The organism is Lysinibacillus sp. GW821-FHT14F06 (assembly GCF_058803665.1).
This window is the reverse complement of record NZ_JBXAPF010000012.1, coordinates 56366-114036: the sequence shown is the minus strand read 5'-3', so window position 1 is coordinate 114036 and position 57671 is coordinate 56366. Positions and strand designations below refer to the sequence as shown.

Below are 57671 nucleotides of genomic sequence, written 5' to 3'. Positions count from 1 at the left end.
AATCAATATCATATTTTAGAATATTTAGTTTATGCTCTTGATTTTACTTTCATTAAACTTCTATCAACTATTCGCTTCCATTTTCATTTACAATATTAGCACAAATTATCAAAAAATAAGGTTTAATTGTCGTTAATATTATACACAGAAAGGAGCTATGATATGGATTATTTTGAAAGAATACAAAAATCTATTGAATATATTGAGGAGCATCTACAAGATGAATTAATTATTACTGATATATCAGCAAAGGCTTATTTCTCTGCATTCCATTTTCAAAGAATTTTTCAAGCCATTACTGGTTTTTCAGTTCAGCAGTATAGTCGAAATAGGAGGTTATCTGAGGCAGCCATACTATTAGAAACTACCTCAAACAGTATATTAGACATTGCAATTGTCTTTCAATATAGCTCACAGGAGGCTTTTACGCGAGCTTTTGTCAATTACATTGGTGTGACACCTGCAAAATATCGTAAAGAAAAAAGTGTCGTCCCCCTTCAAAGTAAACTAAACTTTAAGGATTATAAAATAAAGGGAGATTTCATCATGAATAAGCCTGAAATGATTTATTTACAGAAAAAGCTTATTATTGGATATGAATACAATACAAGCTTGCAAGATGAAAAATATTTTACTGATATTCTTGGATTTTACATTAATTTTGGAAAAAATCTATATTATGAGCGAATTCCACATAAACTTGCCCCAAATTTTGCTTATGGGATATCCACCAACTTTCATGATAATGGACAATTTTCCTTTATTATTGGCGAAGAAGTAACGAGTAGCACCGAGTCATTGGACAATGGCTTTGTCCAATTTGAAATTCCTGAGGGAAAATATGCGGTATTCACTATGAATGGAACTGCAGAGTCAATTCAAAATACAAGACGTTATATTTACGGAGTTTGGCTACCAAATTCTAATTATGAAAGAAATGAAGGTCCTGATTTTGAAATAACAGATGTAGTCAATTCAGCTTATCCAAACGATATGAAAATGAAAATTTACATTCCAATTAAAGCGTAACTAAGGAGAGAACATCATGAATATAACAAAGGTATTTGAGGAATTTCCAATATTAAGCTCAACAAGGCTAGAGCTAAAAAAAATTGAGGATCGCCATTTACAGGAGCTATTTGACCTTTATGATAACGATAAAGTATTTGAGTTTTGCGGAATTATTCCAAAGCACAATCTTCAAACTGTCGGTAAAATGATTGGTCATTTTGATAGAGACTATCAGAAGAAAAGCAGAGTAAAATGGGGTATTTTCCAAAATTCCCAGAATGATACATTGGTAGGCATTATTGAAGCAATGGATTTTAATCAGAAAGTAGATATGGTAACAATCGGCTACTATTTAGCTGAGGCGTATTGGGGTACAGGCATTGCCACTGAAGCTGTAAACATACTTGTAAAATTTTTATTTGAGGAGGCTGCAATAAATCGAATACAGGCTGAAGTGATGCCACTTAATGAACCGTCGAAAAAGGTACTACTAAAAAATGGCTTCCTCAAAGAAGGGCTATTAAGACAGGCTTCACTATGGTCTGGCAAAGGTATTGTGGATTTAGAAATATACGGCTATCTTAAAGAGGAATATAATGCCTGCAAATAATCTCTGACAGACTAGAGCACTATGTGGTTCTAGTCTTTTTTTATTAATAAAGCTATATTCAACTTTTTAGTTAAAATCTCAAATGAACAGTGTATCAGTTCCACTGTGCTTTTAAGAACTGGTGCCAACAGCAAGGGCTATGCTTGTCATCTTTTATAACGACTTGATCCTGGAGTATTAATAGATATTTTTCTTGCTAAAGGTGGTAATTTTTTTAATGTTTACTTCTTGTATTTTGATTATCCAAGTAGTTGTTCGTATTTCCTTCAAATAAGGGCAGCCGCTATGCCTATTATTATAGATTGTGAAAGAATTGAGGCTATTAACAAAATTTAAGGTAAGTTGTTGAATAAAAAAGCACTGGGCTGTTTCAAAATTGGGAGTAGCCTTTTTAGTGTATGGTGCCTTATGATAACAGTAAATATATTTAAATTAGATATTGCCACTTTTTGATTGTAGACAGTAAAGTGTGAAATCAAAAAGATCATCTATGTACCTGCTTGCAATTCTACGAATGGAGGTCTATTAAATGGAACCAAATACTCCAAATCAAATTGTTACACAAATTGGTCTAACACTAAAAAAACTACGCAAGGATAGACAGTTAAACCTTCAGGAATTAGCAGAATTAACAGGTGTTAGTAAACTTACTCTTGGAAATATTGAACGTGGAGAAACCAATCCTACACTTGGTGTGCTTTGGAAAATTTCAACAGGACTATCACTTCCCCTGATGTCCTTATTTTCAACTGCAAGTAATGTCACGTTATCACAGGCAGGAAAAGGCCTGCGTATTGTTGGAGAGCAAAAAAATTGGGTGATTGAGCCTATATTTCAAACAACTATTAATGGCGTCGAAATGTATCGTGCATATTTACAGCCCCATAGTATCTACCAGCCAGAAAAACATCATTCTGATACAACTGAAATCGTTTCGGTCATGACTGGAACTATTACGATGCAAGTTAACGAGAATTTGTATATATTAAATCAATACGATTCTATCAACTTTAAAGCAGATGGTATTCATACCTATATCAATAACTCAGACAGCATAGCCGTTTTGCATATTGTTCTAAAATACGGTATTTAACCAATTGAGCTCGGATTTTTTCGAGCTAGCTTGTGCTTGTAAAAACCCCTATTCAAAATCTGAGACATCCATCAGAGGCTTTAGGTCAACAGATGTTTTTTGCGCGAAAGCGTAGTGCTAACATAGCGTCAGTAGCACGATGTTGGTCACTCAGATGTTTTCACAGGATGTAAAGATCTCGAACAGGAAAAAACTATCTATAGAGATTGGAGTATTCTGTATTTGACGCTGCACTTTCGCATAGTAACATTTTGCTGAATCTAGATAAAAAAATGAACCAGTTATTCTCAGTCTATAGAGAATAACTGGTTTTAAGTTAATTAATTATTTATTATTAATCCAGCTGATTAACACTCTATCAAAAGTTTCTGGTTCTTCATACATTGGATTGTGACCACTCTTTTCAAAAATAACCTTTTTGACATTTTTGTATAGCCCATCTATTGAATCCCAAAGTGAAACAGGAGCAACTAAGTAATCGTATCTACCTAATCCTACAAGAACAGGTTTTTCTACATCAGCCAATAAGTGAATCAAATTGCGTTCAGCAAAGGCTACTCCCCAAAGATAATCAATGATTTGCATATTTGTATAGACACCTTCCCACATATCTGTAGCATCAAATGTGTAATCATAGAAACTATGTGCCCCCATGCGAAGACACATATGTACAAAGCGTCTTTCAGGGTCATTACGAATATCATCTTCTAAAAATGCAATATCATGCTCAAATTGTCTTTTTCGCTCAGTATCTGCTGTCTCGTTAAAATAAGAAAAGCTTTGCTGTTGCCTTTCTTGACTATTTGTCGGTGCAGAATTCAAGAGTATAACCTTGTCTATATAATGAGGATATTTTTTAGCATAGGCTAAGGCCATAAATGCATGTCCAGAATGTCCTAAAATAATGAAATTCTCTAGCTTGAGAAATTGTCTTGTAGCCTCAATATCTTCTACAATTTTATCTAATGTATAATCCTCTTGTTTTAGTTCTCCAGGTGATTTCACAAATCCTCGGTGATCTAAAAAGTAGAATTGAAAATGTTTATAGAGATTTTCAGAGAATAAGCGAGGGTAATATACACTACTGCCAATTACCACTATTTGTTTCCCTTGTCCCTTTACACAATATGTTAAATCAAAGCCTTCACAATTGATGTTATTCATACTAATAGTCCTCTTTTCTAATTTTTTTAGAAGAGCTATCATGAAACTCTTCCTTCTATCACTCCCTTTCCATTTTACATTCCCGTGTCTTTTCCATTGAACGTTCAAGCATTCATGTTCACCTCAAGCATATTTTATAACTATTATACACATTTGATTATGACAAGCTATAATAGAATTTAAGATTTTTACAATAAAATGAAGAGGCTAGAAAATGGATAAATAATTAAAACACATAATATCTCTGAGAGAAAATGGGCATTTAGAAGAAGCTAATCGACTCATAATAGCTCTCATTAAAGAAAAACCTGAAAATGGGTTGTATCATTATCATTGTGCATGGACTTATGATTCATTAGGAAAGGAAAAAGAAGCTGTCCCTCATTATGAAACAGCCATACAATTAGGGCTGGGCCATGAAGATTTAGAGGGTGCTTATTTAGGACTATGAAGTACCTATCGTACATTAGGTCAATATGAACAATCAAGGCAAATTTTAGAACAAGCTATAAATGATTTTCCAGATGCGGAGCATTTAAAGATTTTCTATGCTATGACGCTCTATAACTTGAAGGATCATTCAAAATCAATGGAAATACTATTAAATACTCTCTTAACCACTTCGAGTCATGAAGGTGTAAATGCATACAGCAAAGCCATTAAGTTTTATAGTGATAAACTTGATCAAATCTGGGAGTAATCAATAATACATAAAAGATCAGGTCCCAATATGTAAACCTGATTTTTTTCTAATTAGTTCGCAATATTTGTCTTTCTTGATAAAATAGCTACAAATAAAAATGAAATTATACCACTCAGGAAAAACAAATAACTTAATGGTATTAAAAAGAAATTTCTTTCCACAATTGTTCCATCTGCCATTAATTCATCTCCAATCAGTCCCTTTGTAACTAAACATAAAATCCCTAAACAAATTGGCAATGTAGTAAATAAATATTTTTTCATCCTTTATCCTCCGTTGAGCTTTTGCTTCTTTATCAAATAGTAAACCAAAATTGAAATCTGTTTTTAACACTTGCTATTGATATAGTAACTGCACTTACATTCTAAGTCAATATTTTTTTATCGAAAAACAATAAATAAATATTGTATTTCCCCTTTCCTTTAATCCATAAATTCGCATGATAAAATAAGAACGTGCATTCCCCCTCTTTTAAGTATTTTTACGTGAATTGATTTTTTGTATTTAATTTGTATGGTGCGAGTGTAAACATGGAAATTTAATAATTATAGTGTCGGATAATCTGTAGTATAGATAAAAAATACGGCTGCTAATTAAAGCAACCGTCGGTGTAATAAAATTCACTTTTTTCTGATTGAAGTTACAATTAAATCTATATTGCCTTAGAAGCTTGTTGAATTAGTGCGGCTACCATTTTATCCATCTGTGCAAATCGGTCATCCTTAGTTTGACCATTTACATAGCGGTAGTAAATTTGCTGACAAATAACAGCTAGTTTAAAGTAAGCAAATGTAATGTAATAATCAATAGCTGAGACATCACGTCCACTTTTCTCTGCATAGCGCTGTATAAATTCTTGGCGTGTATAAAAGCCTGGCAAAATTGTTACTGGTGGCTCTCCAAGTGCGTATAATAGCATTTTTGGATCATCCGCATGCATCCAGTAGCTCATTGCCACACCTAAATCAGCTAATGGGTCCCCTACTGTCGTCATTTCCCAATCAAAAAGTCCAATCATTTCCGTAAAATCATTGGAAAACATAGCATTATTCAGCTTATAATCATAATGAATAATCGTAGCCTCACTATTAGTAGGAATATGGTCCTTTAACCATGTTGTCAGCGCTTCAACCTCAGCATGCTGTGCTGTTTTCGCTTTGTCATAGCGTTCAATCCAGCCCAGTACCTGCCGCTCCATAAATCCTTCTGGCTTGACTATATCCTTAAGCATCGTATCCTGATATGGAATAGCATGAAGAGCTACAAGGGAATCAACCATTTTTTCAGATATCTGGCGTGCTAGTTGCTCGCTATGCTCAATACCTTTAGGAAAATCTGTATCAAGCACAATGCCCTTCTTTCGTTCCATTATGAAGAAATCACTGCCGATAATATCTCGGTCTTCAATATAAACAAATGGTTTCGGTACAGCAGCTAAAAATGGATGCAAGGCAGATAAAATCGTAAATTCACGTTTCATGTCATGCGCTTTTTTGGCGACTGGTCCATGTGGAGGTCGACGAAGAACGGCTTCAAAATCACCTACTTTTAGACAATAGGTCAAATTTGAATGTCCTGCACTAAATTGTGAAATTTCGAGAATTCCTTCTGGTAAATCTGGAAATTGACTTTTTAAAAATAACTGTAATTTCACTTCATCAAGACGTTCATTTGCCCTTACCTGTATCGTATCCATCAAAACCCTCCCCTTAAATAATTGAGCTCATGCCACCATCTACAACAATAACATCACCTGTTACATAATCTGAGGCAGCCGCCGCTAAAAATAACGCGACTCCCTTTAAATCATTCTCAGAGCCTAAACGCTTTAATGGTGTGGCCCCCATTAAATACTCTTGTCCACGTTCAATTAAAACGTTAGACATTTTTGTTGGGAAGAATCCTGGTGCAATCGCATTGACATTAACACCATATGGCCCCCATTTTACGGCCAAATCCTTTGTAAAGGTAATAACCGCTCCTTTACTTGCGTTATAACCGATTGTATCCATAAAATCTGGTAATGTACCACCTAGCCCTGCAATTGAGGCGATATTAATAATTTTGCCACTTTTTTGTTCCAGCATTTTTTTGCCAACTGCTTGACTCATTAAAAATGTACCGTTTACATTAACATCAAATACTTTTTGCCAAGCCTCATATGGCATTTCAACAGCAGGAGTACCCCAAGATGCTCCACTATTATTTACTAAAATATCAATACCGCCGAATGTTTCGATAGTTTTTGATACCACATTCGCTACATCATCTGATTTTGTTACATCGCAGGCAAGAGCTAATGTTTGTACACCTAATTTCGCTAGTTCTGCTGCTATCTCTTCACATGCCTCTACTTTTCGTGCGCACAGCACTACATTGGCACCAGCCTCTGCAAAGCCTTGTGCTATCTGGGCTCCCAGTCCACGTCCTCCGCCTGTTACGATGGCTGTCTTTCCCTTCAAACTAAATAAGTCAAGTACCGTCATTTCACCAGCTCCTCTAGTTTTTTAGCATGTTTTTTCAGCTCCAATTTAGCAATTGTATTGCGATGCACCTCATCCGGTCCATCTGCTAAACGCAATGTGCGAGAATTGGCCCACTGTGCAGCGAGCGTCGTATCAGGTCCAACCCCAGCAGCACCAAATGCCTGAATCGCTCGGTCAATAACTCTTAAAGCCATATTAGGAGCAACCACTTTAATCATGGCAATTTCTGCTTTCGCTTCTTTATTACCTACTGTATCCATCATATATGCTGCTTTTAGCGTTAACAATCTTGCCTGCTCGATATCAATGCGAGACTCCGCTATCCGCTCACGCATCACACCTTGATCTGCAAGTGGTCGATGAAAGGCTCGTCGCTCTTGCACACGTATACACATTTCCTCTAATGCTCGATCAGCAGCCCCAATAAGTCTCATACAATGATGGATTCGACCAGGACCTAATCTTCCTTGTGCAATAGCAAACCCCTTACCCTCCCCCCACAATATATTGTTCACAGGTACGCGAACATTCGTGAACGTTACCTCACCGTGTCCCTCCGGTGCATGGTCATAACCAAAAGCCGTTAACATGCGCTCTATTTTTACTCCAGGTGTGTCCATAGGGACGAGAATCATTGACTGTTGCTCATGGATTGGTGCTGTAGTGTCTTTATGTTTTCCCATAAATATAGCGACTTTACAACGAGGATCTCCAGCCCCTGTTGTCCACCACTTATGCCCATTTAAGATATAAAAATCCCCATCACGTTCAATGCTAGCTTCAATATTGGTCGCATCGCTTGACGCTACGGCTGGTTCTGTCATTGCAAAGCAGGAACGTATTTCTCCACGTAATAATGGTTCTAGCCACTCTTTTTTCTGCTGCTCTGAGCCATAGCGCACAAGCACCTCCATATTTCCTGTATCAGGTGCATTACAGTTAAAAACCTCTGGTGCAAGTAAAGAGCGTCCCATAATTTCACATAAAGGCGCATACTCTAAATTTGTTAAACCTGCCCCATATTCACTATCCGGCAAGAATAAATTCCATAAGCCCGCATCCTTTGCCTTTTGCTTTAGCTCCTCCATTATTGGTGGAATTGCCCCCCAACGATCCTCCATTGCATCTACCTGTGCTGCATATACTGCCTCATTTGGATAAATGTATTGCTCCATAAAATTAGTCAGCTTCCCCTGTAACTCTACTACCTTCTTGCTATAAGAAAAATTCATAGAAAATCCCCCTTTGTTTGAGCAAAAAATGAATGAATGTTCATTTTATTTCTTACATTAAATGTTACCGCTATATTTCCTGTAAATCAATCATCTATTTTAGAAAAACTTGAATGATAGAGAAAATTTGGTCATTAAACAGCATTTTAGAAATGTAGGAAATTTTCAATTCAAAAACATTATTTTCAGTGATTAGGGTTCAAAAAATTGCACAATATTTGCTAATAAGTGACGAATAGCAAGCGGTAAATGACGATTTTTTAAAGATACTAAATAGACATTGCGCCGTAAATTCGGACCATCAATTTCTTTTTGTACAATAGTTTTTGCAGTAGGGCCTTGTAAATAATTTTCTGGTAAGATTGTAATCCCTAAATTTTCTCGAACAAGCGATACAGCCGTTTCAAAGCGTTCAATTTCATATTGAATATTCATTTTTAAGCCCACCTGCTCAAATGCACTTAAAATATCAAGCCTCGTTTGAAATCCTTCTGTACTAATGATAAATGGTTCATTACATAGATCAGCAATCGTCAGTCGATCCTTTTCTGCTAATGGATGATTTAACGGCAAAACAGCAACAAGACGCTCTTCATATAAGCTTTGAACTTCTAGCTCTTCATCATCCATCCGCTGATTAGTAATAATTACATGTGTTTTATAGCCTTTTAGTGATTTTTTAACCCGCTTACTGCCTAAAATATCTACTAAATGAATCGTCATTTGTGGATAGTTACTTTTATATTGTGCAATAACTTTTGGAAGCCAATGCTTGATGGATTCCATCACACCTATCGTCACTTCACTTGTACCATGTACAATCACTTCATCCATTTCTATTTTTAAAACTTCCATATTTTTTAATATCACTTTTGCTCGTTCATATAAAAGCTCACCAGCTTCTGTTAGTTGAAGGTTTCTTGTATTTCTATTCAATAATGGTGAGCCAATCTCGTGCTCTAATTTCTTGATGGCATTGCTTAAGGAAGGCTGCGAAATATGCAATTTTTCTGCTGCCTTTGAAAAATTCATTTGTTCTGTTACAGAAATAAAATATTGTAATTGTTTTAAATCCAACATAAAATCACTCCTATTTATAGTTAAAAGCTATAGATTAATAATAATTATATATTAGTAATTATAATTATGTGAATATATAATAAATTTACAACATTATTTACACTACAATAATATTGGAAATGGGGTTAAGAGGGTTATGTATGCAATGACAGATCAAAAACAATGGGAAGGTCGTATAGATTCCACTACTAATACGAGTAGTTTTCGTTTGCATCAAAAAGTAAAAAGAATTCCAATTAATGATGTAAGCGCTTCAGATTATCAGCATGCTGCTATTGTTGGCTTTATTTGTGATGAGGGTGTACGTCGCAACCAAGGTCGTGTAGGTGCAGCAAGTGGACCAAACGCTTTACGTGCAGCATTAGCTAGCCTTCCTTGGACTTTCACCGAGGAACAACGAGTAATTGATGTAGGCAATATTCTATGCCTAAATCATGCATTAGAAGATGCACAAAATGAGCTTGGCGGAATTGTTCAAACAATACTCACAAAAAAATGTCAATGTGTAGTGCTTGGTGGTGGGCATGAAACATTATATGGCCACTATTTAGGTGTTCGTGCAGCACTGCCAAGGGATGCAAAAATCGGCATCATCAATATCGATGCTCATTTTGACTTACGGTCTTATGATGAACAGCCATCGTCTGGTACCATGTTCCGTCAAATTCTAGAGCAGGATCCATATACTGATTATTTTGTCCTTGGAATTCAGCGCTATGGCAATACAAATGAGCTATTTGAAAAAGCAGATGAATTACATGTGAAGTATATATTAGAAGAAAATATGACAGCTGAAAATAACGTGCAAATTCTCAATGATCTTCAGCACTACATGGATAATCATGATTATGTGCTGTTAACGCTATGTATGGATGTGCTAAATGCTGCATTTGCACCAGGTGTAAGTGCACCTTCTCCGTTTGGGCTGGACACAATAACGGTACGTAACATACTACAAAAGGTAACATCACATCCAAAGACACATTCTTTTGATATTTGTGAAGTAAATCCTTCTCTTGATGAGAATGGACGCACAGTTAAATTAGGTGCTTATTTTGTCTATGAAGCACTAAATAACTTACTGAAGGGGCAAGGTTCATGATCGAATTTAATCAAATTACAACAATCTTTTTAGCAGCTGCCCTATTAGGATTAGGCAGCTGGCTAATAAGTAGAATAAGCTTTTTAAAACGTTTTTGTATTCCAGCACCAGTTGTTGGCGGCTTATTATTTGCCGCATTAGCAACTATTTTAAAGACAACAGGTACCTTAGAAATTTCTCTTGATACATCTTTACAAAGTCTATTTATGATTACCTTCTTCACAACAATTGGCTTAGGAGCAAGCTTTAAACTAGTGAAGCTAGGCGGTAAATTACTCATTATCTACTGGCTAGCGTGTGGCTTCCTTGCACTTATGCAAAATGTGATTGGTGTTTCACTTGCATCACTCATGGGCATTCATCCATTAATCGGTATGATGGCTGGAGCTGTTTCCATGGAAGGTGGGCATGGAGCAGCAGCAGCATTTGGACAAACATTAGAAGACTTAGGTATTTCTTCTGCCATGACAATTGGTGCAGCAGCAGCTACATGTGGATTAGTCGCTGGTGGCTTAATTGGTGGTCCTATTGTGAAGTACTTAGTTGGTAAGTATAATTTAACACCTGATGAACAAGAAACTGAGGAAATAGACTACGAAAATAAACAAGAGCAAATTACATCGGATTCATTCTTTACACAGGTAATAATCATTACGTTCTGTATGGCTGTTGGTACGTATGTTGGAACATTGTTCTCAGAGGCGACAGGCTTTGTATTACCGGGCTATGTAGGTGCTATGTTTGTTGCTGTGATTGTACGTAATATTATGGATAAGATAAAACCAGCAGCGATCAATATGAAAAGCATTTCTTTAATCGGTGATGTGACATTAGGTATTTTCCTTTCAATGGCACTTATGAGCATTAAATTATGGGAAATTGCAGATTTAGCACTTCCACTATTCATTATTGTGTTCGCACAAGTCTTCTTTATCGTTGTATTTAGTATCTTTGTATTATTTAAATTACTTGGAAAAAATTATGATGCGGCGGTTATGGTTGCAGGCTTTGCAGGTCATGGTTTAGGAGCAACACCAAATGCAATGGCCAATATGTCAGCTGTTGCCCAACGCTTCGGTCCTTCTAAAAAAGCATTTCTTGTTGTACCAATAGTAGGGGCATTTTTAATCGACGTCTTTGGTATACCAATTATTATTACAACGATTAATTTATTTAAATAATGAAAAAGCCGTGCAGTCTATATTTGATAGATTGCACGGCTCTTTTATTGAGCTTTCATTATTGTAATATTTCACTAACAGTAACAAATTCGTAACCTTGCTTTTGCAAGTAAAGGATAACGTTTTCGAGACCATTTGCGGTTGATTTATGAATATCATGCATTAAAATAATACTACCATCTTTCGCTGATGCTTTAACATACGCTAAAATCTTATCAGCATTGCGATGCTTCCAATCAAGTGTATCGATTGACCATAGAATGGACGGCATTGATATGACAGAGCGAACTTGTTCATTCGTGGCACCATAGGGTGGACGGAAAACCGTTGGATACTGACCTATTGCTGCATAAATAGCATTGCTAGTTCGATCGACCTCTTGCTTGACACTTGCTGCTGATAAATTTGTTAATTTTGAATGACTCCATGTGTGATTACCTATTTCATATCCTGCCTCATAAATTGTTTCCACTAATGCAGCATTTTTAGTGACATTTTTGCCAACCATAAAAAAGGTAGCATGAGCATCGTATTTTTTTAGTATGGCCAAAACTTGTGGCGTAATTTTTGCATCTGGTCCATCATCGAATGTTAATGCTACTCGTTTCTTTTCCCCTTTGGCTACTGCAACACCTTTATTATAGACTTTATTATCTAGCTTTTTAAGGTCCACTAGCTCCGAAGCCTTTACATAACCTTTCTGTGTATCTGTTTCTACATAGGCCCAGCCAGCAAGTATTGTATATTGCTGCACTTCTGTTTTATTTGCAATTGTACCAAGCACTTCACCACTAGGGCTAGCCGTTAAACGAAAGGCAGCCCCATTTTTAGCATTTACTTGCTTTTTTATGACAATTGGCTTCTTTAAAGAATTCGTTGCTACATAGCCTATTTCCTGACCAGATTGGACAAAGGACCAACCTCCAGGTGCTGATCCATATACATATATTAGGCTATTTTCATAAAGATGTCCTGTTTTTTGTGAACTTGGACTAGGATATGTAAATAGAGTTGTTCCACCCTTATTAGCAACTATATACTTTTCAGATGTTGGGCTTGTTAATGCTGCCGTTTCTACATACCCCTCTAGCTGCTGCCCTTTAATAGATGTCCATTCCCCACTTACAGATACAACTTTTACATAACTCCCCTTTGCTATTTGACCGATTACGGCACTATCTACAGAAGGTTCTACATATATTGCTGTGTCTTTGGCTATTTGCTGAATAGGTGATGCTCCTTCCGCATTTGCATCAGCTATAAATAGAAAGCTAATTAAAAATGTCAAAAACATAGCATAGGGTAAAAGCTTTTTCATTGTTCTCCACCGTCCTTTATTATCACAGATGTCATTTTACATGTGTGTTTGTACTGAAAAATAGAGGATTTTACTTACATTATAGAATAATAGATTATACCAAAAAATAGTAAAAATCAACTAGTTTTTGTGATTGAAAATTTCTTCATCAACGTGCTTTGGTAGCTAGGATCAACTGCATATTGTTGAATAGTTTGTTCATGCTTTGTTAGAAAATCTTCAACGATTTTTTCTTCAAAAAAATCATTTCCCTGTGGTAACGTTGGCAAAAGAGATGCCATTTCAGTTATCAATACATCTCTTGGAATCTCATATAATTCTCCATCGATTTCAAAGCCATAGCCCTGTGCATTTGGAACTAAAATCGCCCCCATCATCGCATTATAAACCAATGCTTTCTCTTTTGATGTGGAAGAAGAAAACCAATTATTTAAGGCCTCATTGTCATTTCGATAAATGACACGTAATACCTCCCCTCTTAAATCGAAATAGTCGATTGTATCCCCATGCATGAATACGGTATTTGCTATTTTACCGACCTTCATATTATCCCCAACATATGTGCCGGTGAAAGGCTCCCAAGCAGCCTTCTCTTTTTCGGGTGCCTGTGTAGTAGTGCATCCTACTAATAAGACGATTGAAAGGACTAAAAAAGTTGCTAATTTTTTCATGTTTTTTTCCTCCTATAGTGCTTCATAGGCTGTTAGTGCATCTTCAATATGTAGTGGCGGTGTCCAGGCTTGCCCTGCTGCATTCGTTGTAATGAAGAGATAACGCTTGCCATTTTTTTCAATAATAGATGCTAAGCAAAGACCCGCTTCAGGTGTGTAGCCTGTTTTCCCCCCAATGATTGATCCTTCTGCTCCAGCTATTTTCATAAAAAGCGAACTTGATATTGTCAGTTCATTTGGGACATATGTTATATAGCTTTTTGAGGTTAAAATTTGATAAAAAGTTGGATTTTCAATAGCATAACGAAATAACTTACTAAGATCACGAACACTTGAAACATGCGCTTCATCATGTAGTCCACTGGCATTGACAAAGTGAGTACTATCCATCTCCAAATCATGCGCCTTATTATTCATAAGCGTCACAAAAGCTTCCTCACTACCTGCAATGGCATCTGCCAATGTTCCTGTAGCATCTGCACCAGAGGCTAGCAGTGTACCATATAATAAATCCTCCATCGTTACAAAATCTCCTGCCTTAAAACCAGCCATAGAAGCATTTTGAGCAGTGAATTTTGTAATTGTTTGTGGTTCAACAATTGTTTGCTTTTGAAGATTGACACTGCCCTCAATAGCCACAATTGCTGTCATAATTTTCGTTAATGAGGCTGGATATACAATGGCATCTGCATTTTTTTCATATAAGACATCCCCTTTTTCGTTCAGCAGCAAAGCATTTTTACTATGTAATGTAGGTAGCTCTATTTGTGCATTTTCGGTTCTGTTGTCAATATAATAAAAAAGGAAAGCTGCCACACAGATACAACAAAATAAGACAAATTTCTTCATAAAAAAACGCCCCCCACACATTATAATAGGAGGCAATTCTGAATATTCCTGTAGGTAATTTATGAAGAATTTCTTAAGATACGACCTAATAAAAATCATCGAAATCTGAATAAATCGTGGTGATGGTCTTATTTGATAATTTAAAGAACATATCCTGTGATACCTCTAGCTTTAAGGCATCTTCCTTTTCTAAGCCAGCATATAGTCCACGTAAAATGCGTCCAGTTAAGCCATGTGAAATCACGATCACTTTTGGTTCACGCTGTATCTCCTCTAGCCAATTACTTATCCTACTTGTAACAGCTTCGTAGGTTTCTCCATTTGGTGCATGAAAATACCAGTTATAGATGTCTTCCTTGTGAAAGAGGTTTGGCCAAGCACTTTCGATTTCGGATGTCGTTAGTCCTGCCCATTGACCAACAGCAACCTCAGTTAATCGTTTGTCCTGCTGAACGTTTTGAACATTATATCCAATTGTTTCACAGATAATTGCAGCACTTTGCATGGCTCTTCCTAATGGGCTCGATATAATTTTCCAATCTTGAGGATTGCCAATGATACTTTTTAGCATACATGCATTTTGCTGTACTTGCTGAATGCCAGCTTCAGTTAAAGGTGAATCAAGCTCCCCTTGGTAACGACCCTGTGTATTAAATTCTGTTTCACCATGGCGAAATAGGTAAATTGTCTGACTCATTCTGATTTCCTCCTATGTACTCTACTTATAATTAGCTACTCTTAAAATAACAGAATAATATAGGTAAAACCCAAGAACAAGCATAATGGACTGTAAATCAAAGTATCATATCGAGCAAACTTAGAATGCTTTATTTTTTTAAAAAACCCCAGATAATTAAAATCACCAATAGCTCGAATCATAAAAACGGTAGCACAAATTATACTTCCAATCTTTGTAATAGTATTTGCCTGGTAGCTCTCTAGGTAACCAGCTTGAAAAATTAGCATAAAACTAGCCAGCAAAATAAGAACAGAAACAAGTAGGGTTCCAAGCTTTCTTGGCTTAAAAATAGGCTGTTGCTCTCCCTTTTTTACTGGGATGACTGCAGCTGTTCCCCAACGACCTCCAAAAGCCCAATAAATATGAAGCACACTGATAAACCACAGAAGACCAATTGCTATAAATGTTATTACTGTTGTCATGGCTACCTTCCTCTCCTCCATCATACCTTAATAAAACATACACCACCGTATGTTATAGTGTGAAAGTAGTCCCTAATAAGGGTTCTACACCATATTAGGGACCTTAGTGAATGTGCATTAAAAGCTTCAGCATTTTTTCAATCTCAAAATGAGGATTTGCTTCAAACCTGGTCATCCACCCCACATACGTCAAATAGGCAAGTCTTGCACAATCTACTGATTCAACATCATTCATGCCCATTTTTCGGTATAATTTTGCTACACAGGCAATTCTCTGTTCTTCAATATCGACCAATCTTGCTGCAACAGCAGAATCATATTTAGCCCATGCATAAATGCCAATCTCTATTTTTTTATCTCTGCTAAAGCTAATGCGTAGCAGTTGATCCAACGTAGCTTGTTCCTGCTCCATACTTTGAACAATGTGCTTTGTTGCATGTATTTCCCAATACTCGAGCATTGCATCTAACAGCTCCTGATGATCACGGAAATAATGGTAAAAACTACCTTTACTAATCTTAAGTAGGCGGGCAAGTGCTTCTATTCGAACTTTATGTATTCCTACATCAGCTAGTTGTTGTAATCCAGCCTTAATCCAATCTTCCCTCGTCAATTGCATAATCATTTCTCCATAAAATACGATAGCGTATGTTTTGTGTTAGAATACTACTCTTCTCATTATTTGTCAATTATTCAATTGGTTTATTTTTAAGTATTTTAATGTTGTTACTGACAGTAATATTGATTGTCAATACTCTTGGTAAAATACAAGCACCTACTAAAATGATTGTCACAAGCTTTTTCATTTGTCATCCCCTTTATTATTTTAAATGACCAAAGTTCCTTGCCATAAGCTACTTTGGTCATTACCATTATCAAAATGTATTATCAAATAGATCTTCTGTAATACCGAGTAAAATATCATCCTCTGCAAATGTCATAAGTTCTTGCTTGGTAATATTATTTTGCTGAATAAGACGATTTGATTGAATGGTTACTAGCTTTTCAAATAAATTACGAATATATCGCCCGTTTGAAAAATTAGGAATCGACTCAATCGGAATTTTGTGTAGTTGATCTCTTATATGGTTTGCAAATGCTTCTTCATATTGATAATCATTGTTTTTACATAGCATTGCAAAAATATCAAATAGTTCCTCTGTGCTGAAATTATCAAATTGTACAAAATGATTAAAACGTGATTTAAAGCCTGGATTAGCTAATAAAAATTCCTCCATTAGCTCTGTATATCCTGCTACAATAACAACCAAATCATCACGTAGATCCTCCATTGCCTTTAATAGGCTATCAATTGCTTCCTTCCCAAATGCATCTTGTTTATCATTAACCAGTGAATAGGCCTCATCGATAAAAAGCACGCCGCCTTTTGCCTTATTGACCACTTCCTGTACCTTTAGAGCCGTCTGACCAACATAACCTGCAACTAAGCCTGCACGATCTGTTTCCACAAAATGTCCGCTTGAAAGAACCCCGAGATGCTTATAAATTTGACCAATAATCCGAGCAACTGTTGTTTTGCCTGTGCCTGGATTACCAGAGAAGACAAGATGATAGGTTATTGGGAAACTTGTTAATCCATGATCGACACGTAAGCTTTGAATTTTAATAAAGTTGATGAGGTTATGTAATTCCTTCTTAGCATTTGGAAGTCCTACAAGACTATCTAATTGCTGTTGTAATTTCTCAATTTCTCGCTCAATTTCTGGTGTTATTCGTAACCGTTCTCCATTTATAAATTCACCGCTATAAATAATCTTGCCATCCTCATTAAAATAATCTCCTCGGCCATGCTTTTCTCCCTTTACAAGCTCGCCAATATAACACGCCTGTCCACTAGCATAATAAAGAGTACCATGTCCTGTCATGGCATCCTCTTTAAATTGGCCCTCCGCCTCAAGCACTCCTAGTCTCGAGTAGATCTTTCCCTTGCCGTGTTTTGCATCCTCGAAAAAATACCCTTCGTATTGAAGTGTGGATACCCCGCTCTCAAGCTCCTCTGCACTTGGTGTCTCGGGTGTATAGTAAAGCCTACCTGCCCCCTGCATATGATTCCATATAAAATCACCTTCATATTGTAAAAAACCGTTTGGATAATATTGTTTTCCTTTCCCCTTCTTCATGCCATGGACAAAATCTCCCTCATATTGTGGCTGATCTAAATGGGGATACTGTTTACGTAGCTCCAGAAATGGACCAGTTAAATCTTCCTCATAATGTAATACTCCGTAGCCATCCATTAAATCATTACGAAAATGACCCTCGTAATAAATATGTCCATTTTTATATAAAATGCCGTTTCCTTGTTTTTTATTTTGAATAAATTCGCCTTGGTAGATCATTTGACCTTTTAAATACATAATGCCATTTCCCTGCTTCATGTGATTGGCAAATTCACCCTCAAATAATAGCTCTCCATCTTGATCGAATAATGTACCCTTGCCATCATAAATGTCATGTCCAAAATCGTTTTTCTTCACACCACCACGATACATGACTGTACCGTCAGGATAAAATAGCTCTTTTTCTTCATGATTTTGTGTCATTTTATTGCCATCCTTTATCAATTCAGTATATGCTCAATTATAGCGTGGAACAGCATACATATGTGCGAATTTTTTGAATTTAAGGAGTTTTTACATGAAAAAAAAATACAAACTGCTAATTGGTATCCTTTTACCTCTTATCATCCTTTTCGTTTCAACATTATTGATAACGCGAGATTCAACTTTCGATAAGGAGGTAACAGAACGGCTTGATATTGAGCAAGTGAATGAAATCGAAATTATTCGTGGCTCAGATGAAAAAACCATCACTGTAACAGATGCCTCTCATATCGATCAAATTATGCAGCAATTTAACGGCCAACCGCTTCGTAAAGTACGCTTCGATAAATCTGATGGTGACGAAGTATATTGGTTAACGTTACACATAAATGATGAGCGTGAAATAGGTTTACGCTTAGATAATTCAAAGCATTTATTCGTTTATTTATATGAAGAAAACTATATGAAAGATTACAAACTTTTAGGGAATTTACAGTTAAACTTTATTGAAGAACTATTTCAATAATTGTTGTAAACATCAAAATCCGCTTCGTCTTTTGGAAGATTAAGCGGATTTTTCCTTTTGATGGAGTGTTGTATTATATATAGCGATAATTTTGCTGCATTGAATGGATGGTTTCAATCATTTCCTCTCTGAGCTCAAGAGGCTCTATAACTTCAATATTAGCTCCTTGACTAAGCAGCCACATTTTAATCCCACGTCCAAAAACCTCTGCCTCAAATAAATAGTATCCATCATTATTAGATAGAATTTTAGCTGTTGGTAGCCGATCTAGTACAGCCTGAGGAGATGAGCCATTAAAGATAAATTTAATATGCATCAGCTCACCAGCATGCATAAATTGGATACGCTTGCGAAATTCACCTTCCTGAAAACGTTCAGCATAGGGTATTTTAAATTTTTTATCAAGCTCCAACAAATGCTGTATACGGTCAACTCGGTAGACAATGGGCAAATCCTTCTCATGCTTACTATCATAGGCAATTAAATAAAAATAGTACTCAGAGAAAATAACAGCGAGAGGCTTTACTATTTTTGCCGTTGGGATTGTTTCTCCCTCACGCAAGTAATCAATTTGAATTATTTTCTTTTTTTGAATGGTCTCTGAGAGATTCCAAATTACCTGTAGTAAAGACTTGCGATGATTTAAATCTACATATAAATGCTTTTCGTTTAAAATAATATTATGAATAAACTCTTGTTTATCAGCTGCAACAATCGAGATAAGCTTATCAATAATCTCACTCATTTCAGATTTTAAAAACGCTCTTGATTCAATAAGAATTTTGACTATCGCTAACACTTGCTCTTTTGTTAAAATATGTTCTCCGATATTTGTTAGCTTATAGACCTTCTCTGCTCGCACATATTCTAAATGACAGTTTAATTTAGCCTTATCAATATACGCTCGAATTTGATCCAGATCGCGTTGTATGGTTTTTTCACCAACTTGATGTGTAAATGCCTCTTGTTTTTTATTTATTCCTTGACCATCCATCAATCTATCAAACATAGAAATGACGCGATAGCCTTTATTTTGTTGTGAATCTACCATATATCCCACTCTTTCTTCATCATTACCTTTCTATTATACAAAATGAGTTGGACACTATTAGTCCTTTTCACTATAAAATTTCTATATTATTGCTATAATTGGTACTATACTAATTTAACAAAAAATCGTCATACAACAGACTAAACAAACTATATTTTTGTCATAATTAAGGATATTTTTACAATAAAAAGGACTTCAATCTTGTTGATTGAAGCCCTTCATTTTTTATTTTTTTAATTTTACGGCTGTTCCATATGCTAATACCTCAGAGGTACCGTCCATTACAGATGAGGTAGAAAATCTTACACCTACAATAGCATCTGCGCCTAGTTTTTTGGCTTCTTCCTCCATTGCATTAGTGGCAATTTCTCGAGAACGGACGAGCATTTCTGCATACTCCTTCATTTCTCCACCAACAATATTACGAAGCCCTGCCATCATATCGCGACCGATATTTCTTGATTGCACAGAATTACCTTTTACTAAGCCAATTGTTTCTACAACTTCCTTCCCTGCCACAACATCTGTAGTTGAGAGTAGCATACAATTTGCCTCCTATTTGTTAAATTTTTGAACGGCTTTGACAGCTTCTTCAATGGAAGATGTGATAATTCCTTTGCGTTTTATCAAGCCGATTACAAATAAATTTCGATATATAAACTGATTTTCAATGCCGTCCCTTACAAGTGCCTCAATTTTTTGCATATTATCTCTGCCCTGCTGACGAACATCTGTAAAGACACCGATAATTGGCCGATTTAGCATGGCAAATGCACCAATTTCAGCCGCCACACCAGAATCAATCTCCACACCATCTAAAACAGCTACTAGCACATCACTTTTTTGCAGCATCTCTAAATCTGCTTGCGCAATGGCTAGACTATCCGCATAGGCTGTTTTATCATTAATGGCATCATTCTCCTGTGGCACATACAATTCAATACCTGGTATTGCCTCTCTTATAGCCGCAGCCAGCTTCTCATTTACTAATCGATCTCCTAATGAAAATAATCCATTTGCTAAGTATGCCTTCATGTTAAAACTCCTATTCCAATAATTTTTCAAATACTATTTTATGTCGACCTTTGTCATCAACAAATGTTGAAACAATATCAAATCCATGTTTAAGATTTGTGATAAGCATTGCTTTTCGCTCATTCCTACCATATGTACGAACTTTTTTAAAGCCCATTGTCTGAATATAGACATGCTGCTGTCGCATAAGCTGACTAGCAATTCCCTGACCACGCTTTGTTGCATGAACACCTCCTAGCCAGCTGTAAAAAACACCATCAGGATGAATATAGCCCAGTTTAAAAGCAATAATACATTCATCCTCAATAGCAAATAGGCAAAGTAGGCCCTCTTTTCTTTCTAGCTTTTCTACTGGCAGATTGGCACCATCAAAGACATGCGCATGTATTTCCTGTAATTGGTTGAGCCTCTCATATGGTACACCTTCAGTTGTCAATATATGCATTTTTCATTTCACCTCTATCGCTTCAATTATAACAAAATTAACATGCCATATTGATTCCTATTATGTCAGGTCCATAGAATCAATATATGTATTCTGTCTGCTTCTAAAGCAATCAGCCTTCTTGTACTAAAATGACTATTTTCACCATTTTTCAATTATGCTATTTTCGTAACAATAGGATTTCAGTATACTTGACATCATCACTCAAAGTAGGAGGAATTCCAATTGACAGCATTTACTAGTTGGTTAACAAATTCACAACGCCCTTATTTTGGACTACATATCATAGAAGAGTATTGGGACACGCTTCAAATTCGAGAGGATTATTTTATTTGCCTTGAGGGTGATCTCATTAAAAAAAGAATTTTCATCAATGAGCATAGCTACCAAGAGGCTGATGTAAATATTTTAACACGTAATCGTGAGGTCATAGTTCCTCAAACAGCTCGTGGAAAAGAAAAAAAATTAAATTACACCAATATTTCTGCTGTGAAAGCAACAGGCGTTATCTTTTCTGCTGGGCTAGGCAATCAACACCATTCATCTTCTTATATCATGGCTCGAAATGCGAAAACCTATTACCAGCTCCCACTAACTGGCTTTGAGCATCTAACAACTAAGGCTGATATCATGGAATGGCTACAGCGATTTCCTTCCCAGCTTCCTGCAGATTATTCAGACAAGGTTAAAAAACTTACAAGTATGAAAAGTTTACGTTATAAAGCTGTTCCAGGAGATATTTTTCGTGTAGAGATCGATTTGTTCGTAGATGGCTATGTCCTTGTTATTGGAGATTTGCGTCAAATGCAAAAGGATAATCTATTTGCAGAGGATAGTATTTGGCATGATGTCATGACAATGCCATTGTTTATCCGTCCTTATTTGCTTACAACGACAGAGCGGTCCCCTCATCTCGATGAAATCATATCCGCTCCATTAGCCGCACAAACGCGAATTGTGATGGACGATCATTTTATGCGTGGATGCTATGAAAAGGTTGGGCACAAAGCATTAACTGAATCTGATATTGAATTCCCCATTGGGTATGGCTTAACCCTTAATTATGGCAAGGAGTCTCGATACCGCCTATCATGGGGCACAGGAACCATTAGTAAGCCAGAGCCTATGACCTCACTTAAGACTGGTGGTCGTTTTACTAATCATGGTGTTTGTGCAGGTGTTTTTAATGATTGGCTAAAGCCAGAAGAGGATGATGAATCAAGATCACTGGATCTCCCGCAATATCAAAAAGAACGTCAACAAGTATTAGCTGAATTTGGACTTCCAGCAAACATCACCTATGATGAATTTAATTGTCAAACTGGTGGACTTACTCGCAGTGAGTATATCAATTATGTTTATAAAACTTATAGCAGCTCTCACAAAAAATAGGAGCCGGCAACCAAAAGGAGTATATCCATGATACTCCTTTTCAATTTGTCTGTAGTTGATTTCATCCAATAATTACTTATAATATAAAGATACAATTAACCCATTACATCATTGAGGTGCATGTTATTATGTATTTTGGAATTATTCCTCTTATGCTTTTCATTATTTTTCTCATTTCTTATTTGAAAGACCCCAGAAAGATCATTAACGGCTTGTTATTTAATCTTTTTGTCTGTTCTTTTCTGTTATTCTGCGTTCTCGCATCCTTAGCATCTGATCAGTATTTATTAAGGATAATTGTAATTATTCCGCTTATCGCTTTAATTATCCTTATTCCCTTTGCAATTATAGCTTTAATGTTTGGTTTATTTTTAAATGCAAGAGTGTTAATGAAACGGGAGGGAAGGCGTTTGGCTAATTCTTTAACATTACTTGTGGCGCTGGGCATTTTATTATTTATATTATTACCGATTATATATCCAGCAAGCTTGTTCTCAAGCCACCTCCAACCGATTTTTGGTGGGATATCTCTTATAACATTTTATTTTTTTATTCACTTGTCTAATTTCTTATCAGCCTATTTTCTGTACCAATTCAATCGCCCAAGGTTAAATCAGGATTATATCATTGTACTAGGTAGTGGCTTAATTAATGACAAGGTTCCACCACTTCTAGCTAGTAGAATTCAGAAGGCAATTGATTTCTATCATAAACAGGTAGCAGTTACCTCGCCGCCAACAATTATCTTTTCTGGTGGACAAGGTCCTGACGAGAACCTTCCCGAAGCCGAGGCAATGCAAAAATACGCAATTGACAAAGGTATTCCCATCGAGCATACATTGCAAGAGAACCAATCTGTAAATACATATCAAAATATGTTATTTTCAAAACAGATAATGGATGATATTAAACAAGGTGAGACCTATAACAGTATCTTTACGACAAATAATTTCCATCTGTTCCGTGCAGGCATCTATGCAAGACTTGCAGGCTTAAACAGTCAGGGCATTGGCTCAAAAACGGCTTTTTATTATTGGCCGAACGCAATGATTCGTGAATATGTTGCCATTGTTGTAATGGGACGAAAAAGACATATGAAAATTGTTGGGCCTATCCTCGGCATCTCCATCTTATTTTCCTTACTTAGCTTTTTCTTTGTATGATCTCTATCGTATGGATTCGTGGCACTTTCAAAGTAAATCATGTCACGAATCCACCTATTTTTGGTTTTCACAACACATATTTCTTTATTTGTTGCTCATAGACCGTCTTCTTATAGCTATATTTACGAGGATAGCTTTCTTCCTGTAGTACCTTATAAAGGACAGATTGACCTTCCTTGTAGCATACAGCAAACTCACAATTATCATAAAGTCTACGTGATAACTGCTTTACTATTGAAATAGCTTCCTTTGTACCCATTTTCCATCCAAACTGAATCATATCTAATTGGTCATATGGATCACGATAAGTATCGAGAACAATACACCTTTCTTGCTGATGCTGATTGGCAAATACCAAAACATCTCCTGTATGGATAGATTGATCAAGAAAACGTTCATGTATATCCTTTATGGGTACTTTGATGTCAAGCACATCCATAATAGCCTGAAAATTCGGATGTGGTATACATTCATCGCATGTCTCATCTGGATATTCAACCAATTCCGTAATTGAAGCCATTATCCAAAATTCATATGTCAATTATCATCACTCCATGTAACTTTTATGAATGTAAATTGCTGATTTCTTGTTCAATTCTATGAATAAGATTATTTAGGTTTGATTGCCATGCATGCCAGTTTTTAGACTCGCGCCATAGCTCTACAATCTCTCTACTACCATGCTCATCTGGCACCTCATCTCTTATATCTGTTAAATATTTTACTATAAACTTCAAAGCATTCTCATCAGCTGTCCAAGTTTGAACTTTTCTAGATTTACTTTCGTCACTAAGAAAATTACCTGTATCGAGGTATGTAATATAGATTTCTGCTAATGCCATGGCGCTAACATCGTAAAAAAAATCTATGTCCTTAAAGGTGTCTCCAAAAAAGCCATCATTTTTCATCGCCTTGACAATGTCAGTTAACGATACTAGATTTAAATTTGTTTGATTTTCGATATAGTCCTGTAAAAAGCCTATTACATCTAATCCCTCATCACTTTCCAATGCTTTGTAGCCCCATGCTCCCATATTATTGCTCCTCCCATATTATGATATTTAATGAAACCGTATATACAGCTTCAGTCCATCAGAATATAGCTCATATTTACAAACTGGAGCTGAATAGTACTCCATCATTTCTTGTGAATAGCTATCTTGTTATCTCCAAGTAGCCATTGACATAAAATCTGTTTCCTGTCCATGCTCCTTGCGATAATCATCCTTAGAGATACTAGTAAACCTGCATAACTCCAGATTTTGTGCATCTCGCTCCATTACATTAAGCTGATCTATGGCCTCCCATACACTCTCAAAATCTTTGGCTTTGCTGATCGCTATCCATTCAGCTTGCTCCCTTTGATTAATTCATCCATTGTAGTAATTTCTCTAGCTCATATTTAATTGGTGCTGACTCTTGCTTCATACGCTGTACCAACTTCTTAGAATTGCCAAATAGTTGGTATAAAACAAATTCCCGCTGATAATCTTCCTTATTCTCCAACTCTTGTATAAGTGCTGAAAGTAGGGCCTGTCCCTTTATTTCAATGCTCTTAAGCGGCTTAGCGGAGTCATTCGCACCGAGTAGAATAGCTACAAACACAGGCATCAGCTCAACTGATAGGTCATGTGCTTCTACAAAGGCCTCTGCATAATAATTCTGCACAGACTGATGCTCTGTATCAACAATTGTCATATAGCTTTGGACAAGAGGGAAATAGGCATTACTGTATAGCCCTAAACCAAAGACCGCATAGGTTCCAGGCATAGCTGATTTTTCACTAGGCTCTACATCCTGATACCATGCAAACCCCTCTATAGCTACCTGTGCATAGTCAGCCAGCAATGGGAAAAGACTGGGGTACACAAGACAATTCGCAAAAAACTGATGAAGCTTTGATTTAGCTAGCTTTTTTATAGGAAGAAAATTTTTCACTTTCGTCTTTAAGGTCAGTTTATAGCCCTTTGGAAAGCCTTCCTGTAAAAGGTCTATTATATAATGGAGTGCTTCGCGATATGCCGCTTCTTCCTCTGACATTATTCGTATATCAATTTTTTGCAAAATATCATTTGCTTGTCCTTGGAAAATATCACTCTTTCGCATACTTTCATAACGACCACTTCCCCGCTGTAAATAATCCGCCGCCTGCTGAGAGCCGAGCTGTTTAGCAAGTTCAAGGTATTGCAAACGAGTAGCAGGTTCTTTTTGACCGATTTTCAATGCAACATACAGAAAAAAATCTAGTTTTTCCTGCTCAAGCTGCTTGGAAGTGTCCTCGCTTTTCAGTCCCCATTTTTTTATGTAATCTCCTGTTTGTTCAAAATATTGCTTTAAAAAATGTTCCTCTGCCCAATGTTTAAACGCTCTACTATAATAATAAATCCATTGGTTTAAACGCTTTTTATGGGCATGATGCTTTTCTTGTAGTCGACAAATAAGTGGATCAATATCATCTGCTGTTTGGTGAAAAAAATAAGGATTCACCAAATGCTGCGCAAAGAAAAATTCATCATTGTCACTTGGGCGTACAGGTAACTCAGCCATAACCTTTGTTTGAATGAATATTGCTAGCTCTTGTTTCATTAACTGTAACTTGCAGTCATTAAGCAACTCCTTTTGATAACATACCATGGTTTTATCACGCTCAAATTCAAGCACCACCTGAAAAGAATAATCAAAAAATCGAGAACCATATTGCTCTGATTGAAAAATCGTCTCTATTTTTGTACATAAAACGGAAAAAAGCTCCTCGATATGATTAATTTCTGTAAATTCCTGTATGTATGGACCTACTTCCACCTTATAGGCATTATCACTCCAACTAAATGGCTCATACACATCAATAGATATGATACCGTAATGGCTTTTTTCATTTTTCCATGAAACTTTTAGATAGTTAAAGACGCCTGCCTGGAGTCGACTCCAATCTTTAAGAGAGCATATTCGTTTACTTTCTTGCTGATAAACGGCAGTTAGTTTTTCCCATACATCCCCTATAAAATCCTCTATATGCTGCTTCAAATCACACAGTCCCCTTCCAAAGCTGAGAGAAAAATCTCTCGCTAAAAATCATACAATTTTAGCGAGAGATTAATCTTATCCGATTGTTTTCACAACCGCTCCTTTTTGATTTTTAATATGCGTTTTCAAAATTTGAAAGCTGACACCAGCTAAAGAAGTTAATTCAAATTGACTTTCTTGTGGCACTAGCTTTTGACTTAGCTCGTCTACCGCTGCCCTGTTCAATGTAATCGTAATTTTCTGTTCATCTTCATGATAGCCTACTTGATCAGCCGCTTTAAACACAATCGTTATATTCTGGCCAACTAAGCTAAGACTTCTGTCTTTTAAAATTCGTCCACGAAGTAATTTACTAATGACATCTGCTTGCTTGGCCCCTAGCTGGATGACATGAGATTGTTTGTTAAACCAATCCTTTTTCTCCACTTGCCATGCCAGCTGACCTACAAAAAGAAAGCCAGTATTGGAGCCCTCTTTCATCATTCCCTGTTCAGCGGCCTCTGCAATTTGAGGATTTTCTAATAATGAAGCTCGCGTTAAATCAGTGATATAGCTTGGTATTTGTTGGATGCCCGCCTGTAGCATACCCAGTGTATTCCACGTCTGCATCGCTTCTAGCTCATCCTCTGTAATGCCAACCATTTGGATAAACTCCATCTTGCCATTTGGTGTATCGATTTCAGCAAGCTCTGGATCTTGTGTGAAGGCCAGCGCAGTTAATTGTGTATCTGCATCAAGACAAATGGGACCATTTGCATCCAAATAATCTCCTGTTCTAAAAACATTGCCACTATTAAAAACATATCTACCCATATTTTGCAGTAAATTTAAAGCCCAAGCAGGTGGCTCCTCCTCGTTCTCGTTGCGCACCAATCGAAATGTCAATTCAAATCCATACCCGCTGTATTCCTCATTTTCAAATTCTTTTTCATATAATTCCGAGAAACCATATGTAACAAAATGCCAATGTGGAATCGGTGTTTCACTTTTATAGGCACTTATCCCATCTAAAGGATCTTCTCCACCTAGTGAATAAGGAATCATTGTTCCATAATGCATTGGCTCCTGCTCACCGTACACCTGTAATAGTGCTTGATCAATCGCATCCCAACCAACTGCTGTTACTTCTTCACCCATCTACGCATCCTCCTCAGTGTTTGTTTACATACTATTCTAGTATTCTATGATACCAATTTTATGGTAGCTCTTTAACAGGAATAGGACTCATTTTCAGCTTTCCAGCATCTAGGTTTATTTTCATTCTGAACGAGGTAAATATTACTAATCCATTACGCCCCAGCGTATTGCGTCTGGATTTTTTGCGAGCTCGCTCAAAAAGCTCCTCTTCAAAATCCGTGACATCCGCCAGGAGGCCAACAGATGTTTTTTGTGCGAAAGCGTAGTGCTAACGGAGTGGCAGCAACACGATGTTGGTCACTCAGGCGTTTTCACAGGATGTGAAGATTTTAGCCTGAGTTCCTCTATTTCAGTGGCCGTTGGTACGCTCACCGAATAGGAAAAAAACGCAGTCATCTCGCCACTTATAGAAGTGGGAGTATTCTGCTGAATCAGGATAAAAAACTCAGGCAAATCATCAAGTTAATGATTGCCTGAGAGAATAATTTATTTTAATGATTTCGGATTTTTTCATGCTCACTCGAAAAGCGCTCCTTCAAAATCCGTGACATTCGCTGAATCAGGAGAAATAACAAGACTACGCATTCTTAATTATTGAACTTTACCCATACAACATAGCTGGTGTTCGCACATTATGTAAGTAGTCTGCAAGCTTTCCAGCATATACTTTTTCTAAATATGGTAATTGAGCAATACAATGCGGCGTCATTAAAGCAGGGTTTTGATAAATCTTTAAACCTCCCACCTTTAATAGCATTGCTACAAACTGTGAGCAAAAATAAGCACGCTCTCTCCGTACCTCTTTTTGCATCATCACCCCAAAAAGTCCAATAAAATTATATTTATAGCGATCACGATTCCAATACATATAACGGACGATTTTCATCATTTCTAAGTATTGATAATGCGAAACTCTGCAGCGATAGATGACACAATCTGCTGTCTCAAATAGTCCTCTTTCTGCATTTTCTCGCAAAAAACCACCACTTAATGGATTATTTAGCTGTCTCCGCCCAAAGCTGTACATTTCAAAAAGCTCCTCATCAAACGCTATGGATGCATGATTCATTTCTTTTCCAGTATACATCCCGATAGCCTTCGATAATAATGTACCTGTTTTTGTTAGTACTATGTAAATGGTGTATGACATTTCCTCACCTACTTCAATATTCTTTACTACTACCAATACGTTTTAAATCTTCAAATGGTTTCGTTAATTTCCTTATATTATAAGTATAAAAAAGTAATCTTAAATTTTTCCTTAGTAGAATCTGAAGAATTTCTTAATTTTTAGCATGATTTACTCTTCAAGAGAATAGGCTAGCTATAACTACTATCTTTGCTTTAATAGATTTTATTTTTATTTATATGAATTTTGTTATGCGCTTATGTGGAGGACAAATGGTATTCAGAATATTTTTTACTCGATTACAATAAAAAATCACTCATTATTTTTGAATGAGTGATTTTCTATTTAAGATTCCTTAATTCCTTGATATCGACTTCCTTTTGGAATAAAGTCGGTATATATGTATGCTCTTTCGCTGTTTCAATTTGAAATAAAAAAGCCCTCGTTCCTAAATGAGAGACGAGAGCTATAAAAAATGGTCTAGGTCTATCTATCAAAGAAGTCAACATCTTTCAGCACAAAGGTTAAGCGATTGTATTCTCAATGACAATGCCTGCAGAAACAAGATTGACAGTATTTGCAATGGTATCACCTACTGGGCAATGTGCTTCAATAATTTTTTTAAATTCTTCCACCTTCTCTTCTGATGCACTCGTTTCTATATGAAAAGTGTATCGAATCGTTAAAAATCCAGGTCTTACATCAGATTTCCCTAAAAAACCATCTATATCAAGGTCTCCCTCTAATTCAACCCAAAAGTTTTTTAGGTCTATTTTCAATTTATTTGCGTAAATTCTTGCGACAATTGATTGACACGCACCTAATGCAGAAAGAACAAGCTCTACAGGATTTGCACCTTGGTCGTCTCCGCCTAATTCTTTTGGTTCGTCTATTATAATTTTATGCCCTCTTACATTGGCCTCTACCAAAACTTTATCTTTTAAATATGTACTTGCCTTAAATGTTGTTACTGCCATTTTACATCTCTCCTTTTTTAATTCTTATTAAATTTATAAGAATACCTATTTTTTCTTTATCCTACTTGTAATTTTTCCTTTAGTCAACACATTTTTTGAAAAATTAATAATTTTCAATTCTTTTAATGTAGCTTAAAATACAAAAATGACGAAGCAACTTGATGGTCACTTCATCATATGGACTAAAAATGCTTTGACAAGTTGTTAAAGCAATCATTATTCTATTCTTTTTGTTTGGAATATTGTTCTTGATTAGAATTCTGACTTTGTTCTTTTGTAAGATTATTCTCCTCACGTACATCTAAATCATCAGGACTCAAATCCTCTGTAAATTCTTCTTGATTTAATGCTCTTTTTTCTTGCTTTTTGCCTGTCAAAATAATCACCTCCAATCTATAATTTTTCCTTTTGGGAGTGTTTTATACTTGTTACATATGTAATAATTTTGGGAATTAACATAATAAATTTATGTAGTTTATAGCCAATATTAAAATGACCAGAATTTAATTAATTAATGAATCCTGGTCTAAAATTTCTGTATAAATAAACTTCCATCTGATTGTATTTCAGCAAAAAATACCTCTTCAATTTCTTTTATATTAGCCTTTTTTAATTCATTATTTAACCAATCTATACTTTTTCCAACCTCTAATAAATTTCTCAATAATAATTTTCCATCTGTAATGATTTCTATAGGTATAAATGCTGGAGTTGTAGGATAAATTTTAAAATCTCTTTTTTGTACCCCTTGAAACGCTGGTTTTTTGAGAATACTAAGTGTCCCATTAGGTTCTAAAATGGCATAATCTATTTCGGCGATTGAAAAAATTTGATATTGTCTAGTCATCATCGTTAAGTCATCAATATTAATGCCTGTTCTTTTTAATGCTTTTCTGTCTATCCTTCCATGTTTTATGACAATTGTAGGCTGACCATCTAGGATTACTCTAATTTTTCCTGACTTAAGACTGATAAAACCAATAAGTATAGTGAGTAAACACCAAATGACAAGACTGAGTAAATCTTTCATATAATCTTTTGTACTTAGAACAATCATGTTTGCAGCAATGGAGCCTATCGTTATCCCTGTAACATAATTAAAAAAAGTCAGCTGACTTAATTGTTTTTTGCCTAAAAACCGAGTCAAAGCTAGAAGAACAAAAAAGGTTATAATGGTTTCAATAGCTATTTGTAGGTAGCTTACATCTTTCATTTTTTCACTCCTATCTATTTCATAGGATGCTTAAAATATTGAAGAAAATACGCAAAAAATCCAAGTACTCGAACGAGTATCTTTTATAGATTGTCATTTGCAAATTCTGTTCAAACTCGTTCATTTAATTTATAATAAATCAAAATGTACATAGATCGGAGTTGATTTACATGATGTTTTCTCCATTATTTGAACAGGATGTACCAACAATTCTTCTTCCTTAACGGTAGAAGAGTTTTTCTCCGTTAAGGACATAGATTTCTATGAAAAACGGAGGAAAAAACATGAATAGTAAAATAATAGGTGCCATTTTTTTATCGCTTGCAGCAAGTATTTGGGGGGCAATGTATGTTGTCGTAAAAGTAGTAGTAGAGGTTGTTCCACCCTTAGAACTTGTGTGGATTCGTTATGTGATTGCTGTCATTGCACTTGCTACTATTGGTATCTGTATGAAGCAATCATGGTCTATAGCTAAAAGAGATTGGTTAATGATTTTCCTTGTTGGTCTGATTGGTAATGCAATCTCGATTGTCACACAGGAAATGGGGACAATGCTTTCTACTGCTCAAATGGGTGCTATTATTACTTCAACTACGCCTGCTTTTATGGTTCTGTTTGCACGCTTTATTTTGAAAGAAAAAATAACATTCAAAAAATGTTTTTCCATTGTACTAGCAACGATTGGCGTTGGCATTATTGTTGGAAATGGACAAATTGATGTTAGCCAACAATTAGGCGGCTTTTACTTATTAGTTGCCGCATTGACTTGGGCACTAATGTCTGTATTAGTGAAGAAAATCCCACAGCAATATTCTCAGATTGTTATTACTACTTATTCATCTTTGGTGGCTTTGTGTTTACTAACGCCTGTTGTTGTTCCTAGATTAAAATATTTAGATATATCTAGTATTTTGCAGCCAACAATTTCAGGTGGATTAATTTATTTAGGTATTGTTTCCACAGCTGGCGGTTTTTTATTGTGGAATAAGGGACTTCAATTAATGAATGCTTCCAGTGGAGGATTATTCTTTTTCTTCCAACCAATCGTCGGAACCTTTTTAGGCTGGCTACTGTTAGATGAAACAATTGGACTTTCATTTTGGCTCGGTACCATGTTGATTTTTAGTGGTGTTTTTCTAGTGATTAAAGAGGAATAATTATTAATTGACTTATATAGGATATTGAAAAGGCAGATAATACTCGTCTGCCTTTTCAAATTTACAACTCATATTGGTTGAATCTCTTCATTCCTTTATTTCTTTTATAAAAAATTTGCAAAAAATACAATTCTATTCCATTCAAGGGAGAGTATAATTAAAGATAAAGCTCAACTAGAGGGAGGATTTTTATGTTCCAAACAGTAGACCATTTTTTGCAATCTTGGGAGTTTGAAGCCAATGCCACAAAAAAATTACTAAATAACCTAACGGATGAATCACTTCAACAGGAAATTACTTCACAAAATTGGACGTTAGGTCGAATTGCTTGGCATATTGTTACAGCTATCCGTGTCATTACTTCCAATACAAATTTAATGTTTGAAGCACCAGCTAAAGATTATCCTGTTCCTACCTCGGCCCAGTTTATTGCAGACAGCTATCAACAAGCGAGCAATGCACTTGTGCAGGCACTAAAATCACAATGGACTGACCGTACAATGGAAGAATGTATTGAATTCATCGGTCAACAAATGCCAAATGGGTCACTATTGCTGTTTTTACTTCAACATCAAAGTCACCATAGGGGGCAATTAACTGTTCTTATGCGACAGGCAGGATTAACTGTTCCTGGTATTTATGGTCCAGCAAAAGAGGAATGGGCAATGTTTGGTATGGAAGCCCCACAAATGTAGTTTATCAAAACAAATCCTCAAATAACCCAAAAATTATTGAATCTATTTTGATTGACTTTATTTAAAATAGATTCTTTTTTTGTTTCTTTGTTATAAGACTTTCCCTCCACAAATCTAGCTCTGTAATCCTCACAATACATGTGGGAAATCAATTACTCAAAAAACCTTATTTCTTCCCTCTATCCTTACAATACTTTTCTTCGCTTATAATCCACACATTTTTTGTCTAAACTAAAAACGTATCACATAAGCATGAGTACCTCAAAAAATGGGATGAATACATGAAAAAAATTATTTTACTCTCAGGTTTAGTTGCTACATTACTACTTTCTGGCTGTTGGGATGTTTCCGAGCCTCAAAGAATGTACTATGTTCTTGGCATTGGTATTGACTTTAAAGATGATCAATATGAAATCTATATGCAATTAATTAACTTTGCCAATGTTGCCAAGTCAGAGAATCCTGCTCCTCAGGGTGTACAAGCAGAAATTGGTCGTGCTAAAGGGAAAACGATGGAAGAAGCCTTTTTTAACTTATATCGTTCCATTGACCAAAAAGTATTCTGGGGACATATGTCTTATATTCTTTTCTCTGAGGATGCCATGAAAAATGAGAATGCCATCTCCATTATTGACAGCTTTTTACGGCATAGGGAGACAAGATATCAAATATTGACCTACGTTACCAAAGAGTCCATTGAGGAAGTTCTTCTAATCACACCAATATTTAACAAATCTCTTACAGCTTCCAAACTAAGTAATCCATTGTATACAAATGAACTAGAAACAATGATAGAGCCTGTTGATTTACGGACACTAGTGATCAATTTAAATGAACCTAGCCATGAAATAAGTATTCCCTTTGTTTCAATCAATAGAAATTGGAGTACGACTGATGGACCATCTATGGAAACTGCCTTTACCGGTGTTGGGGTACTTTCAAAAGATGGATTTAAAGGTTTTCTTAACGGAAATGCTGCAAGAGGGATTCAATGGATGCAGGATAAAAAAAATCGAGGAGATGTAACCGTTCAATTAGACGATGATGAAGGAGACTACCTAACAGTAGATTTAGACAAAATAGACCTTAATGTAAAACCAATTGATAAAAATAATCAAGTAACTTTTGAAGTAGATGTGAAATTTAATGCTACTGTAAATGGCTTTAAAACAAAAGTTTCTGGAAATGAAATCCGAGAGAAAATTATACAGCAAGTTAAAAAAGAAATTTTAACAACCTATCGAGAGGGTTTAAAGCAGGATATAGACATTTTCCGTTTATCTGAAAAACTATATCGTAAAAACGTTAAAGCATGGAAAAAATATGAGAGCGATGGGAAAATACCTTTAACTGAGGATTCTATTAGTAAGCTCACTATTTTCGTCAATAAAGTAAATCCAGGCCGAAAAACGTTTGATGAAACAATTAAAGAATAGGTAAAATAGCTGGGTACTTATTTACATGTAGGTACTCAGCTTTATTTTCATTTTTGAGGTCTCTACTATGTTTATTTTATTCTATTTGTCAGGCAATTCACTAGATAAAAAAAGCTATTAAACATATTAATAGTAATGTAAAGCAAGTTAGCTTTGCACTTTCTGGTTTGTTGGCTTGGGTCACTCTGGTCAAGTGACCCTTTTATCGTTTAATCTTCCTCTATCTAAGCTAACTCTTTCTCTACATATAATTAGTCAACTACCACTTTAGTTGTTCAACAGTCCGTGAAAATCTTTAAAAAATGTACTTTATAAATATCCACTCGCTTCATTTTGAATATGAATTAATTTGGTTTTCAAATTCTAAATCTAAACAAATCTTTCTATTTCCAAAAGTGTGTGCTGTAGCCCATTCTTGTCCACTGACTTTCCAATGGGCTACACCTAAATCCAAAGAAATTTGTATTTATTTAATTGCTTGGTCACTTTTTGGTCGCCCGAAGTCGCCTATTTTGAATCAAGATTTAAGGCGACCCAATCACTGAACCATTTTTTCACAATCTTATAAAGTAACTGTACTTTTAAGGTTGTTTGTATCCTTTAAGAACTTCTCCGTTAGTATCTCTCAATTTTTATTGTTGTATTTTCTTCGCTAATTGCTACGTATTCTGTTTCAAAAACATTCTTAATAGAATCTTCAACTATTTGTTGAATCATCGTATCATCAACTTTTGCATCCTTCGGGAAACCTACTGATACATCAATAATTCCTTTAGCAGGGTTACCACCTAACATTATTGTTATTGAATTACTATCAAGTTCCGTTTGTTCTGTAATAGATACTATTATTTTATCTCCTAATTTTGATAATAAATTTGATTCTTCTGATGATAAATTTGCATCATTTTCCCCGTTTTTCGGAGCATCTATTACTATCACTTCCGGCTCTTCATTACACCCAACTATCAAAATTGAACAAAATAAAATTCCTGAAATTATAGCTACTTTTTTAAACACCTCTTATCCCCCTTTCAAAAATAAATTACATATTCTACAACAATTCTCCACTACTAAGAGAAACGAAATTAATTGGTAGAAGTTTCCTGAAAGAATTAAAATATTTTTAAATTAAACTGCGTCATTATTTGAAGTATAACCTCCCCAAAGCATCATTTTGTAACATTTCATAAAAGAATGTTATTCAATAATATAGTCCGTTTGTTGAACAAAAGAAATCCTGCACATCAACACAGGATTTTTAATCAATCTTTTTTATAAATGATCAATCTTTTTTATAACTACATTTTGCAATAAGCTTGTTTTTTCTCTAAATTTTAGATAATCGCTCCAGGCTTTTCTTGGTTCCTTTCGTTATTGTAAGTAAATAAATTTCATCTGCATAAATTTGGTATTTTTGTCTGTAATAATCTAAAATAATTGTTACATCATCTTTTACCTTTTTCAGTTTAGCAAATTAAACCGCGCTATGAGACTCCTATGAGTTTCTTAGCGCGGCATGTAATTATAGGCCTTTACAGATACTTGATTATATATATCCATATCTATAAAAGCGGTTATAAATAAAAGTAACTGTTACACGATCAAACATTTTGTAGTTAGATGAGACATAAGATTATGATAAATAAAGTGTGAGTCTACTTTTCATAATGACTATTAATTATTTTATTAATATTTTGGATCGAACTCTCAGATAAACTATAAGTTATATGAGTATTTTCTACATCCATTATTATCCCAGAATCTTCATTTATCCAAAGGAAATATGCTCTGTTACCAAAATCAACCTTATAGTGGGGTAATTCCATATCGGCTATACCCATATTTTCACTAGCACTCTTAAAAGCAGTTAATAAAATGTTTACATCTGCTGAATCAGTAATCTCTTTCATCGAATCCACTTTAGTTTCGGTGAAGCTTAGCATCTCATAAATTTTAACTTTATCATTATCTTCGCTTGAACAAGCACTAACTAAAAACATTAAAGTGATAATATAACATATAAATCTTTGCTTTTTCATAATTCACTCCATCTCATAAGTTAATAACAAAACACTTGTTTACAATTTAACTCTTACTATAGGCTGGTTCATTTATTGTTAACTTAACTCCATCAATATTTAAATGTTCTACACCGGTATTTTCATCAAAATAATAGGAGATGGGTAAATCTAAATTTTCGTCTGTAACTTTTTTCATTTCCGATATTGAAAGTTGGTTAACTTTTTGTGGTGCTTCATATTCTATTATAGCGTTAGGAGATAGGTTAATCCCATCAGCTTTTAAAATACTTTTTACAGCAATGTCAATGTATGAGTTGGCAGAAAAATCATCTATATTTACTAATCCATGTTGGCCACTTATTACACTTAATTCATTTAATGCATTATTTTTTGATAGGTACACTATATATTTTTGGTTCTTTTGAAAAGGAGTATACTCATCTACACGTAAAAATTCATTTTTTTCTGTAATAGCAGCTGGTTCGTTAAACTTTATATTTGAATCTAGACCCAAATCATTTTTATAGTATTCCAGAACTTCAGCTTCCCTTGTTGCATAGTGATATTGAATAAGTGGGGTATTTTCTTGATAAACAACAGTGCTGTTATTTTCAGATAATTCATCTTTAATCTCAACCAAAGCAACAACATCAGCTTCATCCACAAATTCATTGTATTGAAAAACTTCAAAACTTCCAGATACCGGAATCTCTATAGGTTTACTATCAACTTCTCCATCTGAAGATTTATTATTAGCAGTATAAATTAATCCTGCTATAAAAACAGCAGATAACAAACTAATTAAACTAAACTTTTTAAAGTCTTTCATCATTAATTCCCCCATTTTTGTCGTAAACTAGTCTTATCATAGGTTTTGGGTTGATACGAAGTAGACACACCTTGTTGCATTACAGAAAGTATACTTGTTGTTGGATGACCCAAGCTCAGAGCATGTCCAAATTCATGAACAGATGTTTTAAGCTTCTTATCAGTAGTGTCCATACTATCTGTTTTGAATTGATGCACAGTCGCTTTTACCCAAGTATCGTAAGTAGTTGCAGATTGTGCAGATGTACCATTCCACGATTTGTAATAGTATGTAATGCAAATGTAACCAGATGTTGGTGGTTCGCTAGCGTCAAAATGTGTTACTATATCCGCCGTTGAGCCGTATTGATTCGACCCGCTTGAATATGTAAGAGATACCTTTGAGCTAATTCCATTCCACTGACTAGCTGCACTACTTGCTAGAGAAGCAGAACCCGTGCCAACACCATAAGTTAGAATACCTGATCGGAATCCCCCACTATATTCTATGGCTTCAGATTGCAGTGGTAAAACTAATAAAACTAAACCAATCAAAAACGAAGAAATAATTGTTTTCTTATTGAATTTATTCATATAAATTCCTTCTTTTACCTTATTTACATTAATATAGAAAAATTTTACAATCAATACATTTATATGAATATGGAATTTTTATACTGAATATATGACCCTTTAATGAAAACGAGCGCTGTTCCTTGTTACAGAATCGCCCCCCGATTGTTGAAGATTACAAATTATTAAAAGTGTTGTCTGCATACATACATCGTAATGACGTAAACTATACTATAAAAAGCACAAAAAAGTTTGATTCTTCAATAGAAATTGGATAATTTCGGAATGTTAGTTATGAATTAATAAGAAAAGAAGGAGAGATATGATGTTCGATCAAGTTGCGTATTTTATTTTTAAAGCCCTGTTAATTCTAACGGTTTTGGTTGTTGTGGTTGGAATCCCTCTTGGGGATACAATGATTAGAAAAAAATAAGACTTTTTCTAAAGGATGCACTTGAGAAAATTATGGTTGCTCTAGATGTTAAGAATTTAGGTGACTTGCTACAGTGTATAGATGAGGAAACAGATAACTAAAAAGGTTGTCTGTTTTTTTATATGTACTTTTCACTCTCAATTCCCTAAAATGGAAATATAAAGGGAGGTAAAAATTATTATACATAGGAGCTATGCAGCATTATTACTTAACTTACTACTTGCAGCGAAGATAAAAACCGATACCTGTAAATAATATTCAAAATTAAACAAAATAGAGTCTAAGAAAGAACACAATTTACTTGAAACTAAAGATGATATAGAAAAAGAATTAACATATTATAAAACCGAAACTTTTGAATTTTTAGAGGCTTATATAGATAAATTCGATGATTTTTTGGATTACAACTTTAGATAGGTATGAGGCAAACAATATTACAAATCGTGAATACCAAATATTAACCATGAATAATAAAGTTCCAAAGGAAGAACTCAGTAAAGAAATTAACATACTAGCTGAGGCTATTGTTTAAAATCTAAATATAGCTGCTACACATAAGTAAAATACTGCTGAAATAGTCATTCAGAAGAGGAAATAGATTTAGCTAAAAGTTCCATAATGACTGCTATAGAGTATGGAGAATTTAAGAGGAAATTCAACAAAGTAAGTCACTAAATCAGGAGATTGTATATGAGGTTTGTTAAAGGGCTAATAGGATTAATATTTATTACGGTTGGACTTATGTTAATAGTTATAACTATTGACGATTCTTTATTAATCAAAAATATACTTTTAAAAATTTTAGGGACATTTTGTATTTTTATTGGTGCAGATATATTACATAGGCAATTCCATCCTAATAAATACAAAAAAGATGACCAACTCGGCTAAGTTAGATTTGTTGGTCATCATTTTCCCTATTTACTTCTACGTTGCTGATTCGTAATATACAACTTAATTAAACGATCAGTGGTCATTGTTTGATAAAACCAATTTTGAATTAGTCTCTGTACTCCTTATATGCTATTAGCACTCCACATTATTTTCTGGAAGCTCATCTTCTTTGGGGGCTCTAACAGATTCTATAAATCGCTTTTCAGACGCACCAAATTCTTTATAATTTACTTGTGCTTGATGTAAAGAAACATTATTTGGACCAATCACTTTATCTGGTATGTCTTGTGCCACTGCATCATATTGCCAATAACAAACTTCACAAATATCAAAGTCACTCTCAACTGTGAAATATCCACAAGACGGACATTTTTTTATTGTCATTTTTATCACCTTTTCTATTTTGGAGCATATAGTTCAATCTGTTTTAACCAATACATAATTTTATTTTTTGTTTTTACTATTGCATAGTCACGCTCAGCTCTCCTTTGAATAAGAGCATTAATTTCCTAATATATTAGAATAAATATTCCTATTTCGTCAAGAAAATCATTAGATAATTTTACTACTTTTTGTATTTTATTATCGTAATATCTCCCTTGCTTTGTTATTGTTTGTTTTTCGAACTATATGATATAATGCCATTACTGACTAACCTTAATAGGTCACATGAAGCTGTAGCGCTACCGTACGCTACAGCTTTTTTTGATAAGTCACCCTTTTACCCATTTGTTCTTTAGATTACGAAACTTTCCCATAGCACTACCGTATAACGATTGAAAGATTATTATGAGGAGCGTTATTATATGGAACAAAAAATACAAGCATTAATTATTGCAACAAAAGAGAAATTCGGATTAACTAATTATTATTTACATACCTCTTCATTTTATAGAAGCTTAGATGTATTTGAAGATACAACCTATACATTTACTACAGAGTGGCTTCCTTCTCATGCTAAAAAGGTAGAAGAGGATGATTTAAATCCACCAGGAACTGCAATTATTGACATAGATGTGCATACTGGTCAGCTTAAAAGAATCTTGTTTGTTAATAACAAGTCTTTTGCTGAAAAAAACATAATTGTCAGCACTTCCACAAATGATATTATTCAATGGGTTGAGGAAGAAACAGGACTTACCTATAACGAGCAGTTTCAGTTAATAGAAGAGGAAAATGGAAGATTATTTTTTAAAGAATGTTTTATGGGTATCCCCGTTTCCCCATCTGGCTTTATTGAAATTAAATATAATCAGGATGGTCAGCTGACACTTTTTTCAGCCATAGGTCAATTTCCTCCCAAAGAAAAATTTAAACAAGATGTTCCTGCATTATCCTTAGAAAAGGTTGCAGATTTGCCAAGAAAACAAATAAAGCTTATGGAATTCCCATTAGAGAAGCAGAAGCAAATTCTTCCCTTCTATGGCTTTGAGGAAATTTATATAACGAATGATTTAACAAGGACAATTCCCTATGAATTTTTTGTAAACGACAAAATACAACTGGCAATCAATAAAATTATTTATTGGGATTCACCGACCAATCAATTATTTGAAAAAAAATGCCTTACATTTGCCAATGATGTCACAATAGAACAGGTTATATCTAGGGAGCATCATCCGAATTTATTACCAATTACAAATCTGGAAAAAGAACAATGTATAAGCACCGTTTCTGATTTTCTACGTCAAGAATATCCGAATGATACAGGGAAGTGGTTACTGACAACCCTTTATCGTCAGGATAACTATATTTATGCAACCTTAAAATATAATGAGCATTCCAATTTTATTTTTAAGCGAAAGCTACTTGTTATCATTGCTGCGGAAAATTTACAAGCAATCAATAGTATGGATAGTCAATTTATGTTAAAGACATTCGAAGCTTATACTACCGTTGAAAAAGGAACAATCACCGAAAATCAAGCGTTTGATACATTGAAAGATCTTCTTGAGCTTACACCTGTATATGTCTACGATAAACAATTAGCACAATATATTTTGTGTGGGAAATTAGATTGTGCATTTGCAGTCAACGCTACGAATGGAGAACTTGTAAAATTAGATGATTTATAAGAATCCTTATATAGATAAGTAATGGTTTGGGTTACTTTTGTCCAAGTGACCCCTCCCTTGTTGTTTTGAGTGATTTTATAGTCACTCTTTTTTGATACACTTCACTTTGATTTTTTCACCCTCTTGACGAACATTTGTTCTTGTATTAGAATACGAAAAAAAGGAGGTCATTTTTATGCAAACTATAAACACCATTGAATTAGTACATTTCTCAGAAGATTATGTAGATGTTTTACATGACTTTGATCTTCCAAAAGAGCAATCTCAATTTACGGCCCTTCCTAAAGAGATTTCTATAGAAATGGTTGGACAGTACCCCCTTGTTATTTTGAGTGACAATGTACCAGTTGGATTTTTTGTTCTTCATGCAACAGGGAGAGTGAAAGAATACTCTAGCAATCCAAATGCTATGCTGCTTACGGCATTATCTATTGACCATAAGCAACAAGGAAAGGGATACGCCAAAAAGGGCATGCTGGTACTGTCTGACTTTATTAAAAGAGAATTTAAGGAATGCAATGAGGTCGTTTTAGTAGTGAACCATAAAAATATTCCTGCTCAAAATTTGTATTTAAAAGTAGGCTTTGTTGATCATGGGGAAAGAAGAATAGGACCTATTGGCGAGCAAATTGTGATGAATTTACACATTTAGTCATATAGAATTCAAAATTGTTAATCTTGGCGATATATGTGATTCTTCAGGATGTTTTTCAACATTAAATTACAAAATCACTCATTATGTAAGCTCAAATGAGTGATTTTGTAATTGCTGCAGCAATAGTTCTTCAACTTGCGTTTTTAACGCTTGGTTGGCATAGCGTAGCACTTCATCGTTCCCTGCTGTGGCAATTTGCACATCACTAAAATATTCATCGATGCGATGCCACCCCACTACTCGTATTTGCTGCTGGGCTAGCTGACGTTTTAGCTGGAAATAATCCTTTCGTAAATTCTTTAACAAGGCATCCATTAAAGGTAAAAAAACAAGCTTCATTTTAAAGTACTCTGCCCGTTTATAATCCTGCTGCAATGATTTTACAGCTAAATCTAGCAAAAGATATTGATGCAGTAAACTTCGTTGTTCGCCGTTAATCATTATAATCATCTTCTATACGTGCGGCATAAATTTGACGTAAAGGAATAGGCTTTGTGTTTGTCATTGTTTCTAATAATAGCTCTTGATTCTCCTCATCAATGGCTTGAATAACCCCACTCCACTGCAAATAGTTAGCCTTCTCCCATATAGTTAACATAATATTTTTATTTTGCACAAAAGCGCGCTCTATGCTTTGCTGTAATTCTTCCTGCTCCCATTCAGCCAGTTCACGCGGCAACTCAACATAGCTTTCTTGCTTCCATTCTTTCAAAAGCTTCAGATGCTCCGGTAACATCATCGCTGTCCATTTCATTGTTCCTCTATCTCGTATCATCTCGTTCACTCCTTATGCTAAATGTCCACCTACTAAGCGATTTCGTGTGATAGCCGTACCCGCCTTTGTATAAGAAGCTGCCCTTAATAAGGCTATTGCTCCATATTTTCTACGGATCGCATCCATCACATGACCAATGATCTGTCGCTGCTCCTTATGTGCATCAAATAAGTCCAATTGGATACTGCGTTCTGGTTCCAAATTTGTTATTCTAACAGACAATTGACGTGCTGGTTCACCTGCAAAGTACTCATCCAGTAATTCAAGACAAGTTTGATACATGACGAGCGTTTCACTTGTTGGTGTCTCAATTGTTCGAGAGCGATGAAACCCTTTTGTCATCGCATTGCGGCTATAGGAAAGCCCTAAGCTAATTGTGCGGCCAACATATCCTGCTTCACGCGTTCGTCGCATGACATCTTCACACATTTCCAGTAGCACAACCGCAATCTCTTTTCGGGTGTGATAATCTCTCATTAGCATTTGTCCTTTCCCAAAGCTTAGCGCTGCATTCGTCACCAAGGGTTCTCCTAACGTGGAAAGATCAATTCCCCATGCGTGATAATATAATTGATTGCCCATAACGCCAAAGCGCTTTTCTAATTCCTTTAAATCTGCGTTTGCTAGCCCTCCAACTGTCTGTATACCCATTGCATGTAAGTTCCGTTCCATCTGTTTGCCAATGCCCCACATTTCGGACAATGGTCGTACTGGCCAAAGCTTTTTTGGAACATCTTCATAGCTCCACTTAGCAAAACCAGATTTTTTAGCCTCTAAATCTAATGCTAATTTAGCCATTAGCATATTGGGGCCCATACCGATTGCGGAGGGGATGCGAAATTGCTCGTAAATCGCTTGTTGAATCGTTTTTGCCGCTTGCTCAGGCGAACCCCAAAGCTTTTCTGTACCTGTTAAATCCACAAAGCTTTCATCGACACTGTAGACATGAATCGCGTCAGCAGGGACATACTTAGCTATAAGTCGAGTAATCGCCATTGACATGTCTAGAAAAAATGACATTTTCGGTTCAAAAAGCTTAATATCTGGATGCTTAGGAATCTCATAACGCCTATTTCCTGTTTTGATTTTAAATTTTTCCTTCATCATTGGTGAAGCTGCAAGTACAATACTACCCGGCTGTTCAAAATTACCTATAACGGCAATGGGATCTTTCAAAACATCTAAACCCTCTAGCACAGCAATACAGCTAGCATAAAAACATTTCATATCAATACAAAAAATGTCCCTATGTGGTAGAGCGTCATAATTCATATAACCTCACGCTTTCCTTGTGCAACAGGCAGTATCGCTAGAACATTGTTAATCATAAACGTACGCTTTGCTCGTCTTGTAAAGCAGAATGCTGTAAATGAATTACCAGCGAGCTTGATGATCTTTATACGCCTTTTCGTAATGGCACCAGACTGGGATATATACATCATGCTGACTATTTGTTGACGCTGCATTACTTTTATTAACTGTTCTTTCACCTTTACTTTCCTCCTCAAAAATCAAGTGAGTTCTAACAGGAGCTGTTTTTAACACAGAACAAATGTTTGTGTTTTCATTATACGCACACACGTTCTTAATTAGAAGTGGTAATTTTAGCTAATTTGGACTTTAACATGGAAACTAAACATAGGCTTTTGTTTAAGCCTAAAATGACTTTGTACATATGCTTATGATGAGTGTTTCATTTTGATTTAGAAGGGATGTCATTATTAGCTCAACAATTGATTATACGTCACCGTCCACACAATTCACTTTTGACGTCAATCAATTTCGCCTTGGCGTAATTGCGTCTGGATTTTGAATTGTGCCCGCACAATTCATTCCTTTGAAAATCCGTGACATCCGCCGGAGGCTTTATCTTCATTCAGTAGGAATTTGGACACCCACTGAAAAGGAACCAAAATCGCTTTCATTTCAGCACCTGTAGAAGTAGGAGTCTTCTGTTGAATGAAGATAAAAGTAAGCTGTTTAAAAAAGATAATCGAAATTATATAAATGTTCCTGGAATAGAACAATTAAATACATTGGAAAATGTGTCCTTGCTTGATATTTTTCTAAGTAAGGACAATGTGATTGAACCCCATTATCATCAAAATGCAGGAGAGCTTATATATTGTATTGCTGGTGCTGCTATCGTATCCATACTTAATCCATTTACCAAGAAGCTTCAAAACTATCCTATAAAACCGGGCCAAGTTGCAAATGTACCTAAAGGCTGGTGGCATTATGAGGTAGCTACTGAGGATGACACGCATCTACTAGCTATTTTTGATGCCCTGACTCCTGAGGTTATTTTAGGTTCAGATAATTGAGATTTACACCTTCCAATATTATGGCTCACACTTATTGCTTAGATGAAAATCTGTGAAAAAAAGCAATAGCACCAGTTGTACCATCGACATATATTGGACCAGCCAAAGACTGTAATCGTGTAAAATCAGCTTCTGATAAACCAAAAGATTCTCATCATCGTAAACACAAGTATCAGTATCCACAGTACACAAATCCGTATTCATGCCCGCACCGCAGCCCATATATGTATCCATATGGCCCCTATTACTAATTAATAGACAGTAGCACTCAAGGGTGACCAACTTTTATCGCATAAAAATAGATAAAAGGGAAACCATATATAGTAAAGTCATCGCTTTGTTTTTACTAAATGAGGTGTAGAGAATGGAATTATTTCCACTGATCCATACAAATTTTTGGGATGCTGTAATAGCCGTTCCAGCCGTTTTACTTATTACGCAGCTAATAAAGGTGTTTATGCATATTCAACCTAAATATGTTCCAGCAATTGCTCTTGCTATTGGCTTGATTATTTCTATCTTTATAAGCCATCGACATAGCCTTATTGCAGGCGTATTTATGGGCTTTTTTTATGGGTACGCAGCAATTGGAAACTTTGCAGCATTGAAAACAACCATTAATAGCTATAAAAATAAGAAGAAAAACAACCTTTTAATGTAAAAAAATGATTAAAATTCTAATTCAAAACACATCCTAATTTTAAATAAATGCAATGAGGATTAGGAAGTGTAATTATGGAATTGGCAAATAATAATTTAGAGTCATTACGTTTTAAGGAAATTTTTCAGATTTGGACACAGCTTGGCGTTAATAATAGCTATATAGCATCCAATCATGCATTTTTTAAGCATGCTACCGATAAAAATTTGAAGGTGATTATCGTAGAATTTATTCAATGTTTAAAAGAGGAAAATAAGCAATTACAAGCCTTATTAAAGGACAATGGCGTGCTTGCCCCTTCTGCATCCATTGACTATAAAAAATTAAAAATGGGAGATATACGAGGGAAAACTGCTATCAATGATACCGAAATCAGTGCCATCCTATCGATGAATATCGCTTCCTCTGTTATTTCAGTTAGCCAATCTTTTGAAAAAGCTGTAAAAAAGAAGTATGTGTCAAAATATGGGGAGCTTCATATGAGATATGCCATACTGGGTGCAAAACTCATACAGTTAAGTAAGGACAAAGGCTGGTTACTAGCTCCAGCTGCAAATAGATAAAACAAGCTCTCGTTTTTCTGAAACGAGAGCTTGTTAACTTTTCACCTATTATCGAGTTCTCACAAAAAACAGCTTGTACCACTGATTGACAAGGAATGGTAGAACAGACAGACTATAAATAAAACCTAATTGTGCCAAACTTAATGTAGCAACCTCAAAAACACCTGTAAGCATTGGCATAAATAATACGGCGTGTAAGCTTAAAAAGCCAATTAAAAATGCTACCCAAGTATATTTATTGGAAAATACGCCAATGGTAAAAATAGATTCTTTAGATCTAGAGTTAAAGCCATGCACTAAGCGTGACAAACATAATGTGGTAAATGCCATCGTGCTCGCAGTTAAAGTATCACCTGTTGACAACCCAATTTGAAAGGCAATAATGGTTGAAATGGCAATTAATATCCCCTCAAGCACCACCTGCGTCGTGAATACTTTATTTAATAGCGGTTGATGGATATCTCTAGGCTTGTCCTTCATTGTTTTTTTGTTATTAGGCTCTAGACCAATTGCAATAGCTGGCAAGCTATCAGTCAGCAGGTTAATAAACAAGAGATGCACAGGTGCAAAGGGCACTGGTAAGCCTAAAATAGTTGCATATAACACAACAAAAATGGCACCCGCATTCCCCGATAATAAGAACAAAATAGCGTTTTTAATATTCGTATAAATACTTCTACCATTTGCAATAGCCTTAACAATCGTTGAAAAATTATCATCCGTTAAGATCATTGAGGAGGCATCTTTTGCTACTTCTGTGCCTGTAATGCCCATCGCCACACCAATATCGGCTTGTTTTAGTGCAGGACCATCATTAACGCCGTCTCCTGTCATGGCAACGACCTTTCCTGTTTCCTGCCAGGCTCTCACAATGCGAATTTTTTGTTCTGGTGTGACACGTGCATAAACTGAAAAATCTTTTACTTTTTCTTGTAATTGTTGATCTGTTAAATCTGCAATTTCATGCCCTTCAATCGCTTCTGTCGGATCTTTTAAAATACCGATTTGCGTAGCGATAGCAGTCGCCGTTATTTTATGATCCCCAGTAATCATCACTGGCTTTATACCAGCCTTTATACAATTTTCAACAGCTGCTTTGGATTCTTTTCTTGGCGGATCCATCATAGCGACAAGCCCCACAAAAATTAAATCTTGTTCAGCTCTTACATTGATTGCTTGATTGTCCCTTACCTCTTTATAGGCAATGGCTAGTACTCTTAGCCCATTCATAGAGAAATCACGATTCGCTGCATTGATTTTTTGACGATGGTGCTGTGTAATATCAAGAATTCCTGCAGATGTTTGAATTTTTACGACTTTAGGTAAAAGAACATCTACTGCTCCTTTAGTAATCATAATCGATTGCTGATCCATTTTATTCACAGTACTCATCAGCTTTCTATCTGAATCAAAAGGAATTTCCGTCAATCTTGGATAACGTTCCCTAATAACGACTTCATCAAAGCCATATTGCTTTCCCAATTTCACAAGGGCAATTTCAGTAGGGTCACCTATTTCCTTTTGATCTCTTTCCACCGCATCACTACATAATATTCCCTTGATAATCAAATCTTTTTCGACTGTATTCGTGGTGTGTAGCCAATCATGTGGAATCACTTTTTGGTCCACATAGACCTCTTGAACCACCATTTTATTTTCAGTTAATGTGCCTGTTTTATCCGAACAAATAACGGACACACTTCCCAAGCTCTCAACGGCATAGAGCTTTCGTATAATAGCATTTTCCTTAGCCATTTTTTGCGTCCCAAAAGCCAGTACAATGGTAACAATTGAACTTAAAGCCTCTGGAATTGCTGCAACTGCAAGTGATACAGCAAACATAAATGATTCTACCAGTGCTCGTCCACGAAATAGGTCAATTGTAAAAATAGCTAAACAGATTAATGTAATACCTAAAGCTAACTTTTCCCCAAATTGATCTAAACTTATTTGTAGAGGCGTCTTCTTTTCTTTCGCCGTATCTAATAGATTGGCAATTTTACCGATTTCAGTTTGCATGCCAATCGCTGTAACCATGACAATGCCACGACCATTTGTCACAAAGCTTCCAGAGTACACCATATTTTTTTTATCAGCCACTGTTACATTGCTATTCCTGATTGGATCGATATGTTTGGCTACAGCAATGGATTCACCTGTTAAAGAGCTTTCATTGATATGCAAATTATGACTTTCTAATAATCGTCCATCCGCATTGATATAATCGCCAGCCTCCAAATACAAAAGGTCACCGACGACTATATCTTCCGAAGAAATCTCTATTAGCTGATTATTGCGCATGACTTTGGCAATTGGAGAGGTTAATGCTTTTAAGTTATCCAAAGATTGTTCAGCCTTGACATGCTGTACAGTGCCTAGGATTGCATTTAAAATAACAACAATCATGATAACGATTGTACTTTCTACTTCCCCTAATAAAAATGAAACGAATGCAGCAATGATTAAAATAATTACTAATAAATCTTTAAACTGTCCAAGAAAAACGGCTAATGTACTTGTCTTTTTCCCTTCCTCTAACACATTATAGCCGTATACTTCCTGTCTCTTTTGAACGTCATAATCACTCAATCCTTGATCTGTTACATTCAATGTTTTCATAACTTCAGCTGATGACTGTTGATGATACTCTGACATTCGATTCCCCCTCCATTTGAAATGATTAGACGAGCTGTACCCTTTGTAAAGGCCTGATTATGCTAAATCCCCTCTCACTGACTAACATTCAGGAGAAAAATTATTAGTGGCTCTTTCCCTTTCACAAGAATTGGTAAAGTCTTTGTAAACAATTTTTTGTATTTTTATATTGCGCCTTATTAGCTCATAAGATTAGATTCTCATCAGTAGAATTCTTTCAACTAATATCAAAAAATAGTATTACATTGGCCTTATCTCTTTCTCTTTGAGCCCCTAAAATACTTTAACTACAACAATCTATTCCTTGTCCTATTCCAGTATGATAATAATCGATAGAGAAATTAATTATTTGTTTGATAGCTGAATGTAAATAAATGCAACCATAACAATTTGAGCAGTAATCAGCTAATACTCAACCATGAATATCGTATAAATACAAAAAAGGCATTTGGAATATGGCTACTCCAAATGCCTAGATTCCCCTAAAGGGCATTATTTTAACTGCTTCTCTTTATTCACCACTAGTAAATAATCAAGTGCACTCATTCTAGTAAGTTTATGGGTAAACTTTATGGCATCCGCTTGAGAATCAAACATAAAGTTTTCGAGTTCATCTGTTGGTATATATTGATTGTCGATTTTTCTTTTTAGTTTGCGGACAGATAAAGTATGTGAATCCTCTTCATACAAAATAATAGCACCCACATTTCGATAAAACGTCTGATCAATTGTTGCAACCACCTTGACATTTTTAAACTCTGTTAAATCTACCTGCATATATTTACCAACCTCCCTTAAACTTACATTCTATCTCGAGCCATGATTGTCCTTCTTTTTAAATGACTTTTTTGGCTATTTCCCCCAGAACGATGTGTAAAAATCTCTATGAATTGTGTTGAGCGGATGTTAAGTCTAGCTCATGCTCTTTAGAAACTGGTGCTCTTTTTAAAGAGAAAATAGCACAGCCTAAAGCACATAAAACTAAAATGGCACCAAAGCTAGATAAATGCGTGACAGACCCTGTTACAGCAAACATCGCTCCTCCAACAGCAGAACCGATGGATATTCCAATCTGTAATGCGGCTGTATTTAAGCTTTGTTGAATATCAGAAGTTTTCGGATCAATCTGTATTAAATAATTTTGTAGTGGAGGAGTAAGTGCCCAGCTAAGTGCCCCCCATAAAACGGTGACAATTAAAAACAGTGGTAGGGCAACAATTGTATAAGGAATACTAAATAATACAACCGCAAATACTGAGACAACCATTATAATCGCTTTTCCAGTACCAATTTTATCACTTAACCAGCCACCTAGTGCATTCCCACTGACAGACGCGACTCCAAAGATTAGATAGCAAATACTAATCCAAGAAGCATTCATATGAAATACTTCTACTAAAAATGGTGTGAGGTATGCATAGAGCATATAATGACCTGCCAGCATAAATAGTGTTGTTAGTTGTGCACTAAAGATTTTTAAATTAGCCAATGATTTAATTTGAGCCTTTAATGGGACCACTTCTACAACTGGCATTTTTTCAAGCAGCAACGCAATAAGAATCATGGATATCGTTGAAAGAAGTGCGATTCCTAAGAACACAGCTCGCCAACCAAATGCCTCGGTCACAAATATTCCCATTGGTACACCGATGACGAGTGCAGAACTAACCCCAACAAAAACAAGCCCTAATGCTTTTGCACGATGTCTTGGCTGGACAATTTTTGTTGTAATTGTTAATGATAAAACAATCACTAACGCTGTGCTCATCGCTGTAAAAATTCTAGCAACCATCACTGTCAGGAATGTTGTACTAAAAAATGTCATGATATTCCCAATGGTAAAGATTAATAAAGAAATAAGATATAGGCGCTTCCTTTCCACTTTTGCTGTTAATGATAAAAGGACAGGCGCAGAAATTGCATAGACAAGAGCAAAAATGGTAATTAATTGACCTGCTGTTGCTAAGGATACATTTAAATCCTCTGCGATTTTTGGTAATATACCACCAACAATTAACTCCACTAATCCTACTGCAAACGTAGTAGCAGCAAGAATATAAACTCTCCAATTCATCGTAATCACCCTTCCATTAGACATCATTTTTGTAGAGGATACTTCTCATTCGTCCTGCACCATATAAACGTGGCAATAGCAACACACATCAGCCTGATTTATCCGGAATAACAGAGATGGGCTAAAAAAACAAAAAAAATCCTGACTACAAAAATGAAGCACAATTTTTGTAGTCAGGATTTTATGGTTCCTGGTAGAGACCCTCAATCCATATTATTGAGGTTATACAGATCAAATATTTACCCTAGCTATATTAGCATATTGAATTTTACATGACAACAATTTTTTATGATTCTACTTCACATCCACTATACAAAAAATGGTTAAAAATAGAATTTAAACCATTTTATTTATACATTTAGCTAGCCACTTACAATAAAAAATGCCATTTACAGAAGAAAGATTTTAGATTTAACTTATATTTTTTCAAATTTGGCCATAAATAATACTAGAAAGAATATTGTGAGGTGATTGTTTGCGTATAGTAGGTTTAGTATGCTATTTCTTAGTGTTGTTTTATGGCGTAGAACTAGTAATAGAAGAGCTGGCTATTGATGAACCAGCAAACATATCCTCTAAACTAGGCAAACCGCCAATTCCCATCAAAGAAACTGTAGAAAACTCAACCGTTTGTGTCTATTATCCCTCTTCTACAGAATGTACCGCTCTATCAAATAACTAAAAAGACAAAATGTGTTTCAGCTAAAAAAGTAAATAGCAAAAGGCAGAAATATTGATTGAAAACAATATTTCTGCCTTTTCAGTTTTATATTTATAATTTAGACATTCGTTATTTTTTTGAACCAATATGGAATTGATTAAACGGATAGAGTGTAACCTTAGCTTCACCATAAATGGCATCCTTAGAAATTAAACCATAATGACGACTATCGTAACTTTTTAGTCGATTGTCGCCAAGAACAAAATACATTCCCTCAGGCACCTTTTTTTCATTGACCAGTTGTTCTAAAGTGAAATTTTCTGTAATGCGTAATTGATTCGGATCATCTGTTTGACGATTCACATAATCCTCTTTATAAGCTTTACCATTAACATATAGAACATCATCCTTCATTTCAACCGTGTCACCAGGCAAACCAATAACCCGTTTGATATATAATTCGTCCTCTGTTGGTGATTGAAAAACAATTTGGTCAAAGTGTTCAATTTTACTCGTTTTACTAACAATTATGATATCCTTATCATGATAAGTGGGGTACATCGAAGCACCCTGCACTTTAATCGGTGCGAATAAAAATTGCTTACAGCCTAATACCACAATAGCTGTAATCACAATAATTTTAAGATAGGATAGTATTTCTTTTTTAAAATTTGTTTTTTCCTCTTGCATATTCATTCCCCGATACTGTTTTTTTATAGTATAACATTTTATAAAGTGTATTGACGAATGATTCACACAAATTGTTTCATAGCCACAAAAAATAGACAAAGTTTTTTCACTTTGCCTAGATTAATTCTATTTTTTTAAAATTATCAATGGTTACTTTGCGTAGCAGAGTGATGTTGTTCATTTAATAAGTCTACTGCTAAAACAATACCTACAGGTAATGCAACTGCTAATAAAATTGTGCCTATAATCATCACAATCACTCCCTTAACCATTTCTAAATCAAAGTATACACTAAATTTTCTGATATTTCAAATAAAAAAGAAAAAAATCATTCAACTAGGCATGCACCCTACCTGAATGATTTTTTAGGTTTACATAAAGATTTTTAAGCACAATAGTTGTAACTGCTGTATAGTAGATCTAATTGGATGTTTTTGAGCCTTACGTTTAGGTACATAGCTGTGCATGCAATTATTGAGAGCTGTATACCTAAGCACCTGGGTCCTCCCATTCATTCATCTCCCTCCCTTCACGATCGAAAATTTTACAGCTATATTACCTAAAAAATCCCTATCAACCTCCTTCCCGTTTATTGCAAATGCTCTTTTAACTCTGCTTGAATTTTTTGAAGCTCTGTATCATTTGGGATATAGTACCATATATGATCGATTTTTTTGCCATCTCCCTCTTCAAATGACAGCTGATCAATATTGCGATTCATTTTTTTATAAATACTTTGTAATTGAATTAAATCTTTCATGGTGAAATTCATACGTACATTATCTCCAACTACCTCCAGCATATCTGTAGCCTTTAAAAGTAAAGATGATGTGGAAGATGCTTTTTTCATAACCGCCTCAATAATTTGTCGTTGACGAATTTGTCGACCAAAATCACCGCGAGGATCTTCATATCGAATGCGAGAAAAAATTAGTGCCTCATCCCCCGTTAAAGTGACATCTCCCTTTGGAAAATGATATGAATTATAGGTTAAATCCATGTCATTTTCGATAGTAACGCCACCAATCGTATCAATAATTTGAAGGAAACCCTCCATATTAATAAACACATAATAATCAATTGGAATATCTAAAAAATGCTCTACCGTATCGACAGCCATGGGAACTCCCCCAAATGCATAGGCATGATTAATTTTGTCAACAGAATCATGACCAATAATCTCCGTCCGAGTATCTCGTGGTATACTAAGCATTTTCATCGTTTGTTTTTCAGGATTAACCGTTACAACAATCATTGTATCTGAGCGTCCACTATCATCTTTACGCTCATCCACTCCAAGCAGTAACACAGAAAATGGCTCTTTTTTTGTTACTGTTTTTTGATCTATCCCCTCATTATCCGCTGCTTCAATTAAAGGTGTATTTATTTTATTCATCGTTTTCTGGATCGTATAATAAGCAGTACCTATAAAGATTAAAAAAATTGCTACTAGGCTGCCTAATATCCAAAGCCATATTCTCTTCTTGCTCTTTCTCTCTTTAGAGCGCTTCATATTTTTTTCCATACATAAGTCCTTTCTTGCTAAACAGATTTACCCCTCTTTTTGACGTTTTAAGTTGGAAAAAAGTTTATATAGTCTATTTATATGCATATTGGACGAAAAAAAGACGTACACTAGTATTTACTAAATATACGCCAACCTATTCCTGAATTGGTAAATAATCTTCAAAACCTTCTAATAGATCAATCCCCCGATTTAAAAGGTCTGTGTAAACCACTTCATCACCAAAGAAATTGTACCTAGTCGAGAAAATTTTTCTGATTAATTGAAAATTCATTATTGTTGATATATAATTTTTTAAAAATTAATAGATACATTGTCTCTATAAAAGAAACAATGTTGGATAATTTCACTAGCATTTAGGAGGTATTTTTTATGTATCCAAAAAGAAGAGAAAAATTAGTCTCCCTTATGAAGGAAAACTCTATCGACATAACTGTCTTAGTTCCTGGACCCAATATGTATTATTTTACAGGCTTACATTTAAAACAAAGTGAACGCATAGCTTTAGCGATTATCACGAAAGACGAAAAATTATATTTTTTAATGCCACAAGTAGAGTTAAATAAAATGGATGCCAAAAGCAGCAATGCCATTTTCTCTTATTCAGATGAAGAAGGACCTAATCATGCGCTTCAGCAATTAAGGCAGCAAATAGGTTCATTGCGTGTAGTGGGAGTAGAATTTGACCTCATGCATGTGAAAGAACAAAAAATAATTGAGTCACTTACATATGAGCATTTATATGATATAGGAGAGGTGATTCGAGAACTTCGTATAAATAAAGATAGCAACGAAATTCAATTAATGAAACAAGCTGTAAACATAGTAGAAGAGAGTCTCGAAGCAACATTACCAATTATTAAAGCTGGGATTTTAGAAATGGAGGTGGCTGCACAATTAGAGTATGAAATGAGACGTCGAGGATCGGAAGGAACACCATTTGGAACAATTGTTGCTTCTGGCTATAGAGGTGCACTTCCACACGGTAGAGCCTCTACGAAAACAATTGAAGCTGGTGAATTAATCGTTTTAGATTTCGGCTCGATTTACAAAGGCTATGTGGCAGATATAACAAGAACAGTGGCAGTGGGAGAACTTTCACCAACATTAGAAAAAATCTATAGTATCGTTAAGCAAGCAAATGAAGCTGCCATTGAGACTATTAAACCTGGACAAACGGCTCATGAAATTGATGAAACTGCAAGAGCTATTATTCAAAATGCTGGCTATGGAGAGTTTTTCACACATCGACTAGGACATGGAATTGGACTAAGTGCTCATGAGGAACCTTATTTAATGCAGCAAAATAATCTTGTTTTAAAAGCTGGCATGGCCTTTACCATTGAACCAGGGATATATGTAAAGGATGTGGGTGGTGTTCGTATCGAAGATAACTTGATTGTCACAGAAGATGGCTATGAAAATTTAATGACGTTTTCCAAAGAATTAATCATTTTATAAGGTTGGGATGGACATGACAATTGATATAAAAAAGATTCAAAAGGATATGCCGCTGTTGGACAAATATATCTATCTTAATACTGCTGCTGCTTCTGCCATGCCACAGCCAGTAGTAGATGCCATGACGAGCTATATACAGAAACAAGCTAGCATTGGTCCCTATCTGCCCTCCTTTCGTCAGGAAACCTATGAAAATATTGATATTGTTCGTGAAAAATCAGCAATATTAATAGGCGCAAAAAAAGAAGAAATCGCCTTTGTCCCGAATGGTTCGATGGCTGTTAATTTTGTTTCAGGGGGTTTGCAGTGGGAAAAAGGCGATGAAGTCATTGTTTTGGATACAGAGATGCTAAGTAACTATGTGCCTTGGCTTGCACTTGAGCAACAAGGTGTTCATTTAAAGATTTTTAAAACAAATTTAAACTATATGGTGGATCTAGACAAGCTAGAAAAATTCATAACACCTAAAACAAAAATGATTGCATTTGCACATATGTCTAATGCTTCGGGTGCTATTCAGCCGGCAAAGGAAATATGTCAGCTAGCCAAGCAAAAAAATGTTTTAACATTAATCAATGCAAATCAAACAGTTGGCTTGATTCCTATCGATGTCAAAGATCTTGACTGTGATTTCTTACTTACCTGTGGACGAAAGTGGCTTCGAGGTCCAGAAGGATCAGGCATTCTTTATGTTCGTCAAGAGCTTATCCAAACACTAACACCGATTATGATTGGTTGGGGAAGCACCAATTGGGACTATCGCAACAATGACTATTCCTTTGTAACAACAGCCAAACGCTTTGAACCTGGATGCCCTGTTATTCCTAGTATATTAGGATTAGGTGCGGCTATCGATTATGCAAATGATATTGGCATTCATGCCATCCATCAGCAAGTAAAGCTATTAACTACTTATTTGCTAGAGCAGCTTCAATCTATAGAAGGTATCGTCATATACGGGCCTCAGCAAGTAGCAAATCGTTTATCGATTACCCCGTTTAATATTAAAGGTATTTCACCAGATGATGTGACCAATTATTTAGCACAGCATGGAGTCATTATTGAGGCAGGAACCTTTATGGCAAATACGATTATGGAACGTAATAGCATTAATAAGATGGCTCGTTTCTCGCCACATTATTTTAACACGTTCAAGGAGATTGATATTGCCATTTCATTGATAAAGGAACTACGATAAATGACAAAAGCAAGGGCTCAGAGTAGAGAAAACTCCCTGAGCCTTTTGTGGATTACTCATGATAAAATTTAAAGCTATACTGATCGAAATATCTTTGGATACTCATCGCTGCATATTGGAGCACTTTTACCATATCAGGCAGTTTTTCCTCTACTGGTTTACGATAATTGGGACCAGCAATGGTTAATGAAGCAATAATCTCACCTTTATTATTAAAAAGTGGTACGCCGAGACCAAATACTGAATGGGAATATTCTCCTGTAGTAAAGCACCAGCCCTGTGTTCGAATTTTTTCTAAATCAATTAACAACTCCTCTGGGTCTGTAATCGTTTCAGTTGTTAACTTTTTCATGCCACTATCCATAATATCCTTCTGCTTCTTCTCTGGAAGATAAGCCATAATGGTCTTACAAGATGCACCTATGTATAACGGTGTACGAGTCCCCATTGAAACAGAGAACTTAATTGTTTGCGAGCTTTCTGCAATTTCAACCGTTACACCATCTGCTCCGTCAAGCCATGTTAAAAAGACGGATTCTTTTATTTCCTCAGAAAGTTTTTTCATAATTGGTAAAACAAAATCAGAAAGATTCAATTTTTCTTTTACCATTTGCCCATACTCTAAAAAACGTAGTCCTAATTCATATTTTTTTGTCTCAGGGTTCTGGTTTAAAAAGCCATGATTTTCAAAGGTAGCTAAAATCCTGTGAATAATAGAATGGCTTATATTCATTTCTTTTGCTAATTCACGCACACCCCATGCAGGATTCTCTTTACTAAAATATTTTAATACTTCTAATGAATTATCTAAAGTTTTTAATGCCATTTTTCACCTCGAATGTCTCTATATTAGAACCACAATTTGATTATAAAATGGAGCTAAATAATTTTCAATCCTGCCAGCTAAATTATGTATATATTTCAAAATCAATTTCACCTTGGCGTAATTGCGTTCGGAATCGGCTTTGTGCTTGCACTAAGAGTAGGTGTCCACTGAAAAGGAACCAAAACCACATTCATC

General features: G+C 35.4%; 59 protein-coding genes, 2 pseudogenes and 1 riboswitch. Of the genes and pseudogenes, 20 read left to right on the top strand and 41 right to left on the bottom strand.

The genetic code is table 11. The annotated features are described in order from the left end of the window. The first annotated feature begins 162 nt into the window (after positions 1 to 162). From AC1RNS_RS13025 to AC1RNS_RS13015, 3 genes are all read left to right on the top strand, one after another. Positions 163 to 1029: an AraC family transcriptional regulator gene (locus AC1RNS_RS13025; RefSeq protein WP_492993200.1), complete on the top strand. Its 867-nt coding sequence runs from the start codon at positions 163 to 165 to the stop codon at positions 1027 to 1029. A 16-nt stretch (positions 1030 to 1045) separates the two neighbouring features. Beyond that, complete coding sequence (locus AC1RNS_RS13020; RefSeq protein ID WP_492993198.1) at positions 1046 to 1621, top strand: GNAT family N-acetyltransferase; 576 nt, start codon at positions 1046 to 1048, stop codon at positions 1619 to 1621. A 529-nt stretch (positions 1622 to 2150) separates the two neighbouring features. After that, complete coding sequence (locus AC1RNS_RS13015; protein WP_492993196.1) at positions 2151 to 2714, top strand: helix-turn-helix domain-containing protein; 564 nt, start codon at positions 2151 to 2153, stop codon at positions 2712 to 2714. Positions 2715 to 3038: 324 nt separating this feature from the next. Here AC1RNS_RS13015 and AC1RNS_RS13010 read toward each other — a convergent pair whose 3' ends face one another. After that, entirely contained in the window at positions 3039 to 3878 is an 840-nt protein-coding gene (locus tag AC1RNS_RS13010) for an alpha/beta hydrolase (RefSeq protein ID WP_492993194.1), read from the bottom strand. Between the two features lie 235 nt (positions 3879 to 4113). On the opposite strand from AC1RNS_RS13010, the pseudogene AC1RNS_RS13005 reads away from it, so the two are divergent. Further along, positions 4114 to 4578: pseudogene (locus AC1RNS_RS13005) on the top strand (tetratricopeptide repeat protein). A 53-nt stretch (positions 4579 to 4631) separates the two neighbouring features. Here the strand turns inward: AC1RNS_RS13005 and AC1RNS_RS13000 are convergent. The 5 genes from AC1RNS_RS13000 to AC1RNS_RS12980 form a co-directional block, all read right to left on the bottom strand. Further along, positions 4632 to 4844 carry a DUF3955 domain-containing protein gene (locus tag AC1RNS_RS13000; RefSeq protein WP_492993192.1) on the bottom strand — a complete coding sequence of 71 codons (213 nt, stop codon included), beginning with the start codon at positions 4842 to 4844 and terminating at the stop codon, positions 4632 to 4634. Positions 4845 to 5233: 389 nt separating this feature from the next. Beyond that, positions 5234 to 6277 (bottom strand): phosphotransferase family protein, encoded by a 1044-nt coding sequence (locus AC1RNS_RS12995; RefSeq protein ID WP_492993190.1) that lies wholly within the window; start codon positions 6275 to 6277, stop codon positions 5234 to 5236. A gap of 13 nt (positions 6278 to 6290) precedes the next feature. Beyond that, on the bottom strand, positions 6291 to 7067 hold the full coding sequence (locus tag AC1RNS_RS12990; RefSeq protein ID WP_492993188.1) for an SDR family oxidoreductase: 777 nt from the start codon (positions 7065 to 7067) through the stop codon (positions 6291 to 6293). Next, positions 7064 to 8299, bottom strand: a complete 1236-nt coding sequence (locus tag AC1RNS_RS12985; protein ID WP_492993187.1) for an acyl-CoA dehydrogenase family protein — start codon at positions 8297 to 8299, stop codon at positions 7064 to 7066. Before AC1RNS_RS12985 ends, AC1RNS_RS12990 begins: the two co-directional genes overlap by 4 nt. Before the next feature lie 192 nt (positions 8300 to 8491). Beyond that, positions 8492 to 9376 (bottom strand): LysR family transcriptional regulator, encoded by an 885-nt coding sequence (locus AC1RNS_RS12980; RefSeq protein ID WP_492993228.1) that lies wholly within the window; start codon positions 9374 to 9376, stop codon positions 8492 to 8494. 139 nt (positions 9377 to 9515) lie between these two features. On the opposite strand from AC1RNS_RS12980, the gene hutG reads away from it, so the two are divergent. Continuing rightward, a complete protein-coding gene (gene hutG / locus AC1RNS_RS12975; protein WP_492993185.1) occupies positions 9516 to 10481 on the top strand; it encodes a formimidoylglutamase in 966 nt (321 codons plus the stop codon). Next, a complete protein-coding gene (gene gltS / locus AC1RNS_RS12970) occupies positions 10478 to 11662 on the top strand; it encodes a sodium/glutamate symporter (protein WP_492993184.1) in 1185 nt (394 codons plus the stop codon). Before hutG ends, gltS begins: the two co-directional genes overlap by 4 nt. A gap of 58 nt (positions 11663 to 11720) precedes the next feature. Here gltS and AC1RNS_RS12965 read toward each other — a convergent pair whose 3' ends face one another. The 7 genes from AC1RNS_RS12965 to AC1RNS_RS12935 form a co-directional block, all read right to left on the bottom strand. Next, complete coding sequence (locus AC1RNS_RS12965; protein ID WP_492993182.1) at positions 11721 to 12980, bottom strand: polysaccharide deacetylase family protein; 1260 nt, start codon at positions 12978 to 12980, stop codon at positions 11721 to 11723. Between the two features lie 116 nt (positions 12981 to 13096). After that, positions 13097 to 13651, bottom strand: a complete 555-nt coding sequence (locus AC1RNS_RS12960) for a hypothetical protein (RefSeq protein WP_492993181.1) — start codon at positions 13649 to 13651, stop codon at positions 13097 to 13099. Between the two features lie 12 nt (positions 13652 to 13663). Then, positions 13664 to 14500: a D-alanyl-D-alanine carboxypeptidase family protein gene (locus AC1RNS_RS12955; RefSeq protein ID WP_492993179.1), complete on the bottom strand. Its 837-nt coding sequence runs from the start codon at positions 14498 to 14500 to the stop codon at positions 13664 to 13666. An 85-nt stretch (positions 14501 to 14585) separates the two neighbouring features. Beyond that, a complete protein-coding gene (locus tag AC1RNS_RS12950; RefSeq protein WP_492993178.1) occupies positions 14586 to 15197 on the bottom strand; it encodes a histidine phosphatase family protein in 612 nt (203 codons plus the stop codon). A gap of 41 nt (positions 15198 to 15238) precedes the next feature. Further along, positions 15239 to 15661: a DUF3995 domain-containing protein gene (locus tag AC1RNS_RS12945; protein WP_492993176.1), complete on the bottom strand. Its 423-nt coding sequence runs from the start codon at positions 15659 to 15661 to the stop codon at positions 15239 to 15241. Between the two features lie 103 nt (positions 15662 to 15764). After that, positions 15765 to 16280 carry a TetR/AcrR family transcriptional regulator gene (locus AC1RNS_RS12940; RefSeq protein WP_492993174.1) on the bottom strand — a complete coding sequence of 172 codons (516 nt, stop codon included), beginning with the start codon at positions 16278 to 16280 and terminating at the stop codon, positions 15765 to 15767. 256 nt (positions 16281 to 16536) lie between these two features. Beyond that, positions 16537 to 18225, bottom strand: a complete 1689-nt coding sequence (locus tag AC1RNS_RS12935) for an AAA family ATPase (protein ID WP_492993172.1) — start codon at positions 18223 to 18225, stop codon at positions 16537 to 16539. Positions 18226 to 18319: 94 nt separating this feature from the next. On the opposite strand from AC1RNS_RS12935, the gene AC1RNS_RS12930 reads away from it, so the two are divergent. Further along, complete coding sequence (locus AC1RNS_RS12930) at positions 18320 to 18751, top strand: DUF5301 domain-containing protein (RefSeq protein WP_492993170.1); 432 nt, start codon at positions 18320 to 18322, stop codon at positions 18749 to 18751. 73 nt (positions 18752 to 18824) lie between these two features. Here the strand turns inward: AC1RNS_RS12930 and AC1RNS_RS12925 are convergent, their stop codons facing one another. From AC1RNS_RS12925 to AC1RNS_RS12910, 4 genes are all read right to left on the bottom strand, one after another. Then, on the bottom strand, positions 18825 to 19802 hold the full coding sequence (locus AC1RNS_RS12925; protein WP_492993168.1) for a helix-turn-helix transcriptional regulator: 978 nt from the start codon (positions 19800 to 19802) through the stop codon (positions 18825 to 18827). Positions 19803 to 20027: 225 nt separating this feature from the next. After that, positions 20028 to 20345: a YbjQ family protein gene (locus AC1RNS_RS12920; protein ID WP_492993166.1), complete on the bottom strand. Its 318-nt coding sequence runs from the start codon at positions 20343 to 20345 to the stop codon at positions 20028 to 20030. A 12-nt stretch (positions 20346 to 20357) separates the two neighbouring features. Then, positions 20358 to 20837 (bottom strand): nucleoside 2-deoxyribosyltransferase, encoded by a 480-nt coding sequence (locus AC1RNS_RS12915; protein ID WP_492993165.1) that lies wholly within the window; start codon positions 20835 to 20837, stop codon positions 20358 to 20360. A 10-nt stretch (positions 20838 to 20847) separates the two neighbouring features. After that, on the bottom strand, positions 20848 to 21282 hold the full coding sequence (locus AC1RNS_RS12910) for a GNAT family N-acetyltransferase (protein ID WP_492993163.1): 435 nt from the start codon (positions 21280 to 21282) through the stop codon (positions 20848 to 20850). A 225-nt stretch (positions 21283 to 21507) separates the two neighbouring features. On the opposite strand from AC1RNS_RS12910, the gene AC1RNS_RS12905 reads away from it, so the two are divergent. Both AC1RNS_RS12905 and AC1RNS_RS12900 read left to right on the top strand, forming a co-directional pair. Next, positions 21508 to 22674: an immunity 26/phosphotriesterase HocA family protein gene (locus tag AC1RNS_RS12905; RefSeq protein WP_492993162.1), complete on the top strand. Its 1167-nt coding sequence runs from the start codon at positions 21508 to 21510 to the stop codon at positions 22672 to 22674. A gap of 125 nt (positions 22675 to 22799) precedes the next feature. Further along, positions 22800 to 23837, top strand: coding sequence for a YdcF family protein (locus AC1RNS_RS12900; protein WP_492993227.1), 1038 nt, complete (start codon positions 22800 to 22802; stop codon positions 23835 to 23837). Between the two features lie 67 nt (positions 23838 to 23904). Here the strand turns inward: AC1RNS_RS12900 and AC1RNS_RS12895 are convergent, their stop codons facing one another. From AC1RNS_RS12895 to AC1RNS_RS12860, 8 genes are all read right to left on the bottom strand, one after another. Further along, positions 23905 to 24378 (bottom strand): hypothetical protein, encoded by a 474-nt coding sequence (locus tag AC1RNS_RS12895; protein ID WP_492993160.1) that lies wholly within the window; start codon positions 24376 to 24378, stop codon positions 23905 to 23907. A 22-nt stretch (positions 24379 to 24400) separates the two neighbouring features. Continuing rightward, positions 24401 to 24871 carry a DUF4259 domain-containing protein gene (locus tag AC1RNS_RS12890; RefSeq protein ID WP_492993158.1) on the bottom strand — a complete coding sequence of 157 codons (471 nt, stop codon included), beginning with the start codon at positions 24869 to 24871 and terminating at the stop codon, positions 24401 to 24403. A gap of 331 nt (positions 24872 to 25202) precedes the next feature. Beyond that, positions 25203 to 26861 (bottom strand): DUF6138 family protein, encoded by a 1659-nt coding sequence (locus AC1RNS_RS12885; protein ID WP_492993156.1) that lies wholly within the window; start codon positions 26859 to 26861, stop codon positions 25203 to 25205. A 75-nt stretch (positions 26862 to 26936) separates the two neighbouring features. Further along, positions 26937 to 27998 carry a suppressor of fused domain protein gene (locus tag AC1RNS_RS12880; RefSeq protein ID WP_492993154.1) on the bottom strand — a complete coding sequence of 354 codons (1062 nt, stop codon included), beginning with the start codon at positions 27996 to 27998 and terminating at the stop codon, positions 26937 to 26939. Positions 27999 to 28599: 601 nt separating this feature from the next. Next, complete coding sequence (locus AC1RNS_RS12875; protein WP_492993152.1) at positions 28600 to 29148, bottom strand: hypothetical protein; 549 nt, start codon at positions 29146 to 29148, stop codon at positions 28600 to 28602. A gap of 503 nt (positions 29149 to 29651) precedes the next feature. Continuing rightward, the gene (locus tag AC1RNS_RS12870; protein ID WP_492993150.1) at positions 29652 to 30104 is read right to left on the bottom strand and encodes an OsmC family protein; all 453 of its coding nucleotides are present in this window, start codon (positions 30102 to 30104) and stop codon (positions 29652 to 29654) included. Positions 30105 to 30325: 221 nt separating this feature from the next. Further along, positions 30326 to 30481 (bottom strand): hypothetical protein, encoded by a 156-nt coding sequence (locus AC1RNS_RS12865; protein ID WP_492993229.1) that lies wholly within the window; start codon positions 30479 to 30481, stop codon positions 30326 to 30328. 149 nt (positions 30482 to 30630) lie between these two features. Further along, positions 30631 to 31317: a DUF421 domain-containing protein gene (locus tag AC1RNS_RS12860; protein WP_492993148.1), complete on the bottom strand. Its 687-nt coding sequence runs from the start codon at positions 31315 to 31317 to the stop codon at positions 30631 to 30633. Positions 31318 to 31601: 284 nt separating this feature from the next. On the opposite strand from AC1RNS_RS12860, the gene AC1RNS_RS12855 reads away from it, so the two are divergent. From AC1RNS_RS12855 to AC1RNS_RS12845, 3 genes are all read left to right on the top strand, one after another. After that, positions 31602 to 32474, top strand: coding sequence for a DMT family transporter (locus AC1RNS_RS12855; RefSeq protein WP_492993146.1), 873 nt, complete (start codon positions 31602 to 31604; stop codon positions 32472 to 32474). A 191-nt stretch (positions 32475 to 32665) separates the two neighbouring features. Continuing rightward, positions 32666 to 33169, top strand: coding sequence for a DinB family protein (locus tag AC1RNS_RS12850; RefSeq protein ID WP_492993144.1), 504 nt, complete (start codon positions 32666 to 32668; stop codon positions 33167 to 33169). Between the two features lie 281 nt (positions 33170 to 33450). Further along, on the top strand, positions 33451 to 34605 hold the full coding sequence (locus AC1RNS_RS12845; RefSeq protein WP_492993142.1) for a Ger(x)C family spore germination protein: 1155 nt from the start codon (positions 33451 to 33453) through the stop codon (positions 34603 to 34605). 615 nt (positions 34606 to 35220) lie between these two features. Here the strand turns inward: AC1RNS_RS12845 and AC1RNS_RS12840 are convergent. The 4 genes from AC1RNS_RS12840 to AC1RNS_RS12825 form a co-directional block, all read right to left on the bottom strand. Further along, positions 35221 to 35622, bottom strand: coding sequence for a topoisomerase (locus tag AC1RNS_RS12840; RefSeq protein ID WP_492993140.1), 402 nt, complete (start codon positions 35620 to 35622; stop codon positions 35221 to 35223). Between the two features lie 638 nt (positions 35623 to 36260). Then, positions 36261 to 36644 (bottom strand): YhfM domain-containing protein, encoded by a 384-nt coding sequence (locus AC1RNS_RS12835; RefSeq protein ID WP_492993138.1) that lies wholly within the window; start codon positions 36642 to 36644, stop codon positions 36261 to 36263. A gap of 46 nt (positions 36645 to 36690) precedes the next feature. Further along, the gene (locus AC1RNS_RS12830; protein WP_492993136.1) at positions 36691 to 37455 is read right to left on the bottom strand and encodes a hypothetical protein; all 765 of its coding nucleotides are present in this window, start codon (positions 37453 to 37455) and stop codon (positions 36691 to 36693) included. A 2-nt stretch (positions 37456 to 37457) separates the two neighbouring features. Further along, complete coding sequence (locus AC1RNS_RS12825; protein WP_492993134.1) at positions 37458 to 38027, bottom strand: zinc metalloprotease; 570 nt, start codon at positions 38025 to 38027, stop codon at positions 37458 to 37460. 1102 nt (positions 38028 to 39129) lie between these two features. Here AC1RNS_RS12825 and AC1RNS_RS12820 point away from each other — a divergent pair. After that, positions 39130 to 39330, top strand: coding sequence for a hypothetical protein (locus tag AC1RNS_RS12820; protein WP_492993132.1), 201 nt, complete (start codon positions 39130 to 39132; stop codon positions 39328 to 39330). Between the two features lie 135 nt (positions 39331 to 39465). Here the strand turns inward: AC1RNS_RS12820 and AC1RNS_RS12815 are convergent, their stop codons facing one another. After that, the gene (locus AC1RNS_RS12815) at positions 39466 to 39717 is read right to left on the bottom strand and encodes a CPCC family cysteine-rich protein (RefSeq protein WP_492993130.1); all 252 of its coding nucleotides are present in this window, start codon (positions 39715 to 39717) and stop codon (positions 39466 to 39468) included. A 422-nt stretch (positions 39718 to 40139) separates the two neighbouring features. Between AC1RNS_RS12815 and AC1RNS_RS12810 the strand changes: the two genes are divergently transcribed. Both AC1RNS_RS12810 and AC1RNS_RS12805 read left to right on the top strand, forming a co-directional pair. Then, on the top strand, positions 40140 to 41408 hold the full coding sequence (locus tag AC1RNS_RS12810) for a hypothetical protein (protein WP_492993128.1): 1269 nt from the start codon (positions 40140 to 40142) through the stop codon (positions 41406 to 41408). A gap of 175 nt (positions 41409 to 41583) precedes the next feature. After that, positions 41584 to 42060, top strand: a complete 477-nt coding sequence (locus tag AC1RNS_RS12805) for a GNAT family N-acetyltransferase (RefSeq protein ID WP_492993126.1) — start codon at positions 41584 to 41586, stop codon at positions 42058 to 42060. An 84-nt stretch (positions 42061 to 42144) separates the two neighbouring features. Here AC1RNS_RS12805 and AC1RNS_RS12800 read toward each other — a convergent pair whose 3' ends face one another. The 4 genes from AC1RNS_RS12800 to AC1RNS_RS12785 are packed head-to-tail and all read right to left on the bottom strand — an operon-like array spanning position 42145 to position 44328. Then, on the bottom strand, positions 42145 to 42504 hold the full coding sequence (locus AC1RNS_RS12800; protein ID WP_492993124.1) for a YhjD family protein: 360 nt from the start codon (positions 42502 to 42504) through the stop codon (positions 42145 to 42147). Beyond that, positions 42497 to 42838, bottom strand: coding sequence for a YolD-like family protein (locus AC1RNS_RS12795; RefSeq protein WP_492993122.1), 342 nt, complete (start codon positions 42836 to 42838; stop codon positions 42497 to 42499). The genes AC1RNS_RS12800 and AC1RNS_RS12795 overlap by 8 nt, the downstream gene beginning before the upstream one ends. A 12-nt stretch (positions 42839 to 42850) precedes the next feature. Next, positions 42851 to 44110 (bottom strand): Y-family DNA polymerase, encoded by a 1260-nt coding sequence (locus AC1RNS_RS12790; RefSeq protein WP_492993120.1) that lies wholly within the window; start codon positions 44108 to 44110, stop codon positions 42851 to 42853. Further along, entirely contained in the window at positions 44107 to 44328 is a 222-nt protein-coding gene (locus tag AC1RNS_RS12785) for a transcriptional regulator (protein WP_492993118.1), read from the bottom strand. Before AC1RNS_RS12785 ends, AC1RNS_RS12790 begins: the two co-directional genes overlap by 4 nt. Positions 44329 to 44790: 462 nt before the next feature. Here AC1RNS_RS12785 and AC1RNS_RS12780 point away from each other — a divergent pair. The 3 genes and pseudogenes from AC1RNS_RS12780 to AC1RNS_RS12770 all read left to right on the top strand — a co-directional run bounded on the left by AC1RNS_RS12780 (position 44791) and on the right by AC1RNS_RS12770 (position 46386). Then, positions 44791 to 45413 (top strand): annotated as a pseudogene (locus tag AC1RNS_RS12780) (cupin domain-containing protein). Between the two features lie 113 nt (positions 45414 to 45526). Beyond that, positions 45527 to 45823 carry a hypothetical protein gene (locus tag AC1RNS_RS12775; protein WP_492993116.1) on the top strand — a complete coding sequence of 99 codons (297 nt, stop codon included), beginning with the start codon at positions 45527 to 45529 and terminating at the stop codon, positions 45821 to 45823. A 74-nt stretch (positions 45824 to 45897) separates the two neighbouring features. Next, positions 45898 to 46386, top strand: coding sequence for a DUF3231 family protein (locus AC1RNS_RS12770; RefSeq protein ID WP_492993114.1), 489 nt, complete (start codon positions 45898 to 45900; stop codon positions 46384 to 46386). A 48-nt stretch (positions 46387 to 46434) separates the two neighbouring features. Here the strand turns inward: AC1RNS_RS12770 and AC1RNS_RS12765 are convergent, their stop codons facing one another. The 6 genes from AC1RNS_RS12765 to AC1RNS_RS12740 all read right to left on the bottom strand — a co-directional run bounded on the left by AC1RNS_RS12765 (position 46435) and on the right by AC1RNS_RS12740 (position 53991). Beyond that, positions 46435 to 49041 (bottom strand): cation-translocating P-type ATPase, encoded by a 2607-nt coding sequence (locus AC1RNS_RS12765; RefSeq protein ID WP_492993113.1) that lies wholly within the window; start codon positions 49039 to 49041, stop codon positions 46435 to 46437. A gap of 492 nt (positions 49042 to 49533) precedes the next feature. Continuing rightward, a complete protein-coding gene (locus tag AC1RNS_RS12760) occupies positions 49534 to 49818 on the bottom strand; it encodes a hypothetical protein (protein ID WP_492993111.1) in 285 nt (94 codons plus the stop codon). A 106-nt stretch (positions 49819 to 49924) separates the two neighbouring features. Beyond that, positions 49925 to 51115 (bottom strand): MFS transporter, encoded by a 1191-nt coding sequence (locus AC1RNS_RS12755; RefSeq protein ID WP_492993109.1) that lies wholly within the window; start codon positions 51113 to 51115, stop codon positions 49925 to 49927. Between the two features lie 150 nt (positions 51116 to 51265). Further along, a riboswitch (purine riboswitch) is annotated at positions 51266 to 51365 on the bottom strand. A 540-nt stretch (positions 51366 to 51905) separates the two neighbouring features. Next, positions 51906 to 52466 carry a signal peptidase I gene (gene lepB, locus AC1RNS_RS12750; RefSeq protein ID WP_492993107.1) on the bottom strand — a complete coding sequence of 187 codons (561 nt, stop codon included), beginning with the start codon at positions 52464 to 52466 and terminating at the stop codon, positions 51906 to 51908. 143 nt (positions 52467 to 52609) lie between these two features. Continuing rightward, complete coding sequence (locus AC1RNS_RS12745) at positions 52610 to 52717, bottom strand: transcriptional regulator (protein WP_427543415.1); 108 nt, start codon at positions 52715 to 52717, stop codon at positions 52610 to 52612. A gap of 338 nt (positions 52718 to 53055) precedes the next feature. Then, entirely contained in the window at positions 53056 to 53991 is a 936-nt protein-coding gene (locus AC1RNS_RS12740; protein ID WP_492993104.1) for an LCP family glycopolymer transferase, read from the bottom strand. 372 nt (positions 53992 to 54363) lie between these two features. On the opposite strand from AC1RNS_RS12740, the gene AC1RNS_RS12735 reads away from it, so the two are divergent. Both AC1RNS_RS12735 and AC1RNS_RS12730 read left to right on the top strand, forming a co-directional pair. Beyond that, a complete protein-coding gene (locus AC1RNS_RS12735) occupies positions 54364 to 55452 on the top strand; it encodes a M24 family metallopeptidase (protein ID WP_492993103.1) in 1089 nt (362 codons plus the stop codon). 13 nt (positions 55453 to 55465) lie between these two features. Further along, positions 55466 to 56650 carry an aminotransferase class V-fold PLP-dependent enzyme gene (locus AC1RNS_RS12730; RefSeq protein ID WP_492993102.1) on the top strand — a complete coding sequence of 395 codons (1185 nt, stop codon included), beginning with the start codon at positions 55466 to 55468 and terminating at the stop codon, positions 56648 to 56650. 52 nt (positions 56651 to 56702) lie between these two features. Here the strand turns inward: AC1RNS_RS12730 and AC1RNS_RS12725 are convergent, their stop codons facing one another. After that, a complete protein-coding gene (locus tag AC1RNS_RS12725) occupies positions 56703 to 57476 on the bottom strand; it encodes an IclR family transcriptional regulator (RefSeq protein ID WP_492993100.1) in 774 nt (257 codons plus the stop codon). Positions 57477 to 57671 lie beyond the last annotated feature (195 nt).

Excerpts from the sequence above, each read along its gene's own strand:
- AC1RNS_RS12870 (WP_492993150.1), bottom strand. The coding sequence starts at position 30,104 with ATGGCAGTAACAACATTTAAGGCAAGTACATATTTAAAAGATAAAGTT.
- AC1RNS_RS12795 (WP_492993122.1), bottom strand. The coding sequence starts at position 42,838 with ATGATACGAGATAGAGGAACAATGAAATGGACAGCGATGATGTTACCG.
- AC1RNS_RS12860 (WP_492993148.1), bottom strand. The coding sequence starts at position 31,317 with ATGAAAGATGTAAGCTACCTACAAATAGCTATTGAAACCATTATAACC.
- AC1RNS_RS12745 (WP_427543415.1), bottom strand. The coding sequence starts at position 52,717 with ATGATTATAGGCACAATTTTATTAGCAGTTGCATTACCTGTAGGTATT.
- AC1RNS_RS13010 (WP_492993194.1), bottom strand. The coding sequence starts at position 3,878 with ATGAATAACATCAATTGTGAAGGCTTTGATTTAACATATTGTGTAAAG.
- AC1RNS_RS12990 (WP_492993188.1), bottom strand. The coding sequence starts at position 7,067 with ATGACGGTACTTGACTTATTTAGTTTGAAGGGAAAGACAGCCATCGTA.
- AC1RNS_RS12855 (WP_492993146.1), top strand. The coding sequence starts at position 31,602 with ATGAATAGTAAAATAATAGGTGCCATTTTTTTATCGCTTGCAGCAAGT.
- AC1RNS_RS12835 (WP_492993138.1), bottom strand. The coding sequence starts at position 36,644 with ATGAAAAAGCAAAGATTTATATGTTATATTATCACTTTAATGTTTTTA.
- AC1RNS_RS12925 (WP_492993168.1), bottom strand. The coding sequence starts at position 19,802 with ATGGTAGATTCACAACAAAATAAAGGCTATCGCGTCATTTCTATGTTT.
- AC1RNS_RS12965 (WP_492993182.1), bottom strand. The coding sequence starts at position 12,980 with ATGAAAAAGCTTTTACCCTATGCTATGTTTTTGACATTTTTAATTAGC.
- AC1RNS_RS12825 (WP_492993134.1), bottom strand. The coding sequence starts at position 38,027 with ATGAATAAATTCAATAAGAAAACAATTATTTCTTCGTTTTTGATTGGT.
- AC1RNS_RS12740 (WP_492993104.1), bottom strand. The coding sequence starts at position 53,991 with ATGGAAAAAAATATGAAGCGCTCTAAAGAGAGAAAGAGCAAGAAGAGA.
- AC1RNS_RS12730 (WP_492993102.1), top strand. The coding sequence starts at position 55,466 with ATGACAATTGATATAAAAAAGATTCAAAAGGATATGCCGCTGTTGGAC.
- AC1RNS_RS12735 (WP_492993103.1), top strand. The coding sequence starts at position 54,364 with ATGTATCCAAAAAGAAGAGAAAAATTAGTCTCCCTTATGAAGGAAAAC.
- AC1RNS_RS12830 (WP_492993136.1), bottom strand. The coding sequence starts at position 37,455 with ATGAAAGACTTTAAAAAGTTTAGTTTAATTAGTTTGTTATCTGCTGTT.
- AC1RNS_RS13025 (WP_492993200.1), top strand. The coding sequence starts at position 163 with ATGGATTATTTTGAAAGAATACAAAAATCTATTGAATATATTGAGGAG.
- AC1RNS_RS12880 (WP_492993154.1), bottom strand. The coding sequence starts at position 27,998 with ATGGGTGAAGAAGTAACAGCAGTTGGTTGGGATGCGATTGATCAAGCA.
- AC1RNS_RS12955 (WP_492993179.1), bottom strand. The coding sequence starts at position 14,500 with ATGAAGAAATTTGTCTTATTTTGTTGTATCTGTGTGGCAGCTTTCCTT.
- AC1RNS_RS12950 (WP_492993178.1), bottom strand. The coding sequence starts at position 15,197 with ATGAGTCAGACAATTTACCTATTTCGCCATGGTGAAACAGAATTTAAT.
- AC1RNS_RS12995 (WP_492993190.1), bottom strand. The coding sequence starts at position 6,277 with ATGGATACGATACAGGTAAGGGCAAATGAACGTCTTGATGAAGTGAAA.
- AC1RNS_RS12770 (WP_492993114.1), top strand. The coding sequence starts at position 45,898 with ATGGAATTGGCAAATAATAATTTAGAGTCATTACGTTTTAAGGAAATT.
- AC1RNS_RS12930 (WP_492993170.1), top strand. The coding sequence starts at position 18,320 with ATGAAAAAAAAATACAAACTGCTAATTGGTATCCTTTTACCTCTTATC.
- AC1RNS_RS13015 (WP_492993196.1), top strand. The coding sequence starts at position 2,151 with ATGGAACCAAATACTCCAAATCAAATTGTTACACAAATTGGTCTAACA.
- AC1RNS_RS12910 (WP_492993163.1), bottom strand. The coding sequence starts at position 21,282 with ATGCATATATTGACAACTGAAGGTGTACCATATGAGAGGCTCAACCAA.
- AC1RNS_RS12940 (WP_492993174.1), bottom strand. The coding sequence starts at position 16,280 with ATGCAATTGACGAGGGAAGATTGGATTAAGGCTGGATTACAACAACTA.
- lepB (WP_492993107.1), bottom strand. The coding sequence starts at position 52,466 with ATGCAAGAGGAAAAAACAAATTTTAAAAAAGAAATACTATCCTATCTT.
- AC1RNS_RS12800 (WP_492993124.1), bottom strand. The coding sequence starts at position 42,504 with ATGATTAACGGCGAACAACGAAGTTTACTGCATCAATATCTTTTGCTA.
- AC1RNS_RS12945 (WP_492993176.1), bottom strand. The coding sequence starts at position 15,661 with ATGACAACAGTAATAACATTTATAGCAATTGGTCTTCTGTGGTTTATC.
- gltS (WP_492993184.1), top strand. The coding sequence starts at position 10,478 with ATGATCGAATTTAATCAAATTACAACAATCTTTTTAGCAGCTGCCCTA.
- AC1RNS_RS12760 (WP_492993111.1), bottom strand. The coding sequence starts at position 49,818 with ATGCAGGTAGATTTAACAGAGTTTAAAAATGTCAAGGTGGTTGCAACA.
- AC1RNS_RS12935 (WP_492993172.1), bottom strand. The coding sequence starts at position 18,225 with ATGACACAAAATCATGAAGAAAAAGAGCTATTTTATCCTGACGGTACA.
- AC1RNS_RS12810 (WP_492993128.1), top strand. The coding sequence starts at position 40,140 with ATGGAACAAAAAATACAAGCATTAATTATTGCAACAAAAGAGAAATTC.
- AC1RNS_RS12845 (WP_492993142.1), top strand. The coding sequence starts at position 33,451 with ATGAAAAAAATTATTTTACTCTCAGGTTTAGTTGCTACATTACTACTT.
- AC1RNS_RS12850 (WP_492993144.1), top strand. The coding sequence starts at position 32,666 with ATGTTCCAAACAGTAGACCATTTTTTGCAATCTTGGGAGTTTGAAGCC.
- AC1RNS_RS12890 (WP_492993158.1), bottom strand. The coding sequence starts at position 24,871 with ATGGGAGCATGGGGCTACAAAGCATTGGAAAGTGATGAGGGATTAGAT.
- AC1RNS_RS12765 (WP_492993113.1), bottom strand. The coding sequence starts at position 49,041 with ATGTCAGAGTATCATCAACAGTCATCAGCTGAAGTTATGAAAACATTG.
- AC1RNS_RS12875 (WP_492993152.1), bottom strand. The coding sequence starts at position 29,148 with ATGTCATACACCATTTACATAGTACTAACAAAAACAGGTACATTATTA.
- AC1RNS_RS12820 (WP_492993132.1), top strand. The coding sequence starts at position 39,130 with ATGAGGTTTGTTAAAGGGCTAATAGGATTAATATTTATTACGGTTGGA.
- AC1RNS_RS12775 (WP_492993116.1), top strand. The coding sequence starts at position 45,527 with ATGGAATTATTTCCACTGATCCATACAAATTTTTGGGATGCTGTAATA.
- AC1RNS_RS12790 (WP_492993120.1), bottom strand. The coding sequence starts at position 44,110 with ATGAATTATGACGCTCTACCACATAGGGACATTTTTTGTATTGATATG.
- AC1RNS_RS12920 (WP_492993166.1), bottom strand. The coding sequence starts at position 20,345 with ATGCTACTCTCAACTACAGATGTTGTGGCAGGGAAGGAAGTTGTAGAA.
- AC1RNS_RS12960 (WP_492993181.1), bottom strand. The coding sequence starts at position 13,651 with ATGAAAAAATTAGCAACTTTTTTAGTCCTTTCAATCGTCTTATTAGTA.
- AC1RNS_RS12815 (WP_492993130.1), bottom strand. The coding sequence starts at position 39,717 with ATGACAATAAAAAAATGTCCGTCTTGTGGATATTTCACAGTTGAGAGT.
- AC1RNS_RS12755 (WP_492993109.1), bottom strand. The coding sequence starts at position 51,115 with ATGAATTGGAGAGTTTATATTCTTGCTGCTACTACGTTTGCAGTAGGA.
- AC1RNS_RS13000 (WP_492993192.1), bottom strand. The coding sequence starts at position 4,844 with ATGAAAAAATATTTATTTACTACATTGCCAATTTGTTTAGGGATTTTA.
- hutG (WP_492993185.1), top strand. The coding sequence starts at position 9,516 with ATGTATGCAATGACAGATCAAAAACAATGGGAAGGTCGTATAGATTCC.
- AC1RNS_RS12915 (WP_492993165.1), bottom strand. The coding sequence starts at position 20,837 with ATGAAGGCATACTTAGCAAATGGATTATTTTCATTAGGAGATCGATTA.
- AC1RNS_RS12805 (WP_492993126.1), top strand. The coding sequence starts at position 41,584 with ATGCAAACTATAAACACCATTGAATTAGTACATTTCTCAGAAGATTAT.
- AC1RNS_RS12985 (WP_492993187.1), bottom strand. The coding sequence starts at position 8,299 with ATGAATTTTTCTTATAGCAAGAAGGTAGTAGAGTTACAGGGGAAGCTG.
- AC1RNS_RS13020 (WP_492993198.1), top strand. The coding sequence starts at position 1,046 with ATGAATATAACAAAGGTATTTGAGGAATTTCCAATATTAAGCTCAACA.
- AC1RNS_RS12725 (WP_492993100.1), bottom strand. The coding sequence starts at position 57,476 with ATGGCATTAAAAACTTTAGATAATTCATTAGAAGTATTAAAATATTTT.